The sequence below is a fragment of the Enterococcus sp. DIV2419 genome (genome assembly GCF_051711865.1).
Taxonomy (GTDB): Bacteria; Bacillota; Bacilli; order Lactobacillales; family Enterococcaceae; genus Enterococcus; species Enterococcus faecalis.
This window is the reverse complement of the sequence record NZ_JBIONS010000001.1, coordinates 1-57,671: the sequence shown is the minus strand read 5'-3', so window position 1 is coordinate 57,671 and position 57,671 is coordinate 1. Positions and strand designations below refer to the sequence as shown.

Genomic DNA, 57,671 nt, shown 5'->3' with positions numbered 1-57,671 from the left:
GATTGCTCTTTCTCTGACGACAGATGGCTGAAATTAAAAAGAGCTTAGGAACGAAGGGCTCTTCCTTCACTCCTAAGCGGACTTTCTAAATTATACGGCTTGACCGATGAATTCGATTTCAACGGTGCGTGTTAAAACATCTGAATAGCTATAAGATACACGTTCAAATGAGTTCTCGTCTGGATCCAAGTCAACAACAAAAACAGATGGATAAGTCTCCGTTAAGATTCCTTTACGTTCTGTTTGGCGCTTTCTTCCAGTCTGAGCAACTAACATAATTTCACTGCCGATACGGCCTTCCAAATCTTTCTTAATTGACGATAACGTTGTTGGCATTGCATTCACCTCGAGAAACATTATATCACTTTTTTTAAAAAATTTCAAGTTTATCATACTAGAAGTCTGTTTGCAACTACTTTTGCTCGACAAACCGGGTGTTTTGTCGAATTTTTATTCATTTTCTAATGTATATTTCATTTTTGCTTTGGCACGATCATAGGCACTTCGGACAGCTGAAAAAGTTCCCCCACGCACTTTAGCGATTTCTTCTAACGTGTAGCCTTTTAAGTATGCGTTTAAAATTTGTTGTTCCAACGAGGAAAGACGTGTCGGAAAAGCTGCCAATTTTTCTTGAATCATTAATTGACCTAATGGGTCGGTAGCCGCTGTCCCTAAATAGTCCACTAACTCTTCACCAGCGCTTTCTAATCGTTGTTCCAGAGAAATAGACAAGGTATCTGTTCGCCGCTTATAGGCGCATTGATGGCGAATTAAGCTATGTACGTGATTTTCAAAATTTCGTTTAAAAAACTTTCCTAATGATGCTTGTTTTTCTGAATCAAATCGTTCTAACGTCCGAAAGAAGACAATTCGTCCTTCTTGAAGCCAGTCCTCAGTATCATAATCTTTTAAATAGTATTTTTTCATGCACTTATAAATCACTGGCTGATATTGCCCATATAAGGCTTGAAATTGTTCTTGGTCTCCTGCTAATGCTTGTTGAATCTGTTCTAACATAAAAAGCCCTCCTTTTCGATAAACGTATCGAATGATTTAGGAGAGCATAGCATGTTAGAAATTTATGACTTAAGCGAACATTTGTTTAATCTTTTTTTTGAGACAATTCTTCTAGCTTCTCAGAAAGTTTTGATAACTGCTCCACGTTCCATGGAGAATTTCGACGAAATTGCTGGAAATGGATATCCGTTGCATGAATGGCAATCGTCTTTTCTGTTTTCTGGACAGCTTTGTAAAGTTCATTGGCCGAAGTCCGCAATGCACCTTGTGAAAAGACCACCCATTGTTCAGCCAAATCACTCGTTGCGACTGTTACTTGCGTTAAACGATCATTTTTTTCACCAGCTAGACGTTCAATATAACTATCTGCTGTTTCATCTTCTTTGGTGAAAACCACGGTCAAAAGGTACTTTTTGTACGTTTGCTGAATACCTGGGACTAATTGGGCATCAAAGACCACAATGATTTCCAACCCTTCATATTTGGCATAATTGGACAGACGACTAAGAAGCAGTTCACGCGCATCCTCTAAACGCTCTTGCTTTTTCAACTGGACCAATTCTGGCCAAGCACCAATCATATTATAGCCATCAACGATTAACAATTGTTTTTTCATACAATCGCCTGCTTCTATAATGGGTTGCGGCCACGATAGACTTCATACATTAGCAAGCCTGCAGCCACACCAGCGTTTAAGCTTTGAACGTGTCCAGTCATTGGAATCGTTAATAATTCATCCACTTCTTTATGAAGACCTTGACTCATGCCACGGCCTTCATTTCCGATGATTAAGGCAATTGCGCCTTGTGTATTCCAGCGACGATAATCCGTCCCAGACATATCTGTACCAAAAATCCAAAATTGATTCTCTTTTAGCGTTGCAATACTTTGCGCTAGATTCGTTACACGAGCCACTGGAATATGTTCCACGGCCCCTGTTGATGCTTTGGTTACGGTTGGTGTAATTCCCACTGCACGATGTTTCGGAATGATAATACCGTCCACGCCTGTCGCATCAGCAGTTCGCAAAATTGAGCCAAAGTTATGTGGGTCCTCTAGACTGTCTAAAATTAGGAAGAATGGTGTTTCTGTCTTTTCTTTTGTTTGTTCCAATAATTCTTCTAAAGTTAAATATTGATACGCCGTGATTGCTAAAACCATGCCTTGATGCACGCCGTGATCACTCATCGTATCTAATTTTGCTTTAGGCACCCATTTGACTGGAACAGCCTGTTCTTTCGCTGCTTGTTTTAATTGCTCAATTTTCTCGCCACGAGCATCTTCTTGTAAAAACAATTTATTCCCGCGTCCTTGCTGCAACGCCTCAACAGTGGCATGGAAACCAAAGACAAAGTTATCTGCTAGCTCTTCTGAGGTTCCATCAGCACCTGCTGTCGCTGGTCGTGGGTTCCGTTCTTTTGAACGCTTATCTGAACGTTCTGGACGTTTCTTACCTTTTTTAAAAGGACGAGATTTTTCATTTTTCATTGGTTTCACCTACTTTCTTGATACACCAGTTAATTAATTCTTCTAAACGTTCTTTTTGTTGTGTCAAATGTAAATAACCCATCAAGGATTCGAAACCGGTCGCTACCCGATAGGTCGTCACATCAGCATTTTTGGCAAAGGTGTGACTTTTAGCATTCCGACCGCGTTTGTACATCACTTCTTCTTCCTCCGTTAGCATTTCTCCCGCTAACATCGCTTGCATTAAGCTTGCTTGGGCTTTTGCTGACACGTAATGTGTCGCCATGCGATGCAAAACATTCGGTTTCGTTTGTCCCAAGGAAACTAAATAATCACGAATGTAAATTTCATAAATCGCATCGCCAACATAGGCCAAAGCTAAACCGTTTAATTGTTTGTAATCTCTCATTCACTTCTTCTCCATCTCGTTCCTTGCGGAGTATCTTCTAAAACAATGCCTTGTTCTTTTAATAAATCGCGGATTTCATCACTTCGGGCAAAATCACGGTCTTTCCGTGCTTGGTTCCGTTCTTCAATTAACGCATCGACTTGTGCGTCCACTAATTCTTCGTTTTTAAAGAATAAACCAAAAATAGCTAACCAGCCACTGAAAAGCTTATCCATCGCCACTAGAACTGGTTCCGAAACTGTCGCTTGTTCACTGTACTGATTCATCATCTTCGCTAATTCATAAACGACCGTAATCCCGTTAGCTGCATTGAAATCATCGTCCATTTCCGTAATAAAACGTTGTTCTAATTCGTTTAATTGAGCCAAATAGTGTTCATCCTCTGGCAAACTTGCGACCGCATCTGCTTGTCTAAAACGTAAATTTTCAAACGCATTTTTCAATTTTTGATAATTGGCTGCTGCCTCTTTTAGAGTGCTTTCGCTATAACGAATCGGGCGACGGTACTGGGTGGTGGACATAAAGAAACGTAAAATTTGCGGATCCACTTTTTGAATCATTTCATGAACAGTAATGAAGTTACCTAGGGATTTGCTCATTTTTTCATCGTCTTCACCAATTGTGACATAGCCGTTATGCATCCAGTAATTGGCAAAGGTATGGCCTGTTTTGGCTTCGCTCTGTGCAATTTCATTCTCATGATGTGGAAATTCTAAATCTTGTCCACCACCGTGAATATCAATCGTCTCTCCCAAGTGTTTTGTCGCCATGACAGAGCATTCAATATGCCAGCCGGGACGTCCTTTCCCCCAAGGAGAATCCCAAGAAATTTCATCTTCTTTGGCACTTTTCCAAAGAGCAAAATCCAATGGGTCTTCTTTTAATTGTTGTTCAACGCCAGTTCGTTGACTTGCCCCCACTTCTAATTCATCAATCGATTGATGGCTTAATTTACCATAATTAGGGAATTTACGGGTGCGATAATACACATCACCTGCGACCTCATAAGCAAAACCTTTTTCAATTAAAACTTCGATGAAAGCTAAGATATCAGGCATGTGGTCCATCACCCGAGGATGTAACGTTGCTGGTTGAACATTCAATGCTTGCGTGTCTTCTTCAAAGGCTTTGATAAAACGATCCGCCACTTCCGGCGCAGTAATTTTCAATTCTTTGGCTGCCTTGATAATTTTATCATCGACATCTGTAAAATTCGAGACATAATTCACTTCATACCCACGATATTCAAAATAACGACGAATTGTATCAAAGGCGATCGCACTGCGCGCATTACCGATATGGATATAGTTATACACGGTTGGTCCGCAGACATACATCCGAACTTTATGCGCCTCAATTGGCGTAAATACTTCTTTTTCTCTGGTCAATGTATTATAAATTTTAATCATGTCCTTTTTCCACCTTTCTTCCATTTAGACGAACGACTTTCGCAGGAACACCCACAGCTGTGGCATCTGCTGGGATGTCTGAAATAACAACAGCACCCGCACCAATTTTTGAACGTTCACCAATCACAACTGGCCCTAAAATTTGAGCTCGTGCCGAAATCATCGCTCCTTTTTTCACTGTTGGATGGCGTTTACCCGTATCACGACCGGTCCCACCTAACGTCACTCCGTGAAACAAAACAACATCTTCTTCTATTTCCGCGGTTTCCCCAATCACAATGCCCATGCCGTGATCGATAAAAACCCCCGCACCAATTGTGGCCCCAGGATGAATTTCTACGCCCGTTATGAAACGCCAAAATTGTGCATGAATCTTCGCCAACAAAAACAACTGATGCCTATATAAGAAATGAGACAAGCGATGCCAAAACAGGGCGTGCAAGCCAGGATACGTTAAAAGAACTTCTAGTGTGGTCCGCGCTGCAGGATCGTTTCTTTTAACAGCTGCGACGCTACGTTTCAACCAACTCATATGGTGAACTCCTTTCTATTATACAAAAATAAAAAACGTCTTTTAAGCAACAAAAAAACGTTGCTTAAAAGACGCCCATGCGTGGTTCCACTTTTCTTCACAAGAACTAGCTCTTGCCTCGATACAGTTAACGCCTGCCGACGTCTTCGGTTACTTTTTTCACCAAAGCCACTCATAGATGCATTTCGACAAAAGATGCTCGCTGTTCTCACCACCCACAGCGTCTCTGAAATCCATCTGCTTGTCTACTTCTTCTATTCTTTGTGTTTTTATAACACTTTATTTAAATGATCTAATGCTTTTTCTTTGCCTAATAATTCGATGGTTTCGCCTAATTCAGGACCATGCATTTGTCCAGAAACAGCAATTCGAATTGGCATAAACAAGTTTTTGCCTTTAACGCCGGTTTCTTTTTGGACGGCTTTAATCGCTGCTTTAATACTTGGGACATCGAAAACGTCCAAGGCTTCTAATTGTTCTTTAAACGCATGTAACACAGTTGGCACTGTTTCTCCTTGCAAGAATTCTTTCGCAGCATCATCTAAAACTGGATGTTCATTAAAGAACAAGTTTGATAGTTCCACAATTTCAGCTGCATAACTCATTTGTGGTTGATACAAGCTAACTAATTGTTTTAACCATTCGATTTTTTCAGGAGATGGATTTTCTTCAACACGACCGTCAGCGACTAAATAAGGAATACACATATCTGTTAGTTCACCTAAGTCCATTTGTTTCATGTATTGATTGTTAATCCATTCTAATTTTTTCGCATCAAAGGCCGCTGGTGACTTGCTTAAGCGTTGTTCATCAAACAATTTAATCAAGTCTTCTTGTGAGAAGATTTCTTCTTCGCCAACAGGAGACCATCCTAGTAAAGCAATAAAGTTGAACATGGCTTCTGGTAAGTAACCTAATTCACGGTATTGTTCAATAAATTGTAAAATTGTTTCATCACGTTTGCTCAATTTTTTGCCAGTTTCTGAATTAATGATTAAGGTCATATGGCCAAAGACAGGTGGTGTCCATTCAAACGCTTCGTAAATCATTAATTGTTTTGGTGTGTTCGCAATGTGATCATCGCCACGTAAAACGTGAGAAATTTTCATTAAGTGATCATCTACTGCAACGGCAAAGTTATACGTTGGCATCCCATCGCGTTTTTGGATGACAAAATCGCCACCAATGTTATCTGACTCAAAAGTAATTTCACCTTTCACGATGTCATCAAATTTGTATTCTGTATTACGTGGCACACGGAAACGAATCACTGGTTCTAGACCAGCCGCTTCTTTGGCTGCTTGTTCAGAAGGTGTTAAATTCGCACAAGTGCCTGCGTAGTGAGGCATTTCCCCACGAGCTTGTTGTGCTTCACGTTCTGCTTCTAATTCTTCTGGCGTACAATAACACTTATACGCACGATTGCTGCTTAATAATTGATCAATCAATGGTTGGTAAATTTCTTTACGTTCTGATTGACGATATGGACCATATTCTCCCGGATGAGCAGGTGATTCATCCCATTCCATCCCTAACCATGCTAAGTTTTCCAACTGACTTTTCTCGCCGTCTTCGATGTTCCGTTTTTGGTCGGTATCCTCGATACGAATGATAAATTCTCCGTCATTGTGGCGGGCAAATAAGTAGTTAAATAATGCTGTTCTTGCATTCCCAATGTGCAAGTGTCCAGTTGGACTTGGTGCGTAACGCACACGAACTTTCGTCATGTTCATTCCTCTTTCCATTTTTTAAAAACAGACGGTTTAACGTCGTTTTCAGTTATTTTTCCAATAAAGCAACGGCAATTGCGCCGATTCCTTCTTTTTTACCAACAAAGCCCATCGTTTCCATGGTCGTTGCCTTAATGTTCACTTGTGTGACCGCTAAGTGGCAACTCGCGGCTAGATTCTTTTTCATCTCTGCCAAGTATGGGCTCATCTTTGGCTCTTCCGCTAAAATTGTACAATCAATATTGCCAATAGTAAAGCCCGACCGCCCAACTTTTTCATTTACTTTTTTTAATAAGTTTACAGAATTCGCATTTTTGAACTGTGGATCGGTTTCGGGAAACAGTTGCCCAATATCACCCAGACCAGCGGCACCAAGGATTGCATCAATAATTGCATGTGTTAAAACATCGGCATCTGAGTGACCTAACAGACCTTTTTCATAAGGAAGAGTAACCCCACCAATAATTAAAGGTCGTTGCGGAACTAATTGATGAACATCAAAACCTTGACCGATTCGAATCATACTAAGTCCTCACTTTGCTTAATTTTTATCGTTTTTAGGATGGTTATCCTTGCGATCATTAATCCCGCGACCCGCGTGTGCCGGTTTGGCAAAAATCATACGCCCAGCTGCGGTTTGTAAAGCACTTGTGACGACCACTTCGATTTGCTCATTCATGTAATGCTGGCCATCTTCTACCACAACCATTGTGCCATCATCTAAGTAAGCGACCCCTTGTTGACGCTCTGTTCCGGCTTTTACAACCATCACATTCATCGTTTCACCTGGAATCACCACTGGTTTCACAGCATTAGCTAAAGCATTAATGTTTAAAACAGGCACATTTTGAAATTCAGAGACTTTATTTAAGTTGTAGTCATTGGTCACAACCACGCCATCTAATAATTTTGCTAATTTGATTAATTTACTGTCTACTTCAGAGATATCCTCGAAATCTCCGTCATACATCTCAACGGAGATACCTTCTTCTTTTTGTAAAGCATTTAAAATATCTAAGCCACGACGACCTCTCACCCGTTTTAAACTGTCTCCAGAATCAGCAATGTATTGTAATTCATATAAAACAAAGTTAGGGATGAGCAAAACACCTTCTAAAAAGCCTGTTTTCGCGATATCGTAGATTCTGCCATCAATGATGACACTGGTGTCTAAAATTTTGTATTTATGGAAGTTGTCTTCCACTTTACGTTCCAACATTTGTCCTTCGGTGTCTTCCGTATTTGCTTTCTTTTGGCGAGGTGTAAAAACTTTTTTCCACTCCTCAATCCGTGTTGTTCCCATTCGGAAACCTAAGTAACCCAGAATAATCATAACTAGAATTGGCAGTAAACTATTCACGACAGGAATTTGTAAGTTGTACATTGGAATGGAAATAATGACGCCAATTGTTAAACCAATGATGGCACCAATACTTCCAAATAATAAATAGGTTAAACTCATTTCATTTAAAGCTGCTTCGATTTTTTTGACAGCGGAAACAATATACTTTGCTAACCCTAAAGATAAAATAAAGAAAATAATTGCACCGATTAATCCGTTCGTAAAGTTATTGTTTAACCAACTGTTATTGCCTTGCTTAGCCATTTCCCAAGCCATTGGGAAAAGAGAAATTCCTAAACTTGCACCAGCAATGATCATCAGCAACGTGATGATTCGTTTTTGCATATAGCCATCCTCCTCGTTTATTTAATAAAGACATCTAGTGTTGTGGGGCGTACAAAAATCATACGCCACCAACAACCTAAACGGATTATTTCTACTTTCATTATTTAAAAACTTTTCTTAACGTTTCACCAATTGTTGAAACGCCAATAATTTCAATACCTTCAGGCGCTTCCCAGCCACCAAGGTTATTTTTAGGGACATAGACTTTTGTAAAGCCTAGTTTTTGCGCTTCACGCACTCGTTGTTCAATACTATTCACGCGGCGGATTTCACCAGTTAAACCAATCTCACCAATGAAACATTCTGAAGATGAGGTTCCTTTTTCTTTATAGCTAGAAGCAATACTGATTGCTAACGCTAAATCAATAGCTGGTTCATTAATTTTGACTCCACCAGCCGCTTTTAGATACGCATCCTGGTTTTGTAACAAAAGGCCTGCCCGTTTTTCTAAAACCGCCATGATTAAAGAAACGCGATTAAAGTCCAACCCGGTGGTCGTTCGCTTGGCATTGCCAAACATCGTTGGAGTAACTAACGCTTGGATTTCCACCAAAATGGGGCGTGAACCTTCCATTGCTACCACAATTGAAGATCCGGTGGCTCCTTCTAAACGTTCTTCTAAAAAGACCTGAGAAGGATTCATAACTTCAACCAATCCATGTGTCTGCATTTCAAAAATACCAATCTCATTCGTTGAGCCAAACCGATTTTTGACAGCCCGTAAGATTCTAAAGGTGTGATGCTTATCTCCTTCAAAATAAAGAACCGTGTCTACCATATGTTCCAACATCCGTGGCCCTGCGATAGACCCTTCCTTCGTTACGTGTCCGACAATAAAAATGGCAATCCCATTCGTTTTTGCCAGTTTCAATAATTCGGCAGTTGTTTCTCGGACTTGACTGACACTACCAGCAACGCTGGTAACATCTGGCTGCGTCATTGTTTGAATCGAGTCAATAATGACATAGTCTGGTTCTAATTTTTCAATGGCTCGTGATATTTCGTGCATATCTGTTTCTGCGTATAAGTAAAATGTCTCGTTGACGGTGCCTAGACGCTCCGCTCGTAATTTAATTTGCTCAGCACTTTCTTCACCAGAAACATATAAAACCGTGCCACCTGTGGCTGCTAATTGTTGCGATACTTGTAAGAGCAATGTTGACTTACCTATTCCGGGATCGCCACCGATTAAAACTAACGAACCTGGAACAACGCCACCACCCAAAACCCGATTCAGCTCCACTAATTCAGTTTTTACACGCGGCTCTTTTTTAGGTACGACTTCAGATAGCCGTTGTGGTTGTGTCTTTTTACCAGTCAAACTTACTCTAGCACGACGATCAGAAGTATCTTGAATAACCTCTTCCACCATCGAATTCCATTGTCCGCAATTAGGACAGCGGCCGAGATATTTTGGAGACACATACCCACAGCTTTGACATTCAAATTGAACTTTTGCTTTTTTTGCCATGTAGAATCTCCTTATCTGTTGTTTATTTTAACATTTATTAAATGGTTTGAATAACGTTGCCTACTGAAAAAATGGGCTTTATTTTTGTCCGGACGAACCAAAACCGCCCGTTCTTTCTGCCTCGACTTGGTCATCATCCGCTAATAAAAACGGCTTAAAAATCCCTTGGCCAATTCGTTCACCTTTTTCAATGACAACATCTTCATATCCAAAGTTTAAAAATTGGAACATGATATGTCCTTCGTTATTCTCGTTATTATAATAATCACTGTCAATGACTCCGACACCATTCGCTAAAAGTAGGAACCGTTTTAGCGGGTTCGAAGAACGACTCACCAATTCTAAATATTCAGAATCAGGCATATACGCCTTAATTCCTGTTTTAACTAAAATTGGTTTGGGATTTTCTCCAGCTTGTTGTAACTTCCAAAGACTTGGTACAACGACCGTTTCGGCTGCTTGAAAATCATACCCCGCGGCACCTTTTGTTGCTCGTTGTGGGACACTCAAGCCCTCTTCTTGATACTTAGAAATAATCTCAAAACCACGTTGTTTCATATTCATTCTCCCCTACTGTCTAAACTACTCCTATTTTACCATAATCTCTGATACTCTGGTTGTTTTTAGTAAGTTTCTCATTTCTAAAAGCCCAGTTAATCTAGACTACGCAAAAAAGAGGAGAATTTTTGTTTATTTTCCTTCTTTTAGTCTATCATCTTCTCTTAAAATAAACAGACCAAATCCCAAAAAGTCCCAAGATTCCCTCAAAAAGTTCACACTTTCATTAAACTTTCTTTACTATTCATTATTTAGCACTTTCTAGTAGCCGCTGATTTTGTTATAATGAGTGTCAAATTTTACTGTAAAAAGAAACGAGGCACTTATGAGAAACAAACTCCAACAGGCCAAACGAATTGTGATCAAAGTCGGAACCAGTTCTCTGATTTATCCCAATGGCAATATTAACTTAAAAGCAATTGATCAATTAGCCTTTACTTTGAGTGATTTAAGCAACCAAGGCAAAGAAATTATTTTAGTTTCTTCTGGCGCAATTGGTGTCGGACTGAATAAATTAAATCTATCTGTGCGCCCAACGACAATTCCCGAACAACAGGCAGTCGCTGCAGTCGGCCAAGCAGAATTAATGAACATTTATAATCAGCGGTTTTCAACCTATAGCCAACAAATGGCACAAGTTTTATTAACTCGTGATGTTATTGAATATCCTGAAAGTCGCAATAATGTTACCAATACTTTTGAACAACTGTTAAAAATGAATATTATTCCTATCGTCAATGAAAATGATACTGTCGCAATTGAAGAATTGGATCACTTAACCAAGTTCGGGGATAACGATCAATTGTCTGCCATTGTCTGCCAAATTGTTCAAGCTGACTTGTTAGTTATGTTATCAGATATTGATGGTTTCTTTTCAGACAACCCTACTGTCAACAAAGAAGCCACGTTATTTTCTGAAATCAATGAAATTAATGAAGACTTGTTCCAATTAGCCGGTGGTAAGGGAAGCCGCTTTGGCACTGGTGGGATGTCTAGTAAATTAAAAGCTGCTGAACGTGTGTTAGCTAATCAACAGGCGATGATTTTAGCAAACGGAAAGCAGCCAAAAATCATTTTTGAAATTTTAGAAGGAAAAGATATCGGTACGTTATTTATTAAAGGAGGGCATGAAAGTGACTGATTTAAAGCAACTAGGGCAACAAGCTAAAGAAGCCTCTTATACGCTAGGCTTGATGGATACTCGTCAAAAAAATACTTTGTTAAACAAAATGGCCGCAGCCATTGAAGCCAATGCACCCCGCATTTTACAAGCAAACGCATTAGATTTAGAGCAAGCCGCTACCCACGGAATTTCTGAAACAATGCAAGACCGCTTACGTTTAACAGAAGAACGGATCACAGCGACGGCCGAGGGCATACGCCAAGTCGCTACTTTACCCGATCCAATTGGGGAAGTAGATAAAATGTGGCGCAATGAAGCGGGGCTGTTAATTGGGCAACAACGCGTGCCTTTAGGTGTTATTGGAATCATTTATGAATCGCGGCCAAACGTGACAACAGATGCCGCTAGCCTTTGTTTCAAATCAGGAAATGCTGTTATTCTTCGAGGCGGAAAAGAAGCGTTTCACTCCAATCAGATATTGGTGACAATTTTACAAGAAGCGCTAATACAACAAGCCGTTTCTCCCCATCTCATTCAATTTGTTGATGATACTTCTAGAGAAACAGCCCAACAACTTATGCGCTTAAATGACTACTTGGATGTCCTCATTCCGCGTGGCGGCGCCAACTTAATCAAAACTGTTTTGACAACAGCCACTGTTCCTGTTATTGAAACGGGCACAGGCAATTGTCATATTTACGTGGACAAAGACGCCCAGTTAACAATGGCAACTGAAATTATTGTCAATGCTAAATGTCAACGTCCTTCTGTCTGTAACGCCGCCGAAACGTTATTAATTCATCAAGAAGTGGCTGAAGCCTTTTTACCAACAATTGAAAAAGCCTTGAAGGAGTTTCACGTGGAACTTCGGGCAGATGAACGTGCGTCAGCAATTTTTGAAGAAGCCATTCCAGCGACTGAACAAGATTGGGAAACGGAATTTCTCGACTTTATCTTAGCAGTGAAAGTCGTTGATTCTTTGGACGAAGCCATCCAGCATATTAATCGCTACAATACAAAACATTCTGAAAGTATTATTAGTGATAATTACTTTGCCACACAACAATTTTTACAACAAGTGGATGCAGCCGCTGTTTATGCGAATGCTTCAACTCGTTTCACGGACGGTTTTGAATTTGGATTTGGCGCCGAAATCGGCATTAGTACGCAAAAACTACATGCCCGTGGACCTATGGGCTTAGCAGAGCTTACTTCGACAAAATATGTTATTTATGGAAATGGGCAAGCACGTTCTTAGAAAGAAAAACCCTTGATTTAAAGATCAAGGGTTTTTCTTTCTCTTCTCCAATGTGCATTTTTACACATGAGATTGTTCACAGTTCCACAATCTATTCTTGATATTTTTTTTGAATCCTCATTATACTTTCTACATATGCTTGTTTCACTTGGACTGGCTCTAAAATTGTCACTTCTTCACCAAAGCCCATAAAATAGTTGGCTAAAAATTGTGTTTCTGTTGGATGAATCTGTCCAACTAAAAAACACTGCGTGGGCGTTTCTTCCAACTGAATATTGTCAAAGCGATGTTTATAAAAAAATTCTTTGCCTTTTTCTGTAATGATTGCTTTAAATGGAATCGTACGTGCCGTCGTTTGTTGATGGCGATACGATTCTTTCAGTTCTTCAGTCGTAAAATCCAGTGTTTGGTTTAACTGCTGAATAGCCTCCATAAAATCACATCGGTAAGTACGCCAAGCCTTTTTAGTCACATCATAGCCTGAACAATACCAATATCCTTCTAAAATAGTTAACCGGGTTGGTAAGATTTTTTTCGTTGTTGCTTCATATCTGGTATAGTTAAACTGAATTACTTGTTGCGCCAAAATACAATGAAACAGCTGCTCTAAATTGCCTGGTGCTTCTACTTGTTCAATTCCTTCGTAATAGACGACCTTACTCATTTGACTGATTTTAAATTGGGTTGGTTCATCTAAAGAATGCAATAATTTTTGCTGAATTTGCTGATAGGAATGACCAAACGGTGACTCTGCGACTAATTTCAGTAATTGTAACGAAAAAAAGATCGCTAACACTTCGTTTTCATTAAAATAAATCGGCGGCAACAACGGTTTGTTTAAAACTCGATAGCCACCATAACGACCATTCTCCACATATAGCGGCACGCCTAAATTTTCCAAAGCTTCAATATCCCGCAAAGCTGTGCTTTTAGAAATCCCAAAAGTTTTCATTAACTGATTTAAATTAAACTGAGGATGAGTTCTCAAGAAAAAAAGTTCCTGATTTAAACGTTCTGATTTTTTCATTTTTCCCTCCATCGGTGTCACTTTTTGACACCTTTTATTGTTATGCTTATCTTATCAATCTTAGGAGGTTCAAACAATGAAAAACACACAATTTGCCCTTTTTATGGTCTTAAACGGACGAGCAACGGAAGCCTTGACGTTTTACCAAGAAGCCTTTGCTGGTGATATTCTTTTTAAAATTACTAATCAAGAATTTAAAGAGCGTTTAAATCCTTCTTTGACCATTCCCGCTGGCGAAGAACACTGGCTTTCTCACTCGATTTTACAAATGGACACTTTTCAATTACAACTAGCTGATAATCCTTTGTTTGCAGGAATGAATACCACGCCCACAGAACAATTGACCCTCAGCTTAACCGTCGAGAGCCGTCACTCTGCCAAAACAATTTTTGAAAAACTCACGCGCCATCCCGAATCCTGTATTATCCAAGAACCAATTGAAAATGAATTTGCAACATTTTATGCGATTGTGAAAGATCCTTTTGGTTTAGTCACTCAAATTACTCATGAAAAACAAGCAGATCCTACCAAGAAAGGACGTTAGCCGAAGAATGCGAACCTATGAATCAAAAGAAGCCTTGATTGAGGCCATTCAAATAGCTTCACAAAAATATTTAGCTGAATTTGCAGAAATTCCTGAAACACTTAAAGATCACCGAATTGAAACAGTAGCTAAAACACCTTCAGAGAACTTAGCCTATCAATTAGGCTGGCTCAACTTGCTGCTTTCTTGGGAAGAACAAGAACAACGTGGCCTGACCGTTCAAACGCCAGCTGAAGGTTATAAATGGAATCAACTGGGTGCTCTCTATCAATCATTTTATCAAACCTATGGACAAATGAGTTTAGAAAGTCAGCTGATTGCGTTGCAAGACACCTTAGAAAAATTACTTCATTGGATTGACTCGCTTTCCGAAGACGAATTATTTTTACCTCAACAACGGGCTTGGGCGACCACCAAAGCACAATGGCCTCTTTGGAAATGGATTCACATTAATAGCGTTGCCCCTTTTACTAGTTTCCGAACGCAAATTCGCAAATGGAAAAAAGCGTGTCTTTAAAAAGTTATCCACATTTTTTCAAAAAAAGCTTGACAAGCATTTTTAAATTCTCTACAGAAAACTTTGTGGATGAAATTTCTTATTTTTTCCAAAAAACTTTTCCACAATGCTTATTTGTTCGACATTAAATCTTTGTAAATTCTAGAAAAAAGAAGATGAAAACGTTGTTTTAATAACGTTTTCATCTTCTTTCAACTTTAGGGGCTCCTTTACTTTTAGCAAGCAGCCCTTCTGAACTTGCGTTTATTTTTTTTAGCAACTCGAAAACTTATCCTTGTGGATAAACCGAGATAAAAAGCTTTTTTGTGGTTTTCAACAGAGTTATGCACAAAGTTATCCACAGGGCGTTTTCAGCAATTTTTCGGAGAATATTCGTTGTTTAATCTGGTGATTTAGCATTTGAATGTCAATCCCTTACTACTAATTCTTCTTCACTCCACCCTTAGGATCCTAATAAAATTTTAAAGTTTTTCTTCTATTGGTACATCAAATAAAGAGTATGATAAACTATAGGTACTTTCGAAAAATCAGGTGAGGTTATTTATGAAAAATAAAAGTAGGCAGTTTTTAAAAAACAACTGGCCTTATATGTTAGCCAGTTTCTTCATTCCATTTTTAATTATGGCAATTATCTATTTGAGTATTGGGATTTATCCAGGAAGTAGTCGCAGTGTTTTAGCCAGCGATGCCTTTTCTCAATTTTCAAATTTTCACGCAAGCTTTAACAATGTTCTTCATGGAAAACAAAGTCTTTTCTATACGTGGAATGCTTCTTTGGGACTAAACTACTTGTCCTTAATTTCCTATTATCTTGGTGGCTTATTTACGCCGCTCGTCTTTTTCTTTAACAATCAAAACATGCCTGATGCGCTCTATTTCCTAACGTTGTTGAAAATTGGGAGTGCTGGCTTGAGTTTTTGGTTCTTGGCAAAACAAACCTTTAAGATTCCTAAATGGTCCCATGTGACTTTAAGTGTGTCTTATGCGCTAATGTCCTTCATTGTGGCCCATTCAGAATTAATTATGTGGCTGGATGCCTTTATTTATCTGCCACTCGTAATTTTAGGAATTCATCGTTTAATGGACCAACGAAAACCGACATTATTGTTTGTCAGTTATTTCTTGCTTTTCATTACAAATTATTATTTTGGCTTTATGATTGGGTTGTTTTCCTTCCTGTACTATTTTGCACGAACGTTTACAGACTGGCAACGATATAAATCTCGAATCGTTGCGTATTTTACTACTTCTCTTTTAGCTGGTGGAGCATCCATGATTATGGTCTTACCTGCTGTCTTAGATTTACGAACCAATGGTGAAACTCTTTCTGAAATTACAACCTTTAAAACAGAAGCGACTGCCTTTTTAGATATTATTATGAAAAATATGATTGGCGTTTACGATACAACCAAATATGGGTCCATTCCTTTTATTTACATTGGGTTGTTGCCTTTGATTTTTTGTCTCTTCTATTTCGTTACGAAAGAAATTCCATTGAAAAACAAACTACTTTTTGGCAGTTTGTTTGTCCTATTGATTGCTAGCTTTTACATCACGCCCTTAAATTTATTCTGGCACGGTATGCATGCGCCGAACATGTTTCTTTTCCGCTATAGTTTCCTCTTTTCATTCCTAGTTATTTTGCTTGCTGGTTATGGTTGGGAAAAATTTGAAAAGGATGATCTCGGCGTCTTAAGCGGCTTGATTTTGATTCTTTTAGCAATTTTTGCTCTTGCGATGGGCACAAAAGGTGCTACTAGTTATACGTATGTGACTTTAACCTCTTTCGTATTAACGGCAACTTTTTTACTATTATACTTTTTCGGGATTGCTTTTTATCAATTGAAAAAAGCGCCTATGCAATACTTAGTGATTTTACTATTGCTGCTCGTTTCTGGTGAAGCAATCATTAATACACGAGCGATGGTCACTGGTATTTTAGATGATTGGAACTACGCATCACGCAGCTTGTATTCTGAGCCTTACCCTGACTTAAAAAATCTAGTCGATCAAACAAAAAAAGAAAATGATACCTTTTATCGCTTGGAAAATTTAAATGGTGTTTCGGCCAATGACGGCATTAACTATGGCTACAGTGGCATTAGCATGTTTTCTTCCGTACGGAACCGACATTCTTCAACATACCTAAACGCCTTAGGTTTCCGCTCGCGAGGCACGAATTTAAATATTCGTTACCAAAATAATACCTTGTTAATGGATGCTTTGATGGGCATTAAATACAATATTGCTGAAAACAATCCAATGAAATTCGGCTTTGAGCGACAAGCAGCTGCTGGTAAATATCAGCTTTATCGTAACGAAAATGCTTTGCCGTTAGGATTTTTAGCAGACAAAGAGATTTACAATGTCCGGCAACCTCTCAATGATAATTTAGGTAGTCAAACAAATTTACTAAATGCTTTAGCCAATACCAATGAACGGTATTTTACCTTTTATCAACCAACGATGACGCTTCAAAATAACGTGACAATTACGCAAAATACAGCTGGCGTAACTTTTACGGAGAAACAACATAACGTAGCCAAAGAGATTTCTTATACAGTCAATGTGCCCGCCAATACGCAAGCTTATTTGAGTTTATTCCCAACGGATTTTGCTCAATTGGAAAGTTCCACTGCGACGGTCACCGTGAACGGCTCAAGTCAGCAATCACAAATTGGCATTACTGGCCAATATTATAATTTAGGCTACTATCCAAAAGATACAACTGTTAACTTCAAAGTAAGTTTTTATGGAACCAAAGCAGTAAGTTTTGTTCAGCCGCAAGTAGTTGGCTTAAATACCAATGCATTTGAAAAAGCCATTTCCGCCGTGCAAGAAAAAGGCGTTGATTTAACCACTGGCAAACGCTCTGCTTCAGGTACCTTTACCGCCGACAAAGATCAAGTACTCGTCACTACAATTCCTTATGACAAAGGTTGGCGTGTCAAAATTGATGGCAAAAAAGTTACCCCAAAAGCCTTTAAAGATGCCTTTCTAAGCGTTCCTGTCAGCGCTGGAACCCATACTATTCAGTTCTCTTATTTACCAGAAGGATTGATTCCTGGCATCGTGTTATTCGTTCTATGTACTGGTGGTTTCGTTGCCTACGTAACCTTGATTCCTGCTAGACGAAACCGTAAAAAAGAAGACAAATAAAAAAATCACGCGATGGCTAAGTCATCGCGTGATTTTTTTAAATTTCAGTCATTGCTTCTTCCACAAGCGAAACACTTTGATGTCTCCCTTTCGTAATCAACAAGGAAAGTTGCACAAAAGCAAAGAGTACGCTGGTCCGCTTAGGATAAGCAAAATAACGTGGTTGCCAACTAGTGACATATTGTTCTTTGCGCTTGCGTGTATCTTGAAACGCATAAATTTGATAACTATACTTGTAAAAAATATTAACAAAGCGTTCTTTTAAGAAAGAGTACTTGCTCTCCCCTACGTTAGCCAACGGCGCCATCCCAATATCAATTAATTGATAGCCCTGCTGTTGATAGGTTTCAATAAAATGAGTGAACAAATATTCTCTAGTAAAAGCAGGTGCGTCTGAACGAATACGTAACAAATCATAAGAAATACTTTTGCCTTTTTCCATTTCTTTTCCCGTAATAAAACCAATGACCGTTTGTTTCTGTCTCACCAAGCCCACGCTACTGCATTTCAAGTACTCGGGATCCAACCGTCCACCAATAAAGTAGCGCTCTTTTTGATTCCGTGACCAGTCCGCAGAAACTCGTTCTAACTCTTGATATAAGGCATCACTAATCGTTTCGGGATAAAATTCAAACTGAAAATCCGCTGCTTCTGCTGCTATTTTTTCAGTCACTGTTTCCGTCCAGGCTGTTTGATTCACTGTTGACAGCTCATCAAATTGAATCAAGCCTTCTTCCCCAACTTTCATAAATTCAAAGCCGCAATCGTGAAGATTCATAACATATTCTTCCGAAATACGATAAAAAACTAATTGATAGCCTAACAAATCAGCTTGATCCATAAACGCCAGTGTCGCCGCTGTCCATTTCTCTCGTTGCCCAATTGGATCCGCCAAGACAAAGCATTTATTAAACTTCATTTGAAACCCAAAAAGTACTTGATCTTCGCCTTCTTCTTGGTAATAAAAATGACCATAATCCTTTAAATACAAAAATTGACTGCCTTCGTTGCCACCAAATTTTTCCAAAAAGCGTGTCAACCGCGCTTCCTCAAATCCCTCACCTAAAGTAACAGTTGTTTCGGCTAAATATTGATACAAAAAGAATAAACCAATCAAGGAAATACTTAAACCAATCAATCCGTTAAACCAAACATCATCTGACGGAAACAACAAAAAGTGATTGATAACTTGATTGCCACCAGCTGGTCGTGCGGCGTAATAGCCAGCAACCGCATAACCGATAAACAAGCAGCCAAACAAAATACTATCTACCGTTAAAGCGCCCCATGAATAAACAAACTTTTCACGATAAAATTCTTTACGAGCCAAAATAACCGCCAATAAAATAACAGCATAAACAGCAATCAACTGCCACGAAGTCGTTCGTGCCACCGTATTTACAATACAAAATCCTAGTAAAATAATTGTAGGCCAATAAGCTTTTTTCACTTTCATAGAAATGCCTCGAGCTAAACCTAATAACAAGAATCCTACAAATAAATTCAATGTTTGATCTAAAAAATTAAAAGAAAAGGGAAGTAACACTTGGAATAAACGACTGACATTCGACAAATTCGTCACAGTCGATAATAGAACCATCATAATTCCTGCAAAATATAACGCCGCCACCAAAATAAAATGCGCCACTTTTTGTGAAAATAACCGAGGTAAATTATCAAAAAATTGATTAACTTTCATGCCTGCTTGTTGCAAGAACAAAATAACTCCTGTCATAAAAGGCGTCACATAATAAAACAAACGATAATACAACAACCAGACGACCGCTTGTGATCGATCAATCCCTAATTGTGATAAGCCCAAAATCATTAAGACATCAAACGTTCCCATACCACCAGGAACCATAGTTAACATCCCAATCAACGTGGCGATAACAAACATTGGATAAACAGAAACCATCGAAACTGGCACCTGCATCAAACGACCTATCATCAAGAAAGCAAACATCCCACCTAGCCATTGACCTAATGAAGCGCCGAATAATAGGAGCACTGCTTTTGGAAAAAATGTTTTAAACAATGTTCGCCGTTTTAAATACGTGAAAAACCAGAGCGCTGGCGCAATCAGGCTGCCCAATAATAACCAAACCCAATATTCACGAAAAACATTTTGGGTTCGAATAAAAAATAAATCAACAAACGCCACAAAAGATAAAATAGATAACCCTGAAATCAAGAACAGAGCAACTTTTGAGACCGTTGCTACAACCTTGCCCCGTGGTACATCTTTTCCGTAAAAATTAATCCGTAGCGTTGCCCCAACCACGCCGCCAAAACCCGCTAAGTTATTAATGGTATTAGTGACCCAAGCCGAAGTTAACCAATCCATTCGTTTCATTGGTGGCTTACCTTCTTTTTCCAATAATTTAACGACTACATAGTCATAAAGGAGCATCGGAATAACCCCTAATAGTCCTGCCAAGACCATACCAATTAAACGCCCCGTACTTTGTTGTTCCATCGTGGAAAAAATATCCGCCCAGGTCATGCCTTGAGCGATATGTGTCACTTGGTTGGCCACGAAAACTAATACAGAACCAAGAAAAATTAGTTTCAATAATAAACTGTGTTCTTTCAACCACTGCGTTAGTTGGCTAATATTTTTTTTCATCTTATAGCCTCTTTCATATCTCTTTTCTATTCATTTAACTTTCGTTTTATCGATTTTCTTCCATGGTAGCCTATTTGCTGAAAATTTTCCAGCACGGCTAGACATTTTGGCTGAATCGTATTGTTTTATTGAAAAAAAAGAGTGAGAAAAAAATCTAAGACGATTTTTTTCTCACTCTTTTAACTGTATTTTTTACGCCACTACTTCTGCGATAATCTCAATCTCCACCAACACATCCATCGGTAATTTAGAGATTTCAATCGTTGTGCGTGCAGGATATTCCGCACTAAAATACTCAGCATAGACTTCATTGAATGCCGTGAAATCTGCCATATTTTGTAAATAGCATGTCGTTTTGACTACATGAGCAAAATCACTACCAGCTTCTGTTAAAATCCCTTGAATATTTTTCAGTACTTGATTGGTTTGTTCTTTAATCGTTGTACCAACCACCTTGCCTGTTTCAGGATCCAGTGGAATCTGACCAGAAGTAATCAATAAACCATTCACAATTTTTGCTTGTGAATATGGCCCAATTGCTTGTGGTGCTTGCTTTGTTTTAATTGTTTTCATTTCTTTTCCCCCAGTAAATGACAAGTTGTTACTTTTTGTTATTTTATTTGTTTCTATTTTTCCATTGTACTGCAACCATTTTCGGAATGCTATCTTTTCTCAATTATTCCCAAGCGCTGATGCTGTGCCATCCTTTTGTAAAACAGCTTCAAAACCTTGACGCATCCTTTCAAGTCCCTCGTGTAGTTTTGCTTGCGAACAGCCAATATTTAACCGTAAAAATCGTTGTCCATTACCGCCATAAATCGAGCCGTCCATAATGGCGACTTTCCCCACAGAAACTAAAGCCTCTTGTAAGCGGGCCACATCTGGAACTGCCGCTGATACATCCAACCACATTAAGTAAGTTGCCTCCAGCTCCGTCACTTTAATTTTTGGCAAATATGTCTGTAAAAAATCTTTCACGTAACGTTGGTTCTCCGCTAAATAATCATTCAACTCGTCAACCCAAGTACCACATTTTTGATAGGCCGTCATGGTTGCTAGCATTCCCAAAATACTTGTTGATGATAAACCATCGGCGTTTTTTAATTTGAGCTGAAAAGCGTCACGCAATTCGTTATCTGGAATTAAGGCGTAAGCAAAAATCAGCCCTGGAAAATTAAAGGTTTTCGTGCCACTGGTAATAATGGCAGATTTTTTATAATCAAATTGCGTAATTGGTCGATGAACATGGCCTTTATTAACGATATCCATATGAATTTCATCAGAAAGTAAAAACACATCATACTGTTGGCACAATGAAACTATTCGCTCTAATTCCCATTGCTCCCAAACACGTCCTGTTGGATTATGCGGGGAACATAAAAGCAAACAGCGATTTTCTGGTTGCGCTAGTTTTTTTTCTAAATCAATAAAATCAATGCTGTAGCGCTTCTCTTGATAAAGCAGTTCATTCGCCACTACTTGCCGCTTATTTTCCTGAATAACTTTAAAAAATGCATCATAGGCAGGTGTTTGTAAAATAATGCCCTCCCCTTCGTTAGTCAATAATTGAATCAAAGCAGAAATACCATAGATAACGGTCGGGGTATACATAATCCAGTGTTCTTCAATCTTCGTCTGGAATCTTGTCTGGTACCACGTTTGAATTGCTTCTTTTAATTGCGGATGGTTCCACCTCGTATAGCCAAATACTGGATGGTTCAAACGCTCCTGTAATGTTGCCAGAACTGCCTCTGGCACAGCAAAATCCGTATCGGAAATAGTGAAGGGAAGCAAGTCCGCTTCCCCAAATCGGTCTTCTACAAAATCCCACTGTGTACAATACGTTCCTCGTCGATCAATTGCTTTATCAAACGACACACTCTTCACCTTCTGTCTTTTTTCTAACCTAAAATCATCTCTAATTGATTACGGACCGTTGTCACTTTGGTTCCGATAATCACTTGTACATTCTGCGCATCTAAATGTACAACGCCTAAAGCCCCTAATTGCTTTAATTTGTCATCATCTACTTTATTAGCATCTGCTAACACTAAACGTAAACGCGTAATGCAATTATCAATAGCTTGAATATTCTCTTGCCCACCCAAAGCCGCTAAAATCCCAGGCGCATCATAGCCACCCGTTTTCTTATATTGAACTTCTTGATCGGTATATTCAGTCTCATCTAAGACCTTGTCTCGTCCAGGTGTTTTTAAATCAAAGGTTACAATGACTGTTTTAAAGACGAAATAATAAACAACAAACCAGATAGCGCCGACAATGAGAACCCACCACCATTTTGTATAAGTTCCTTGTAACAAGCCAAAAATAACAAAGTCCAGTAGCCCGCCATCAGTGTTCCCAATCACAACACCTAATAAAGCCATTACCATGAAACCTAGACCAGTCATAATGACATGAAACAGCCATAATAATGGACTAATAAATAAGAATAAAAATTCAATTGATTCTGTAATGCCAGTGATAGCCGTAGCAATTACACCCGAAAGGAGTAAGCCTTTAATCTTATGTCGATTCGCCGGAGCTGCAGTATGATACATCGCAAGTGCCGCCGCTGGTAAGCCAAAAATAAAGGTCGGCATTTTCCCTTGTGACAAGAAAGCTGTTGCGCTTGGTGAAATCGGTAAATTATTTTGCAATTCTGCATAGAAAATATTTAACGCACCAAACACTTCTTTGCCAGCCACCACCGCTGAACCCCCTGCTTCAGTAAAACGAATCATGGAAACCAAAATATGATGCAACCCAAACGGTAACAGTAGACGTTCCCCTGACCCAAACAGAAAAGGCCCAAAAATACCAGAACGTTGGATAAGTTGGCCAATCGCCATAATCATTAGCGCGAAAATTGGCCAAACTAACGGAATTACTAAGCCCACGAATGCCATCACTAATGAAGTAATAATTGGTACAAACCGTGCGCCAGAAAAGAAGGCAAAACTATCTGGTAGTTGCACCGTATAAAATCGATTATGCAACTTATAGACAATAAGCCCAGCGATAATTCCACCAAGAACACCCATTTCAATCGTTTGAATCCCAAAAACCATTCCTTGGCCGGCTTCCCGCAACTGCTCAGGATCCACGAGGCGATTCGTCTGCACTAAATAGAAATTAATCGCTAAATTCATCACCGTATAGCCTACGAAACCTGAAAACGCAGCAATTCCTTTTTCTTTCCGAACTAACCCCAACGGAATGGCCATTGCAAACATGACAGGTAAATAGGCAAACGCAAAACCACCAATTGTCGACATAAATTGGAAAATAATTTTTACTGCGGGCTTTCCTAAAAACGGGATCGTTTCAATCATGGATTCACTGGAAAAAGAACTTCCTAATCCCAACAAAATCCCCATAAAAGCTAATAAAGCCACTGGCAACATAAACGTTTTACCTAATCCTTGGAAAAACTCCCAGAAAGTCGCTTTCTTTTTCTTTACTGCCATTTCTTAACTCCTCCATTCATTCTTTACAAAACTAAAAATGATTGCGTTTACATTCATTGCCCTCATTATAACTAGCCCAAAACAAAGAAAAAAGAGGCTACACTCTTTCTGTATCCCCTTACATCATTTAGTATGGTGTTGCATAAAATTACCGCGGCTGCTTTGCCTCTGCATACATTAATAAAACCGTATCGAACAAACAAATGACAGCAATTCTTGAACTTAAATCTACGCGCTGATGATAACGTGTCGTCCCTTTGGCAAATAACGTCGTCGTCGACAATTTTTCCAAGGTGCTTCCTTTAGTCGAAATCAAACTAATCATCGGCACTTGCTGTTCCTGCGCTACACGTGCATACGCTAAAATCCCTTTAGTTTCTCCTGTATAACTGACAAAAATGGCTAAATCCTGTCCGTCCAGATTCTTAACTGCTGCCGCTTGTTCATCCCAATCAGATCGTGCATAGGCTTTTTTTCCTAAAAATGTTAGCTTTCGTGCAAAATCAGTACAAATAGGAAAACTGCCACCAACACCGAACACTTCAATCGTATTCGCACGCTCAATCATTTTAAGCATTTCCGCGACTTTGGCTTCATCCATTTGTTGAAAACTGTCTTGCACATTGGCGATCAACTGTTGCGTAATAGCTTGAAAACTACGACTATCGCTTTCTGTGCTCTCGCTCTGCACCGATTGGACGATCGCGTATTTTAATTCTTGGAAGCCTCGATAACCTAAGTGTTTTGCTGTCCGAGAAATAGTGGCTGTTGAGACAAACAACGCCTGCGCCACCTCATAAATGGTTTGTGAACTAATTTCCGTCATATGCGTCAAAATATAATCCAGTACTTGATTTTCAATTTTACTTAAATGATTTCGTTTCTTTTCTAACAAAGCGATTAATCCCTCAGTCGTCATCCAATCCCTCACTTTAAATCCTTTTTTATAATTATACACCAGAATATTCTGATTATTTCAATAAGAAAGTCCAAAATAACCAACAGCGGCTCCATCATTCGCCAGAGAAAAAAATCAGCCTTCCGATGGAGGTGCTTGTTGCGCGTTCTTGCTATACTCTGTATATAGAAAACAGGAAAAATTTGGAGGTAGTACGTATGAATAATCAACGACCAATGTTTATAAATATTCTTTTAGTGGTCCTTTTATTTTTAGTTGTCGGTTCACTCTTTAGTGCCGTTGTCGGTATCGTGGGAAGCTTATTGTGGCTAGCAGTAAAAATTTTAGTTCCCGTAGCGATTATCGTGTGGCTTGTTCGAACAATTTCGGGAAATAATGGCAACTGCCGCCGTCGTTATTAAAAAAAAAACAGGTTTTCCTTTTCGGAAAACCTGTTTTTTTACTTCTTTTATCTAAAAGCATATACAATATTGCTAATACCAAACATCATAAAGTAGAAGCCAACTAAGAAGCTTAGAGTTAATGCTGAAGACAATGGATTAAATAATAACATTACACCTAAGATAATCCCTAAAACGTCAACAATTAATGTGAACCAGAAGTAACCTGTGCTTACTCGTTTAGCAAAATCTAAAGTAAATAAGCCGAAAATTGAGTCGAATAAAAACCAAATTGCAAAAACAAATGGTAACACAGCGACACCAATATTTAAGTTAAACAATAAGTAAACACCAATTAGGATATCAATAATCCCTAAGATGATTGGTGCATAAGCTTTGTAGCCTAGCAATTCTTTCATACGATTACGTACAAAAATTTCGAAAATCCCTTTAATAATAGCAAAAATCGCAAAAACCATCACAATGGCAATTAAATTACCGGCAGGATTTTGGAAAGAAATTAATGCAGTCAGAACAAATAGAATTCCTAATACTAATGAACCCCAGTCCATTCCATGATGTTGTCGTTGTTCCATGACACTCACTCCTCTATAAAATAATTTATTACACTTATTATGTTACTACTATTTTACAAGGTGTCAAATATTTTCATCGTGCTTTCTGAAAACCATTTCAATGATAACTCCATTAAAAACAACGTATCACTTGATTGTCTCTTTTTTGGTGCAAAATTGTGCCTTTTTTGTATAAATAAGTCCCTCGTTTTCCCACAAAAAAACCGCTACTTTTTCATCTAGTTTATAAAAAAGTAACAGTTATAAATTATTTTTTCTTTTTCCCAATCGAGAGAATCCCTCTTTTTATGACATCAAAGAAACTCAAAGATTGGACCATATGATCCGGGTCAACATATTCACGAATAGCTCGTAACACTCGCTTCGGCTCTTTTGAAGCAAACGTATACGTCCCATTTTTCTTGGTTTGAATCGCATAACGAGGAATCCATTTTCCTTTGAACATTACTGAAGCCAACACGTAATCGACTTCTTCCCACGGAATTTGGATAAACTTACGTGGATCTTTGGCATGGTAAAATTCAAACCCGCGGTCACCTATCATAATTTGTCCATAATCTGTTAATCCTGTAAATGCCGTCGCATCTATAACTAAATCAACTTTTGTGTTTAATGATTGTACCATGTTATCTGCTCCATTTCATTCGACTAATTCCTCTTTATTATACGTTTCTTTCCTGATCGAAACAAACAAAATTACATCTTTGTTTAAAAAAGCGGAAGAAAAGTTTCTCGACTTCTCTTCCGCTTTTTTTGATTAGAAGTAATAAACTTACCTCATCATTCTTATAATAAGCCGATTAAGTGGCCGACTACGCCGACTACGAATAAACCAAGAATGATAACGATTGGGCTAACTTTTTTCTTCAATAACCACATACATAAGAATGTAAGTAGTAATGGTGCTAGACCTGGAATCAATTGATCTAGGTTATCTTGTAAAGTAGTAACTTTCGTTGGTGAAAGCGCCAAGCCTTGGTTCACTTGTTCAAAGGCTTTATGCATTCCTTCACCGCCAGCAGGAAGTTTATCCCACTCGATATAAGCACCTTTGTCTAACTTAACTTGTGAAACAATTGGTAAGAACTTAATCGATACCCAACGTTGAACCAATGCGGCCAGTACGAACATCCCTAAAATAGAAGCACCTTTTGTAATATCTTGTAGTAAACCACCTGAAAGGTCATCAGTAATTTTAGAACCTGCTTTGTAACCAAACTCTTGTGTATACCACATGAATGACCAACGAATTAAGTTCCAAGCAACGAAGAATAAGATTGGGCCTAAGATGTTACCACCCATTGCTAAGGAAGCACCTAAAGCGCCTAACATTGGACGAACAGTAAACCAGAAAACTGGGTCACCGACACCGGCTAAAGGACCCATCATCCCAACTTTAACCCCTTGAATCGCTACGTCATCAACTGGTGCGCCATTGGCACGTTCTTCTTCCAAAGCTAATGTTACACCAAGAATTGGTGAGGCAATGTATGGGTGTGTATTAAAGAACTCTAAGTGACGTTTTAACGCCGCTGAACGTTCTTCTTTCGTTTTATATAATTTTTTGATTGCTGGAATCATTGAGAATGCCCAGCCGCCGTTTTGCATACGTTCATAGTTCCAAGAACCTTGGATAAATGTTGAACGCCAAGCTACAGCTAAACGATCTTTTTTAGTTAATTGAATTTTTTCTGCCATTTTCTTTGCTCCTCCTTCAGAATTAGTAGTCGTTTAAAATATCGCCTAATGGGTCGCCAGAGTTGCCTCCGCCATTTGAGTTAGAAGAACCGCCCATTTTAGATAAGTTCAAGTAAATAAGAGCTAAAGCGACACCTAAAGCACCTAATGCGATTAATGTTAATTGAGAAATCGCTGCGACTACGAAACCGATAATGAAGAATGGCCATACTTCTTTTGTTGCCATCATGTTGATTACTAATGCATAACCTACGGCAACGACCATACCACCACCGATAGCCATACCATCAGTTAACCAAGCTGGCATTGATTCTAAGAAATTACGAACAGTGTCAGCAGGAATGAATAGTAAAGCACCTGCTGGAATCGCAATACGAATACCTTGTAAACATACAGCGAAAATGTGTAACATTTCAACTTGTTTAATGTTGCCTTTTTCAGCAGCCGCGTCCATCATGTGAACGATTGGCACCGCAACTGTCCGAACGATCATTGTTAAGAACAAACCTGCAACCGCTAAAGGAACTGCGATAGCAATCGCTGAAGGAACACCTTTAACACCTTGGCCACCTAAAACTAAAATAATTGCTGAGGCAACAGATGCTAAAGCGGCATCCGGTGCAACGGCAGCCCCGATGTTCGCCCAACCTAACGCGATCATTTGTAAAGTACCACCTAAAACAATTCCGGCTTCTAAATTACCAGTAACTAATCCGATTAATGTACATGCTACTAACGGTTGGTGGAATTGGAACTCATCCAAAATCCCTTCCATACCAGCTAGAAAGGCAACGAGTAAAACTAAAATAATTGATATAACAGACATGATAAGCCTCCTATTTTGATTTGTATTTGGCGAGTTACGCGTTTGCTAACTCATTTTTTGCTTTTTTCAAAATTTCGTCCATATTCGCTTTTGAATCATTTGGCACTTTACGCACATCAAATTTGATGCCTTTGGCTTTTAATTCATCAAACGTATCAACGTCTTCTTGACCCATTGATAATACTTTGCTTACAACGACTTTTCCAACAGAGTGAGCCATTGAACCAACGTTTACTTCTGGGATTTCTACGCCGCCTTCAACCACTTTTAAGACGTCTTCAGGATTTTCAAATAATAATAATGCTTTTGTATTGCCAAAACGTGGATCTTTCGCTACTTCAATCATTTTACTGATTGGAATAACATTGGCTTTTACTCCTGGAGGAGCTGCTTGTTCGATTAATTTCTTACGTAAGTCATCTTTTGCAACGGCATCAGAAACAACAATAATTCTGTTTGGTTGTGTTGCTTTTGTCCAAGCTGTTGCTACTTGACCATGTAATAAACGTGAATCAATACGTGCTAGCACAAATTTAATTTTGCCATCGCCAACAACTGTACCTGGTGGTAACGAACCTTTTGGCTGTGCATCTTCTGTCGCAGCAGCTTTTGGTGCTTCTGCTGGTTGTAACTCTTCTGGTTTAACTTTGACACCATCTTTTGCTGTTTCAAGAATGTGTGTCGCAATTTCTTGTGCTGATTCCATAGAGAAACGAGAAGCATATGCTTCAATAACCATTGGTAAGTTCATACCTGCAACGATTGCCCATTTGTCTTTATGATCTTCTAACAATGAGTTCGCTTGGTTAAATGGTGTTCCTCCCCATAGGTCAACTAAAAATAGTACTTCGTCTTGATTGTCAAACGATGCAATGGCTTCTTGCATTTTTGCTTTTACATCATCGGGACCTTCGCTAGGCATTAACGTAACTGCTTTTACATTTTCTTGTTCGCCAAAGATCATTGCACCAGATTGCAAGATCCCTTCAGCAAATTCACCGTGACTTGCTAGGATAATTCCTACCATTTTTATACCTCCTGTATAATTGATGTTTTTTTTCATGGTTGTACTGCTAAACGCTTTCACTTTTTGAAAAAAATCAGATAAATCAGATTCTGACAAAAATAAATGAAAAAATTTCAATAGTTCTTGATTTTTTTCAACATCAGCACTTGCCTTTATCAATACAGTTCATGAAGCAATGATGTTGGTCCTAGGCCACCACATCCTTTCAATGTCTTTCGTCTGTAAAAATTAACGTCAGCTGGCGTTATTTTCTTTGCTACGCTCTTTTTTCAGTAAATCCATCAAATTCACTTGGCTGTCTGCTGCGACTTTTCGAATTTCCAATTCAATACCTTGTTCATTTAAAAACAGAAATGCTTTTAAATCGTTGGCATCCACTGCGACTGCATTCGTAATCATTCGCTTGCCTGTACTGAAACTCATTCCGCCAATATTCACAGAAGTTAGTTGTACACCGCCTTCGACCACTCGTTTCACGTCCAAAGGATTAGTGAATAACAACATGGCTCGAAACGAATCAAAACGAGGATCAGGGTAAACATCAATCATTTTTTGAACAGTGATGACATTTACTTTGACACCAGGTGGAGCAGCTTGAACCAACAAGGCTTTTCTCAAATTGTCATGAGCAACGGAATCACTAACCACTAAAATGCGATTAATGTTCGTCAATTTTGCCCAAACAGTTGCTACTTGGCCATGAATTAATCGATCATCAATTCGAGCTAAACGAATATCCATTACCATCGGGAATGCTCCTTTAAATTCATTTTTAAAGGTTAGGACCTTTGTCTTTTTACTTAAAAATTTTAGGTAAAAAGGGACACCTTATTATAAGCAATTTTCGTGCCAACTTTAGTGTATCGGTTCGAAACCTAGAAAATTATAGGTTTTTTTAAGAAAATCAAAAAATCGATACACTAATAAATAGTGTATTGATTTTTCTGTATTAATCTAGTGTATCAATTTCGGTGATTTTATCTTCGATACACTGGGCATTTTTGACTAACTGTGCGATAAAATAAACTTCTTCTGCTGGAACATCCATATTAAGAGCTTCTTCCATAGTCTCAATTGAGGCCACAATCACTGGATAAATTGGTTCTTGAACCAATCGACCAAGTTCCTTTTCTGAAACCGTCAGTGTATCATTCCGTAAAATACGCTCCAACATGCCCGATGTGTGCATAATCAAATTGATGTAAAATGTGTACTCTTCTGGCATCGCTAATTGGGTTTGGATATTTTTAGCGAATGACCACAACAGATCAATGATTTTTTTTCCATTAATGAAAGTGAAACTTTGCTCCATATATTTTAGACAAATTTCTTTTGCTGCCGCTTCGTCCAACGGCTTATTCATTACTTCTTCTTTCCGCTCTGCTAGTAATTGCTGAATAATTTTTTCTGCTTCACCGGAAAAGAAATTTTCCATGGAAATATAAGGAACTCCAATTTTGGGATTGGTAATCCCAGTTGTCGCAATAATTTCATAGTCTTCTTGAATTTTAGGCAAGACTTCTTTCATATTTACAATGGACAAAGGAATCACTTCTAAATGCCAGTCTATTTGTGGCAAGACAGCTTCCTCAATAAGCTCTTTCATTCGGCGCGCAGTTCCTTCTCCAGAAGCGCAGATAGCAATAATTGCTCTTGTTTTCCAATTTTCAATGATTTGTTTCGTTTCACTTTGGCGAATATCGGCATAGCCATGAAAGTTTTTTAAAGACTCGTGAAGTGTTTCCAATTGCGTATCAATTAATGCGGTTTTGCGGGCCGCTTCAAGAACAATTGGCGTGGTCACCATGTCTACTGTCCGCACATCAATGCCTGTCTGGCGTACAATTTCTTCTGAAAACGTACTTAATGAACCCATGTCCACTAATAATAGTACGCCATTTTCTTCATTCACTTCACCAACTGCTTCAACGATTTTACGCAAAGCTTCTTTCGGTGGCATATCTAAAGGCATATCCACAGCCTTCAAATTATCAACATTTAACAATTGAGAAACCACTTGTACCATACTGCTAGCGGTACTATTTCCGTGCGCAGCCACGACAATGCCAATCCGGCCAGCCTCAGGATTTTCTCTTAAAGAAATGAGCAAAACAGCTAAATAGTAACTTTCAGATTCAGGAATCTCCATCTGATAACTACTTTCAATAATATTTTTAATTTCTTTTGCTGTTTCAAACTCTGTTGGATAATCTAAAACCATATTTCGAATACTTTCATTTAAAGGATGCTTAGGATCTTTGCCTAATTGGATGCGTTTCAAGAAAGAACTAATGTGTAAACTCATTGCATAAATAAAGTTGGGTTGAAACGAATACGATAACCGCTTCGCTGCAAAATTATAAATTTTCTTAGTGACATCAATAATTCGTTGGTCAACAATTTCAGCCAATTTATTTTCTGTATCAAAGGTGAACCCATAATCTTTGTAGAAAGATTTTAAATGAACATTGATATCCGTTGTAATAAAATTATTAATTAGTTCTTGGTCCAAGCCGTCTGCTTTTAAGAGAGCCGCTTTATCTCCAATAATCTCATATAGATTGTAAGGCAATTCATAGGCATCTGACTGAATAGCTACTAAAGATTCATTTGGTGATACCACTAATTGCGGTTCCAGATATTTCGATAACTCCGACAATACTTCTCGATTACTGGCAAGTTGCATAATGCCTTCTTTGATATTGTCCGTTAATTCGTCCATCGTAATCATTAATTCCTCTTGTTCCATCTGATTAAGGAACCCTCGCGCAGTCACAAGTTGCACATTCGATTTTAGCTGACCGACATTTCCATAAGAAACACTTCCAATTAACGCTTTGACCACATCTTCTGACAAAGAGATTCGCCGTTGAATCCGCGCTGCTTCCATTGAAACCATCACTTTTAGGAGGTCAATTTTTTCTTTCGCAGGACGGTCACTAAAGTTCGGTAATTGAATGATAATCGGAATGCGTCGCACAAAAGTATTCAATAAAGAAGAAGTAGGATTCTCCGTCGTAGCACAAATAATCCGAACATCCGCATGATGTGATTTCACTGTTTCACCTAAACGCGCGTACACGCCGTGATCCATAAAATAAAAAATCATTTCTTGTCCTTCGGGTGGTAACCGATGTACTTCATCTAAAAACAGAATGCTGCCATCTGCTTCATCAATAATCCCTTCTTTCGCTTTCGTAGCGCCTGTGAAGGCCCCTTCTACATACCCAAATAAATGCGACATCAAAAGTTCTGGATTATGCGCATAGTCTGCACAGTTAAACACCACAAACTCTTTTTCTTTGGCCACAATTTGGTTCAGCTTCGCAAATTGAAACATGGCATGAGCAAAATAAGTTTTCCCAGAACCTGTTGGTCCAGTAATTAAACAATTCAAGCCTTTTGGCGGATATAAAATCGCTGCTTTGGCTTGTTCCACCGGCGTTTTCATGCTCCCAGCTGAACCGATAATTTTTTTAAAAATATCTTCAACTTCTGGGGTTTTGCTGGTCGTGACTACTGGTTCAACCAATGGTTCGATAAAAGCTTTTGTGGAGTGATCCATTGATTTTTCCCGATAACTTTTAACTGGCTTGGTTAATGGTCGATGCTGAAACGCCACCTGCGCGACATATTTTACTGGACGACCAGATAATTTTTTCAAACGCCCTTCACGAACCAGTTGATTCAAATCTTTACTAGCATTGGTCCGCTGAATGTTTAAACGTTCTGAAATTTCTTGTGTCGTGACTCCCGCATCACTTGTTAAGGTCATTGGCGTTAAATTCTTCGTTTGCTCTTTAACATATTGATAGATTTTTTCAATCCGCTTCATTTTTGATGGCTCCTTTAATCGATACACTAATTAAATTACATGATACAGTGTATCATTAAAAAAATACACTAAAAACCCTTTCATGAAAAAAATTTCTGTTTCACATGAAACATTTTAAAAAAGCGCCTTTTTTCTATAAAAAACCCACCTTTTTATTCGTTTCTGTAAAAAGATTGAAACTCCTTGAAAAAAGGTTCTGTAGCCGATATAATGCAGAGAGGTTCAAGAATATATTAAAAGCGAGGAAAACAATTGATTACTGTTAATGATGTAAGTTTACAATTTCCAGATCGTAAACTTTTTGAAGAAGTGAATATTAAATTTACTCCTGGCAACTGTTACGGCTTAATCGGCGCAAACGGTGCAGGAAAATCAACGTTTCTTAAAATTTTATCAGGTGAGATTCAACCGACAACTGGCGTGGTTTCAATGGGTCCTAATGAGCGACTAGCAACGCTGAAACAAAATCACTTTGACTACGAAGACTACACTGTTTTAGAAACTGTAATTATGGGACATAAACGTCTTTACGAAGTAATGAAAGAAAAAGATGCTATCTATATGAAAGAAGATTTTTCAGATGAAGATGGGATTCGTGCCGCAGAACTAGAAGGCGAATTTGCTGAACTTGACGGTTGGGAAGCAGAACCTGAAGCAGCTGTTTTACTCCAAGGGCTAAACATTCCAGAAGAATTACATGATCAAAAAATGAGCGAATTAACAGCTGGTCAAAAAGTCAAAGTATTATTAGCTCAATCTCTTTTTGGTAAACCAGATGTCTTACTATTAGACGAGCCGACAAATGGTTTAGATACCCGCTCAATCAATTGGTTAGAAGAATTTTTAATCAACTTTGAAAATACCGTTATCGTGGTTTCCCATGACCGTCATTTCCTAAACAAAGTCTGCACTCACATGGCAGATTTAGACTTTAGTAAAATCAAACTTTACGTTGGTAACTATGATTTCTGGTTGGAATCAAGCCAACTAGCGACAAAATTGCAAGCACAATCTAATGCCAAAAAAGAAGAACAAATCAAAGAATTACAAGACTTTATCGCTCGTTTTAGCGCCAATGCCTCAAAATCAAAACAAGCAACGTCTCGTAAAAAAATGTTAGATAAAATTACCTTAGATGACATTCAACCTTCCTCTCGTCGTTATCCATTCGTTGGTTTTACACCAGAACGTGAAATCGGCAATGACTTATTACAAGTTGAAAATGTCTCTGTAACGATTGATGGCAAAAAAATCTTAGATAATATCTCGTTCAACTTAACAAAAGATGATAAAGTGGCATTCATCGCTGACTCAGACATTACAACGACTACGTTATTCAAAGTGATTATGGGCGAAATTACTCCCGATACAGGTTCTGTTCGTTGGGGCGTTACAACTAGCCAAGCTTATTTACCAAAAGACAACAGCAAAGACTTTGAAGAGCCATTAACCATTTTAGATTGGTTACGTCAATTTGCTGGTAAAGAAGAAGATGACAATACGTTCTTACGTAGTTTCTTAGGTCGGATGTTATTCTCTGGTGAAGAGGTACTAAAACCAGTCAATGTTCTTTCCGGAGGCGAAAAAGTGCGTGTCATGCTTTCAAAATTAATGCTTTCCAAAGCCAATGTCTTAGTTTTAGATGATCCAACGAACCACTTAGACTTAGAATCAATCACTGCATTAAATGATGGGTTGATGGCTTTCACTGGTTCAATTCTTTTTGCTTCACATGACCACCAATTTATCCAAACATTAGCGAACCGAATTATTGCTGTTTCTGATAAAGGGGTCATTGATCGGGCAGAAACAACCTATGATGAATTCTTGGAAAACCCAGAAATTCAAAAACAAATGGACGTTTTATTCAGTTCAGATTATTAAAAAAATAGAGAAGTCATTAAAAGCTAGGGTTCCATAAAACACTATTTAATAAGAACACTATTTTAATAGAAGAACTTGAGAAACTCTACGGCTAAACTTACAGGACTTGTTTAAAAAGCAAGTCCTGTTTTTCTTTTTATTAAACATAGCCTGATATAATAAGATTAAACGAAAGTGTTAACTTTCATAAGGACAAATAAAAATACTGAATAAGATGGACTCGCCCATACTAAAAAAAGACTTTCTCTTTCGAAAGTCTTTTTTTAGACTATTTAAGATATAATTTAAATTTAGTACAAAATCATATCCTACTTATGATTTCAAGCATTTTAGTTATTGAAAAATTTAATTCGTCATCGGAAAAACTATTATTAATATTTTCAGGATGATGAATCACATTTCTTATATAAACCGGAAGAGTTACCAATACATTATGTGTGGTTCCATTCTTTAATAATTTCAAGTAATGTTTGTTTCTGACAAGCCCCTCATTAACTAGCCAATCATCAAACTCTTTTTCGTAATAATATTTACTGTTTTTTCCAATAGCATACAATTGTAATTCTCCATATAGTTTATTATGATTGATAATAAAGTCTTTTTTATCAAATTCCTCAATATCTTGATAAGATGCCCAGCCACTTTCAATAATATCTATATATTGCCACTCAAGATTATACTTCAAATTTTCACTATTTTCACAAAATAATCTTAATAAAATATACGGATCTAGCGATTCAATTAAGAAATCATCTAAGCTATAATAATGATTATAATCTTCCATTTTATTTGAAATATTCAATTTCTTAAATTTATTATTACGCTCAATTATGAAACATAAATATTCCCTAAAACCATTTAAATCATCATTTAAACTAAATATATAGTCATCAGAAACTAAGTTTAAGTCAATGCTATTTACTATATCCAGCAAGAGTTCAAACGGTAATGTTAAATCATTAACCCTATTCCAGCTAGTCAATTGATTCTTGTATCTTTTTTTTGTTTCAGCAAATGAATAGCCCAAGTTATCTAACCTGAACTTTACTTTAGCTAAGTTAGCTGAATAGCCTTCTTTGTTTTCTATTATATTGTTTGCATATTCGTACTGAATTTTCTTTTTACTATTCGGTGGAAATAACCAAGAATGTTTCTGGAAATGATTATTTTTCCCCAAATCAATACAAGTTTTATTAACCATTAATTGTATATAGGTACCCATATCATGCTCCTTAAAGATTTTTCTTATTTGATATTAGGATTAGAACATTTGTAAATTGTCCAATCATTGAAGGCCTGTTCGCTTTTTTCATAAGTACTTGATTGAATGGCTAAGCATAATAGTTTTGAAGGCCTACTAAAACCAACATAAACAACCTTACGACTTTTTTCGTGTAGCAAGCTACTATTCTTTTTTAGTTTCTTGTTGTTTAACAATGGCAACACACGTTTGATATCCGAAGAGTTACTTGTTTCTGTTTCAAGATATAAAGTGGCTAAGTGAGTCTCTCCTTTAGTTTTATATATTGTCTCAAAGATTATTTTCAAGTCATCTTCAACGTAATCAACGCTTTCATTATTTTTTTCTGCTTTACCAGAGGTTAGATACTTTTGAACAGTTTCATATTGAAACTCATTTTCATCCAATACCTTTTTTATATGATCAATGATTAGTTTATAAAGAATAGTGTTATTAAAATCTATATTAGTTAATGTTAATAGAAAATCTTTGTAGCCTTCTGTCTGATCTAATAAATATTGTTTAATGCTAGATTCTGAATACAATCCACCGGTATTGGTTCTCTTGCCACACAAAATAAATATTTTTTTGAAAATGCTTATCATTGAACTATGAACACTTGCTAAATTACCATTAAGTAATGCTTCCTTAATTGATTCTATACAAGTTGGAAAACTATCTGAGTTAGTATCATTACCAGTTTTTAACTTATATTTTTTCCAATAATCAGAAATAGTCAATCCAGTACTATTTTTTATCATTCCAATAGCTTTGATAGGGTAAGAAGAGGAAGAACATAGTATTTCATTTTCCTTAATAATTTTAGCAAACGTTGGAACTACCTCATCAATACAACTATCATCAAATACAATTAAACACGGATTTATAGAGCTATCTGTGACTAATGAATCTATTTTTTCATGATTTGTACGTAACTTAACTACCTCATTAGCAATAGCTTGATGGTATCTATTTGAACCTCTCATATGCAAAGCATTTGTGTCAGCAACCCAGATTGAACTTTGCTTATTTTGGCTACTAAAAATTGCTTGATCCATGTCACCAATTTTTTGTACCGTAATATTAGAACTGTTAAAAATTGTATCCAATACATTTCTTTGTACTTCATCACAATCTTGATATTCGTCAATAAAAACATAAGAAAAACGCTTAGAAAGTATATTATTTAATTCCTCTCCAAAATGTTTAGAAGCAAGATTTGCAAAAAGGTAAGTATCATTGAAATTAGTTATTCCTTTTGTCAATAAAAAATTCTTTAAATTAGCAAATTGTTTCGCACTTTCACTATCTTTATTCGTAATTATTTTTTCTTTGTAGAGCAGATTTTTATCTGAATCAGATTTCAGATCTTTTACATAGTCAACTGGACTTGAGATATGTTGAAGGTTTTCAGCTTTTTTATTAATGAATGAGTAGAAGATACCAAAACTAGGATAATTAGCTTTGGCAGTTTCCCAAAGAATATTTGAATAACTTTCTTGGTCCAATATAGAAATTTGTTCAGAAGTAAATCGTGTGAGATATGGAAAAACTACAAATTTATCAATAAAAGATTGAATTGTTCCTATGAAATTTGGATATGAATTTAGTTCGCCAATTTTTTTGTCAAATTTATCTTGTATTTCATTTATTGCCACATTTGTATGTGAAAGCACACACACGCCAGAATTATGTTTTAAGGGGTAATGGTTGGTAACGCTCAATAATTTGGCTAAAAGTAAGGTAGTTTTACCGCTTCCTGGACATGCAATTATTTCTGTAGAATCTAAACATTTTATTAATTTTATTTGTTCTTCAGTGAAATTACAGCCAGAAGGCAAAAGTAGCTCTTCACAAATTTGAATATCGTCATCTGTAATGTTCATGAATCTAATCTTTACCTGCTGAGTAATCAATTGCTTTTACTATATAACCTATATATTTATCTTTTCGCAATTTCTTAGCAAGCTCCTCCTTTTTCTGAGTATCGATTTTCTTTTGAGATAAATTAAGATCAAACATTTCTTCTTTTTTTGTGGTTGTGGTAACGATTTGATATTCTAACAGACTTGCTAAACATTGTGCAGTTATTGCTTTTGAAATGTTTTTTTCTAACAAAGTATTATTATATATTTCGTATGCTATACGATAATCGCTCCAACCTTTACTAGTCCAAGAAGATAAATTTTCCTTTACAATATTGTCTACTTCTTCTATTTTTTTAGCCGTTAAAGCATATTTGTTACTATTTGCAATTTTTTCAGCATACAAAATTGATTTATACAACTCCTCTTTTAGACAACTTAACGCAAGAGAAAATTCTAATGTCCAATGTGGTGAAATAAAAGTCTTTACCGTACCCTCTGAATAATTTGAAGTAATTTCAGAATTCTTTTGTTGTGTTAATTCAAGTTTAATATCTAATTCTTTCTTTTCTTGGTCCCATTTAGGTTTAATGTCTACATCAGTAATAATAGATACAGGCATCAGTATCTCTGGCTGTTTCTTCTGTAAAAATATTTTTGAATAACGTAAAAATGCTATACTGCCAACATTTACTAAGCTTACTCCATATTGTGATAAGTTGGAATCTATTATTTTAGCGATTGTTGGTAGAAGTAAGTTTTCCGCATCACCTTCCACCATGATTACACCTTGAGAAAAAAACATATTTGCTTTAGAAGATTCTAAGAATCTTTGCAAAAAGAGATAGTCCCCTTTGTCTAATTTCGTATTCTCGGGCGCTAAAGAATATACTTTTGAATTTTTACATATCAAAGCATTTTTTATATTAATTTCGGATGATAATGTGGTGCTGTGTGTAGATAAAATAAATTGAATACCTGAGTCGTCGAACTCATTTTGTATATATTCAATTAATCGTAGTTGTGCTTGTGGATGTAAGTGGGATTCTATTTCTTCAATTAAAGCTAGCTTTATTCCTTCGTCATCATATTGCCCAAGTAAAAGTAATTCAGCTGCTATAAAAAGTAAGTTTTGAACTCCTAAACCTGGTTTTATTTCAGAAAGATTGAGAGATAGACTCTCTAATATAGATTTTAATTGAAGGTTTGATGTTACAAAGCTAGGTTCTATTCTAGACTGTTTCTCTAAAAAAGCGGCAACATTACTTTTTAGGGTTTGTAAAACCACATCATCATCATTTATAAAATACTGATCAATTTCTTTATTCGCTTTTTTTATTATCTCAACTAGTTTATGATTTTCTTTTTCTTGAAATGATTTATGGTTATATAAAATTTGAGACAGTCTGGAGCCTTTTCTTGAAGCCATTTCTCTTTCAGCATCTCTAAGCGGTTTCAAATAAGTACATTTCAATAACTCACGGGCTTTTCCGTCCATTTTATTTCCATCACCAATCATCCCGGCACGCAAATCGGTGAATATTCTATTTTTTTCTTTCCAAGCTTTAAATGTTAGTTTCAAGTTATATATAGTTTTGCCAGCATCATTTTTTTCGAATTGAAGCCATTCAATAAAATTCTTCGCTTCCTCAACAGAAAAATCTGATAAAATACATTCAATTTTAATTATTTCTGAACTATTACCAGCCGAGTCTAAATAAAAATCGTCTTCTGTAATACGTATGTACTCATTACTCTGTGTCTGTAACACAATTTTTATAGCATCGATAATTGTACTTTTTCCTGAATCATTTTCTCCAATCAATACATTTACACCATTATGAAATTGAACCTCTAACCCTGGTGAATCATCTTTACTAGAAAATTGTCTAAAATTCCATATTTTTAATTGTTTCAATATCATACTGATCAATCCCGTCTTTTTAGTATACAATAACTATATTATACTATATGAATAAGAAAATAAGAGGTATAAATATTAGTACAAATGAACCTACGACAGTTACCAGTTAAACACTATTTAATAAAAACTATATTAAGATAGGATAACTTGAAAAACCTACGGCTAAAAACCAGGACACACAAAAGCGAATAACCTTTTATTTTCTTTTTTCACCAAAAGAAAACACAGCAATACAACCTATTCCAGTATGACTAGTAATGGTGGGTCCTAGAGGATAAATCAGTATCTCATTAACTTCTATTTCTTTTTCAATTAATTCTTTGACTTTTTCCGCGTCATCTTTCGTTCCTGCATATGCAATCAATAGTGTTTGTTTCATTGGCTCTACAATGCCTTGAATCGTTTCTTGCGCAATCTTTTGCAAGGACTTGTTTCGTCCACGAGTTTTACCAACGGATGCTAGTTTGCCTGCCGCATCCACGCGAATAATTGGTTTAATGTTCATTAAGCCACCAAGTGCTGCCGCTGTTTTAGAAATCCGTCCGCCACGTTCTAAATGTTTTAAATCATCTACCGTTACCCACGAGTGAAGTTTCATTTTTTGCTCTTCAAGATAGGCAACAACTTCTCCTAATGAATGACCATCTGTTTGTAATCGAATGGCTTCTCGGACTAACATCCCTTGACCTAAGCTAGCTGCTTTTGTATCAATAATATGAATTTCTACATTATCGTACTCTTCTTTTAACATCTCTACTGATTGCAACGCACTTTGATAAGAGCCACTTAACCCAGATGAAAAAGCTAAATAAATCACCGGTAACCCTTGCTCCACAAAAGGACGGAAAAATTCATTGTAGCGTCCCACATTAACTTGAGAGGTAGTGGGCATACTTCCATTTTTAATAGCCGTTAAGAAGTTCTGATAATCAAACGTTTCACCTAAATCATCGCGATATTCTTTCCCGTCAATTTGAATATTCATGCTAATAAAAGGTACTTGGTTTTCTTTTAAGTATGTATACGGCAAGTCACAACAAGAATCTGTCACTAATTGATAATTCACGGACAATTGCCCCCTTCATGTTTTCTTTTATTTTACCATAGTTTTTCATTTTTATATAAAATTAAAAAAGAACGTAAAGGCTGAATTGGCATAAGCCATCCTTTACGTTCTCTTAAAAATCTGCTTAAATTTGTGCCCAAACGCTTTCTAAAACGTTCGTTTGGTTACGGTCTGGACCTACAGAGAATGTTGAAATGCGCACACCAACTAATTCTGAAATCCGATGCACGTAGTTACGAGCATTAGCTGGTAAATCGGCTAAAGTTTTGCAACCAGTGATATCTTCAGACCAACCTGGTAATTCTTCATAAACTGGTTTACAGCGGCTTAATTCTTTCAAGCTTGCTGGATAATGATAAATTAATTCACCATCAAGTTCATAAGCTGTACAAATTTTCACCGTTTCTAAACCACTTAACACGTCAATCGAGTTTAATGACAAGTTCGTAATCCCTGATACACGTTTTGAATGACGCATAACTACTGAATCAAACCAACCGACACGACGCGGACGTCCTGTTGTTGTTCCGTATTCTTTACCGACACGACGAATGGTTTCTCCTGTTTCATCAAATAATTCTGTTGGGAATGGGCCGTCACCGACACGTGAAGTGTACGCTTTGCAGACACCAACCACTTTATTAATTTTTGATGGACCAACGCCACTACCGATAGTTACACCACCAGCTACTGGATTAGAGGAAGTAACAAATGGATAGGTTCCTTGATCGATATCCAACATGACACCTTGTGCCCCTTCAAATAAAACCCGTTTTCCAGCATCTAATGCATCGTTTAAAATAACCGAAGTATCTGTAACATATTGTTTAATTTGTTGTCCGTATTCATAGTATTCTTCAAAAATATCATCAAATTCAATGGCTTCGCTATCAAACATTTTAACGAATTGACGATTTTTTTCTTCTAAGTTAATTTGCAAACGTTCCGCAAAAATTTCTTTATCCAATAAATCAGCGATACGGATTCCCACCCGTGCTGCTTTATCCATGTAGGCTGGGCCAATTCCTTTAATCGTTGTCCCAATCTTGTTTTCACCTTTCGCATCTTCTTGCAATTGATCCAATTTAATATGATACGGCAAGATGACATGGGCACGATCTGAAATACGTAAATTATCAGTGGCAACATTATTTTCTTTTAAATAAGCTAATTCTTTTACTAAAGATTTTGGATTCACAACTACGCCGTTACCAATTACACTAATTTTTTCTTTATAGAAAATCCCTGAAGGAATTAAATGTAATTTATACGTTACGCCGTCGAATTTAATGGTATGTCCGGCGTTATCTCCGCCTTGGTAACGAGCGATCACTTCTGCGTTTTCACTTAGAAAGTCTGTAATTTTTCCTTTACCTTCGTCGCCCCATTGCGTTCCAACAACTACTACTGATGACATTCGAACACCTCGTTCATAATTTTTTTGTCCTGAATCATTGTACCAGTAAAACCAGTCCCTTTCAAGGGTAAAAATCGAATATTCTTTCACAATCAAAAGCGTTTCTGTCAAAAATACGAACATTTTTAGTTATGTTTTTGTAAAATAATAAAATATACGAATATTGTTCGTGTTTTACTCTCTGATTTTAATCCCTTAATAAGCAAAAAAACGAACTCAAAAAATGAGTTCGTTTTTTTAAAATTCTGTCCTCGGCGAAAGCGAAGAAAATTTATTATATTCTTTAATGAAAAGTAATTCGACCGTTCCACGCGCACCACTACGGTTTTTCTCAATGATGACTTCTACAACATTGTCAACTTCTGGTGGCTCATGATCACCGTCTTCTCCTTCACCACGATCGTAGTAATCATCACGATAAAGAAAGGCAACGATATCGGCATCTTGCTCAATGGATCCTGATTCACGAATATCACTTAGCACAGGACGTTTATCTTGACGTTGTTCCACGCCACGAGAAAGCTGGGACAAAGCGATAACCGGGACTTTTAATTCTTTCGCTAATTTTTTTAATTGACGTGAAATATCAGAAACCTCCTGTTGGCGGTTCTCTTTTCCAGTTCCTTCAATCAATTGTAGGTAGTCGATCAAAATTAGACCTAAGTTGCCTTTTTCTTGTGCTAATTTACGACATTTCGCACGAATTTCGGTAATTTTAATCCCTGGTGTGTCATCAATATAGATATTCGCACGGGACAAACTACCCATCGCAATAATTAAGTTTTGCCATTCTTCTTCAGATAATTGCCCTGTTCTTAAATGGCTGGCCTCAATGGATCCTTCTGCACAAAGCATCCGGTTCACTAATGATTCTGCCCCCATTTCTAAACTAAAAATAGCGACAGCTTTATCTGTTTTGGTGCCGACATTTTGGGCAATATTTAATGCAAAAGCGGTTTTCCCTACCGCTGGACGGGCCGCTAGAATAATTAGCTCTTCCGCTTGCAAGCCGGCAGTCATTTTATCCAATGCTTGATAGCCTGTAGGTAAACCAGTAATCTCTTCATCATTTTGGTATAATTGGTCAATATTCGCAATAGTTGTATTTAGAACATCTGAAATTGATAAAAAGCCACTACGATTCCGCTTTTCGGAGACTTCTAAAATGCTTCGTTCTGCATCATCCAAAATAGATTCAACATCTTCACCTTGCTCAAAGCCTTTAGTTACAATCTCTGTAGCGGTTTGGATTAAGTTGCGCAGCAACGATTTTTGTTCAACAATTTTTGCATAATAAATGACATTGGCAGCTGTCGGCACAGCTAAAGCTAAATCTGACAGATAACTTAGTCCACCAACATCTTCTAACAAATTCTCTTGTTCTAGGCGATCTTTGATTGTTACCACATCAATCGCTTCATTTCGGTCGCTTAAGGTCATCATCGTTTGGAAAATCAACTGATGACTACGACGATAGAAATCTTTAGGTTCCACATATTCCATCGCTTCTATTAGCACATCTGCATCTAAGAAAATAGAACCTAAAACGGCTTGTTCCGCTTCAATATTTTGTGGCGGTACCCTATCTTGCAATAATTCATTCATTTTGTTCTCTCCCACGATGTCTTACTTTCTGGTTCATTTAGTCTATCCATTTTAACACAATTTCATTAAAAAAAGTACATTTTTTCTCTGCTGATTTCTCTATTTTTAGTTCACTTTTCAATTTTAAAAAATATACAACTAATAAAAATATAACACTTTCGTTAATTTAAAGTGTTGTATATTTGATTTTTAAATATTATAAAAATAATTCGAGTAATTTATTTGGTATAAAAAAGAAGCCGGAGAAATCGGCTTCTTTTTTATCGATTGTATTATTCCGCTACGACATGAACCTTAATTTTCGCTGTAACTTCATGATGTAGTTTGACTGGTACGTTAGTGTAACCTAGAGAACGAATTGGGTTGGCTAATTCGATTTTGCGTTTATCCAATTTTACATTGTATTGTTTGTTTAAGGCTTCTGCAATTTGTTTTGAAGGAATTGAGCCAAATAAACGGCTATCTTCTCCAGCTTTTGCCTTGATCTCTACAACAGTCTTTTCATCTTCTAAAAAGGCTTGCATTTCTTTTGCTTGTGCTAAAACTTCTGCTTCATGTTTTTCTTGGGCTTTCTTTTGACCCGCTAATGCACTCATGCTCCCTTTATTGGCTTCTTTCGCATAACCATTTTTAATTAAAAAGTTTTGGGCGTAACCAGTTGGCACTTCTTTTACGTCCCCTTTTTTTCCTTTTCCTTTAACGTCTTGTAAAAAAATGACTTTCATTTCCTTCACTCCTGTTCATACATTTCATTAATATTTTGACGAATTACATCAAGTAGTTGCTCTTTTACTTCTGCTACTGTTACGTTTGATAATTGTACTGCCGCATTAGTAAAGTGACCGCCACCACCTAAATTTTCCATAATAATTTGGACATTAATTGAACCATTACTCCGAGCACTAATGCCAATCTGTTGATCCGTCCGCTTGGTAATGACAAATGCTGCATTAATCCCTGCCATAGAAAGTAATGTGTCCGCTGTTTTGGCAGCTGTGACACTATCATATTCTTTGTCTTCACTCCCTGCAACAACGACGGTATCTTTTGTGACATATTCGCTTTTAGAGATTAAGTTGTTCATTTCCAGATAGCTTGTAAGATCAGAACTTAATAGATATTGTACTAAAGATGAGTCTGCTCCACAAGTTCGTAAATAACTAGCCACATCAAATGTTCGCGCCGTCGTTCGTGTATTGAAACTTTTCGTATCAACCACAATTCCCGCCAACATCATGGTTGCTTCAAAGGCCTGCAGTTTATTTGCGCTATTACTTTGGTATTCGATCAATTCTGTGACTAATTCTGAAGCAGAAGAGGCAGAAGATTCAATATAAGAAAGCAAGGGTTTTGCTGGAAATTCGTCTCCTCGTCGATGGTGATCAATGATTACTACTTTATCAAAACGCTCATAGAGCTCTTGTGAGATCGATAGAGACGGTTTATGGTAATCTACCATAACTAATAAGCTACTTTCTTTCTTGCGCTTCATGGCCTCTTTAGGACTAATAATGCGCTCTTCTAATTCTGGGTACTCTTTAATCGCCTCTAACACTCTTTTGACATCGGGAATGATTTCATTTTCATCTAAAACAATCCACGCTTTTCGATTATTAAACGAGGCTAAACGAGCAACACCAAATGCTGAACCTAACGCATCCATATCTGGATAACGATGGCCCATAATATAGATGTCAGCTGATTCCGCAATAATTCCCTTAATTGCCATGCTCATTGCGCGAGAACGTACTTGGGAACGTTTCGTCGTTACTGCCGTTTTTCCACCAAAAAATAACGGCTTCGCTTCATCTTTGGCTTCTTTTACAACCACTTGATCGCCGCCACGTACTAAAGCTGTATCTAGGTTCGTTTGAGCCGTGGTCCCGGTTTGATCTAAGGTTGGCCCCCCATAAGCAATCCCCATGCTTAACGTAATGGCTACTTCATGGTTAGCTGATTCCTTACGGATCGTATCCAAAATAGAAAATTTTTCGTCCATCATTTTTTGAATATCTTCCCATTGGGCAATGAAAAAATAACGTTCTGCGTTGATTCGCTTATAAAAAACTTTGTATTGGTCCATCCAATCAGAAACCATCGTCGTAATGAAACTATTCAAATAAGAAATTTCTTTCTCATCCATTGTATCGGTGACATCATCATAATTATCGACAGACACAATGCCAATAGCCGTTTGCATTTCGACTTTTTCTTGATACAAATTACTTTCTTTAGTGATATCTTCAAAAGTAATTGTATGTTGTTCTTTATTGACGCTAAAGCGATAGGTATTTTCGTCAATCGTAAAAATATCTTGGTTTCGTTCTGCTAATTCTAAATAAGACGTCACTTGGCTAGCGGTTAACGTTAGCTGATTGTCTTTATTAAAAATAGAAGCAGCATAAGGATTAAGCCATTCTACCGCGCGTGTTTCCCCGTTATACGTAATAATTCCCACAGGTACTTCATTTACAACATAATCCAACGATTGTTCAGCAATGGAACTTGCTTCTTGAATCTTTTCTACGTTCGTAATTTCTACATCTCTAATCAACAGCCGAATAACCACTAAGAGAAAGATATCTAATGCGATAATTACCGCCAATAGCAGCCATTTATTTGTTAGTAAGAAATAGAGGAGAAATTCTACTAAGAGAAGACCCACAACAATTAAGAAACCGTTTTTTTGAATTCTCTTCTTTTGCATTTTTTTGCCTCCAATCTTTCTGCAGACCTTTGAGGCGACTTGTTCCAACGAGCATATTGCTCTGGTGATTCACTAGTTATTTCATCCCTTATTTTATCACAAAACACTTCATTCTGCGAACCTTGTTATGTTTCACGTGAAACACTAGTCAAGATAAAAAAGAACCAAAGAGCAAGCTCTTTGGTTCTGGAAATTGTCATAAAATTATTGTTCGTCACTAACGAATGGTAATAATCCCATGATACGTGCGCGTTTAATAGCAATCGTTAATTTACGTTGGTTTTTAGCGCCCGTACCTGTAACACGACGTGGTAAAATTTTGCCACGTTCTGAAATGAATCGTTTTAACAATTCAGTATCTTTATAGTCGATGTATTCGATGTGGTTTGCTGCGATGTAGTCGACTTTCCGACGTTTACGTCCGCCTCTTCTTTGTTGTGCCATTCTTGTTCCCTCCTATCAAATTCGTTTAGAATGGTAAATCATCATCTGAAATGTCGATAGATGAACCTGAGCCACCAAATGGATCAGAATCTTTATCGAAATCAGGCATACCGTTATTGTTTTGCGACTGAGAAGATGATGGATTGAAACTATTGTTGTTGTTATTAAATCCAGAACCGGCATTGTTATTACCAAAGCTACGATTTTGTGATTGATAACCATTTTCGTTGTTATTAAAGCTACCGCCGCCAGTTCCTCTTTGTTCTGAAGCAGAACGAGATTCTAACAATTGGAAGTTTTCACAAACCACTTCAGTTACGTAGACACGTTGACCTTGTTGGTTCTCGTAGTTACGAGTTTGAATTCTTCCGACAACACCTAATAATGTACCTTTACGGGCATAATTAGCCATTGTTTCTGCGGGTTTACGCCAAATCACACAGTTGATAAAGTCTGCTTCACGGTCACCATTTTGATTCGTAAAGTTACGGTTTACAGCAAGTGTAAAGGTCGCAACAGCTGAACCACTAGCGGTGTAACGTAAGTCAGGATCTTTTGTCAATCTTCCGACTAATACAACGTTATTAATCATTCAAAACATCTCCTTTCGTCAATAAATGTTTCATGTGAAACAAATTATGCTTCTACCTTCACGATCATATGACGGATAATATCGTCATTGATTTTTGCTAAACGATCAAACTCGTTGATTGCGCCAGCTGTTGATGGAGAAGTAACATTAACGATATGATAGATGCCTTCACGGAATCCGTTCATTTCATATGCTAAGCGGCGTTTTTCCCAATCTTTAGATTCGATAACTTCTGCTCCGTTATCTTTTAAGATTGTGTCGAAACGTTCTACTAAAGCAGTTTTTGCTTCTTCATCAATGTTCGGACGAATAATGTACATGATTTCGTACTTCGTATCTTGACTCATTGATTTTCACCTCCCTATGGACTTCAAGGCTCTTAGTTGGCTAAGAGCAAGGAGAACATACCTAAAAAGGTAGTTCACAATCTCTAATTATATGCTAATTGATGGACAAAAGCAAGAAATAGTTTTGAAAAGCCCCAATAAAAAAGTTTCGCCAACTGGCGAAACTTTTTTATGTTATTCTTCTGTTTCTGATGTTGTTTCGTTTTCTGTTGTTTCTACAACTTCAACGATTTCTTCTTCCACTTCTTCTGGTTCTACAACAGCCATTGTTACCACTTTGGCACCATCTTCCATTCTCATTAAACGAACCCCTAATGTTGCGCGTCCTGTTTGAGAAACAGAATCAACGTTAAAGCGGATAATGACGCCTTTGTTCGTAATCAATAAGATATCTTCATCCCCATTGACCGTGGTTAAACCAGCTAATGGACCATTTTTCTCAGTGATATTTGCTGTCTTAATCCCTTTACCGCCACGTCCTTTAACTGGATATTCAGAAGCTTTTGTACGCTTACCATAACCATTTTCAGTAATGACTAGGACTTCTTTATTTTCATCCAGAATCGCTGCGCCGACCACATAATCATTTTCGCGGAGACGGATTCCCCGAACACCTGATGCTGTCCGGCCCATATCACGTACAGTATTTTCATCAAATGTGACAGAGTATCCTGCATGTGTTCCGATAATCATCTTCTGATTGCCATTAGTCGTTACCACGTTAACTAACTCATCATCTTCTTTTAAGCTAATGGCGATTAATCCATTACTACGGATATTAGAAAAGGCTGTTACGGCTGTCCGTTTGACGGTTCCTTTTAAGGTTGTGAAGAACAAGTATTTACCTGCTTCTGCTTTGCCCTCAACAGAAATAATCGCTTGAATTTTTTCTGCAGAATCAATTCCCAGTAAGTTGATCACTGGAATTCCTTTTGCTGTTCTACCGTACTCAGGGATTTCGTAACCTTTTGCTCGGTAAACTTTCCCAGTGTTCGTAAAGAATAATAACGTGTCGTGTGTTGAACAAGAAACTAGGTTTTTCACGAAATCATCATCATGAACGCCCATGCCTTGGACACCACGTCCGCCACGGCGTTGCGCCCGGAATTCAGAGTTTGCCATCCGCTTAATGTAGCCGTTATTGGTTAACGTAATCACGACTTCTTCTTCTTCGATTAAATCTTCATCTTCAAGACTTAAGACTTCACCTACTAATAATTCTGTGCGTCGTGCATCACCAAATTTTGTACGAACGTCATTTAACTCTGTTTTAATGATTTCAATGACGCGTTCTGGGCGGGCTAAAATGTCCTCTAAGTCCGCAATGAATTTCAATAGCTCTTGATATTCATTTTCAATTTTGTCGCGTTCTAAGCCTGTTAAACGGCGTAAACGCATATCTAAAATCGCTTGCGCTTGACGATCTGAAAATTCAAAGCGTTCAATTAACGTTGCTTTTGCTTCGTCATCTGATTGTGATCCACGGATAATGGCAATGATTTCATCGATATGATCTAAGGCAATTCGGAGACCTTCTAAAATATGTGCCCGTGCTTCTGCTTTGTTTTTGTCAAAAATCGTCCGGCGAGTAATGACTTCTTTTTGATGCTCGACGTAGTTTTCTAAAATACGTTTCAAGCTTAAAATTTTCGGTACACCTTTTTCAATGGCTAACATGTTAAAACCAAAAGATGTTTGTAAGGCAGTCATTTTGTACAAGTTGTTTAACACAACAGAGGCACTCACATCTCGACGAACATCGATGACAATCCGCATGCCTTCACGAGAAGATTCATCCCGCAAATCAGTAATTCCTTCAATTCGTTTATCTCTGTGTAATTCAGAAATTCGTTCGATTAATTTGGCTTTATTCACCATATAAGGCAATTCAGTTACTAAAATACGTTCTTTTCCATTCGGCATTTCAGTCAATTCAACTTTTGCACGAACAGTAATCGAACCTTTCCCTGTTTCATATGCTCGGCGAATCCCTGATTTCCCCATCACTAAACCGCCTGTTGGAAAATCTGGTCCAGGTAACACTTCCATCAATTCATTCGTCGTTACATCAGGATTGTCCATCAATAAACTTGTTGCATCAATCACTTCACTTAAATTGTGTGGTGGAATATTTGTTGCCATCCCCACCGCAATCCCCGTTGTTCCGTTAACTAGTAAGTTTGGAAAACGAGCAGGTAAAACTACTGGTTCTTGTTCTGAATCATCATAGTTTCCTTGGAAATCGACTGTATTTTTGTTAATATCTCGTAGCATTTCTAAAGCAATTTTACTCATACGTGCTTCGGTATAACGCATAGCGGCAGCGCCGTCACCATCGACAGAACCGAAGTTTCCGTGGCCGTCAACTAACATAGCCCGATAACTAAAAGGTTGTGCCATCCGCACCATTGATTCGTAAATCGCACTGTCCCCATGGGGGTGATATTTACCCATAACATCCCCAACAATCCGGGCTGATTTTTTGTGTGGTTTATCAGGGGTTACCCCTAATTCGTTCATTCCATATAAGATTCGGCGATGAACAGGTTTTAAACCGTCACGAACGTCAGGTAACGCGCGGGCTACGATAACACTCATTGCGTAGTCAATGAAAGATTCTTTCATTTCGCTGGTCAGATTGACGTCTTGAATGTTTTCTTTAATTTCTTCACTCATGAATTTTTTCCCCTCTAAATATATGTTCTAGCGTCTCTTACAACGTTGCGACACATTAAATATCCAAGTTTTTCACGTAATGGGCATTTTCTTCGATAAACGCACGACGTGGTTCCACACGATCGCCCATTAGCATTTCAAAAATTTGGTCAGCTTCAATGGCATCATCGACACTCACTCGCGCCATTAATCGTTTTTCTGGGTCCATTGTTGTTTCCCAAAGTTGGTGATCATCCATTTCACCCAAACCTTTGTAACGTTGAACACTTGGTTTTGGTGAAGCAGGTAATTCTTCTAACACTTTTGCTAGTTCCTCTTCAGCATGTTTGCCCGGTTGAACGTAGGTGATGTTTTTCCCTTGTTTCACACCATATAGTGGTGGTTGAGCAATATACACATAACCAGCTTCAACAATTGGACGCATGAAGCGATAGAACAAGGTTAATAACAACGTTCGAATATGCGCACCATCGACATCGGCATCGGTCATAATCACTAGTTTGTGATAACGTGCTTTAGAAACATCGAAATCTTCGCCGAAGCCTGTTCCCATAGCTGTAAATAATGACCGAATTTCTTCATTGGCTAAAATTTTATCCATGCTGGCTTTCTCGACATTCAAGATTTTCCCACGAATTGGTAAAATGGCTTGGAATTCACGGCTACGTCCTTGTTTTGCTGAACCGCCGGCCGAGTCTCCTTCGACGATAAATAATTCGCATTTTTCCGGATCTTTACTTGAGCAATCAGCCAGCTTCCCTGGCAAGTTGCTAATTTCTAACGCGCCTTTACGACGGGTGACTTCACGGGCTCTTTTAGCGGCTAAACGAGCTTTTGAGGCCAACATACCTTTTTCGACAATTTGTTTACCGACTGTTGGATTTTCCATCAAGAATTTTGTAAAGTATTCTGAGAATAAACGATCCGTAACGGTCCGTACTTCTGAGTTCCCTAATTTCGTTTTCGTTTGCCCTTCAAATTGAGGATCGGGATGTTTGATGGAAACCACTGCGGTTAAACCTTCACGAACATCTTCCCCAGTTAATTTTTCATCGTTTTCTTTCATCAATTTTTGTTTACGTGCATAATCATTAATCACACGTGTTAAAGAAGTTTTAAAACCAGATTCATGCGTTCCGCCTTCATAAGTATGAATATTGTTGGCAAAACTTAAAATATTGGAGTGGTAGCCATCTGTATACTGCATTGACACTTCCACTGTAATATCTTGTTGCTCTCCTTCAATGAAGATTGGCTCTGGGAAAATAACGTCTTTATTGGCATTTAAATGCTCAACATAGCTCTTAATCCCGCCTTCATAGTGATACTCTTTTTTATCTTCTTGTCCTTCACGACGGTCTTCAATTGAAATGTGTAAGCCTCGATTTAAAAAGGCTAATTCACGAACCCGTGTTGCTAATTTATCAAAATCATAAACGGTTGTTTCTGTAAAAATTTCAGGATCTGGAATAAAGTGAACAGTGGTTCCGTGACGATCCGTTTCTTCGATAACTTTTAGGTCATCAACAACCGCACCACGACGATATTCTTGGTAATACACTTTGCCATCTTTATAAACACGAACATCTAAACTGGTCGATAAAGCATTAACAACAGAGGAACCAACACCGTGCAAGCCACCTGATACTTTATAGCCGCCACCGCCAAATTTCCCGCCGGCATGTAGCACTGTAAACACTGTTTCCACAGCTGGGCGACCTGTTTTGGCTTGAATCCCGACTGGAATTCCACGACCATCATCGATAACAGTAATACTATCGTCTGGTTCGATAATTACTTGAATTGATTTAGCAAATCCTGCTAAGGCTTCGTCGATAGAGTTGTCAACGATTTCCCATACTAAGTGGTGTAACCCTTCGCCACTAGTAGAACCTATGTACATACCAGGACGTTTCCGGACAGCTTCTAAGCCCTCCAAAACTTGAATCTGACTAGCGTCATATTCTTGCGCACGTTCTCTCATGTTTTTTTCTTCTTCTGTCATGTCGCTGAATTCCTTTCTATCTTGCCTTGTTGAACATAAAAAATATCTGGTTCAACTGTTAGCTTGTCTTTTATGTGATCTAAACTAGTTGTCGTTAAGAACGTTTGAACTTTGCCTTCAATCGTTTCTAACAAGTGAATTTGACGTTCATTATCTAATTCACTCATGACATCATCTAGTAATAACACAGGATATTCTCCTGTTTCTGAATGCATCAAATCAATCTCTGCCAATTTAATACTTAAAGCTGTCGTTCGCTGTTGACCTTGTGAGCCATACGTTTGAACATTTTGACCATTGACAATAAACAGCAAATCGTCACGATGAGGGCCTAAAAAAGTATTCGCTTTAAACAATTCACGCTTACGATTGTTCATTAATTGTTGGAGCAATTGATTTTGAAGTGCTTCTAAGGAAAGATCCGTGTTGTCAATTGGGATGCTTGATGCGTAGTCAATGGTGAGCGTTTCGCGTCCATGACTAATTTTTTGATGGAGTAAGTTTGCCCAGTGTTCTAATTTTTTAAGAAAACCTAACCGAGCGTATAGAACTTTCCCGCCAAATTCAGCTAGCTGTTCTGTCAAAATATCCAGATAAACAGTATCTGTTTGTTTCTTTTCAGCTAGTTGTTTTAGGTATTGGTTCCGTTGCTTTAAAACAGACTGATATTGGACAAGATCATAAAGATAAATAGGACTCACTTGTCCGAGTTCCATGTCAATAAATTTCCGGCGGACTTGAGGTGAGCCTTTCACCAAAGATAAATCTTCTGGGGCAAATAAAATAACATTCAGTTGCCCAATGTACGCACTGAGCCTTTTTTGCTCAATGTGGTTAACCTTGGTTTTACGTCCTTTGTTGGAAATTAAAATTTCCAACGGTACGGTGCCTGTCTTTTTTTCAACCACGCCGCTAATTTTAGCTGCTGCTTGCTCCCAGCCAATTAATTCTTTTTCATTGCTGGTTCGATGACTTCGTGTCATTGCTAGAACATAAATGCTTTCTAACAAGTTGGTTTTTCCTTGGGCGTTTTCGCCTAAAAAAAGATTTAACGTTTTTGGAAAATCTAAGCTGACTGTTTCATAATTACGATAATGCTGAAGTGTCAGCTCATTCAGCCGCATCGTCGGACTCGTTTCCGTTTTTCACCATAAAAAAAGTACCTTCTTCAGGTATCTCAATCATCATGCCCGCATAAAGTTTCCGTCCGCGACGATTTTCCAACTCGCCATCAACAAACACGCTATTGTCTGCCAAATACCATTTGGCTTGGCCGCCACTACCAATGACGTTGATTTCTTTAAGAAACTGACCAAGCGTTATATACTCAGTTGCTAAAACAAACGTTTTTTTCAATGTGCATCCCTCTTTTTTCTAATACGTTCTCATATATATTATACCCTTTTTCATAAGAGAAAACAAATTTATCTGTCTAATTTTCATTCTAAGCAATTTTAATTCTAAATGACCGAAAATATTATTAGGATAAAAAAACTCTTAAAAAGCATTTTAAAACGGAAATTGATATTTTCTTGAGAAAAAAGGGGCCTGATTTGGCAGAAATGACGAGTAGCGTTTAACTAAAAAACAATTAGGGGTAACTCAAAGACAAACGAAGAGGGCGTACATTGAAGAAAAGTAGCTTGTAGAGGTCTGAGCGTCGTTTTAAGCAACGTGAACTTCTTTCACTAGGAAATATTCATAAAAAAATGAACAGCCCTTAAACGAAAAATTAAAGGGCTTTTTTCTTTATCCCCGAAAAAAAAGGCAGAATTTATTCGTCAAACGATAGTTCAAACATTCACAATATAATTAGCGTAAAAGCTATTGTGATTTTAAAAAGCTTATCTAGCAGCGTTTATCGGCTTTAAATAGACGACAAAAAAGAACCTTCGGCGATCATAGTGATTTTCCGAAGGTCTTTTTTAAACATGATTAATTTGTACGAACCGGTGTAATTAGTTGAATGAAATCTAGTTCTGTTTCGGTTGGCTCCAATGTAAACGGACGAATTGGAGAAAGGAATTTCACGGTAATATTCATATCGCCAAACGCTCGCAACGCATCTTTCATATAATCTGGGTTGAAAGAAATATCCAACGCTTCACCAGAAACATTTTCATAGTTTAACGCTTCTTCGACTTTTCCAATTTCAGGTGAATTTCCATATAAAACAACAGAATCTGGTGAAATTGAAAGGCGAACAATATTGTTACGTCCTTCATGAGAAAGTAAAGAGGCACGTTCGATTGCTGAAAGCAATTCTGGTACATAAAATTCAATTTGCGTGTTATGGCTAGTTGGAATTAAACGGTTGGTATCAGGATAATTTCCTTCTAACAAACGAGAATAGAAGTACATTGTTTCTGTTTTAAATAGCACTTGGTTTTCCATAATGCTGATTTCAACCATTTCTTCTTCATTGGTTAATGAACGAGAAAGTTCAGTTAAACTTTTTCCTGGAATTACAATGTTAAAGTCTTCTACTGCTTGTTCTGTCGGGATCACACGTTGACTTAAACGATGTGAATCTGTTGCAACGGCAAGTAATTTTTGATTTTCTAAAATAAAGTGAACCCCAGTTAAAATTGGACGACTTTCGTGCATCGATACAGCAAAACCTGTTTCACTAATAATTTTTGTCAATAAATGAACAGGTAATTTCATTTGGTTTTGAGTATCAATTACTGGTAAGTGCGGATAATTGTCAGCATCTAATCCATTGACCGTAAAATCAGCTTTTCCTGAAGTAATTGCAACTTGATTGTTATCTAGAACTTCCATTGTGAACATATCTTCTGGTAATTTACGAATAATTTCGCCAAAGAAACGAGATTGTAAAACGATGCTACCTGTGCGTTCAATGGTCATTTGAGCTTTTTCATCGTCTTTACTTAAAAAACTTTCAATTGAAATATCCGCGTTACTCCCAGTAAGTGATAAGCCATCTTCTGATAAGACAATTTTAACACCTGTTAAGATTGGAATCGTTGTTTTAGAAGAAATTGCTCGTTGAACAGTTTGTAATTCTTGTAAAAAGACACTTCGTTTGACCGTTAATTTCATAATGTAAACTCCTTTTTAAGTATTTTCAATACGTTCTAATTTTGTACGCCACTGTTTTGTATATTATATATAAATAAATAATAAAAGTAATAGGGCATGTTGATTCTGTGGAAAAGTCAAAAAAGCATTGATTTTACTAAGTTATCCACTTGTGTATAAGTTGTGGATAACTTTGTTCTTTTTTGTTTAGTTTTCCACATCCTAAGAGTTCAATAAATTTTTAATTTCACTGACTTCTTTTTGAATCGCTGGATCTTTTTCCAATAATTGCTGAATCTTTTCGTGCGCATGAATCACCGTTGTATGATCTTTGCCGCCAAATTCGGCACCAATTTTTGGCAAGGAATTGTCGGTCATTTCTCTAGCAAGATACATTGAGATTTGACGAGGAACCACAATTGTTTTCACCCGTTTTTTCCCTTTTAAATCCTTAAGAGGCACATGATAATATTTGGATACTTCTTCTTGAATTTGTAAGATGGACAATTGATTTTTACTACCAACTGATTTTAGAGATTTCAAGGCGTCCGCCGCTAAACTAGTGGTAATATCTTCTCCATTAATAGTTGCAAAGGCTTGAACGCGGACCAAAGCACCCTCTAATTCACGGATGTTGGAATCGATTTGACCAGCGATATAACTTAGTGTATCATCCGGAATTTCTAAACGCTCGGCATCTGCTTTTTTGCGCAAAATTGCAATCCGTGTTTCTAAATCAGGCGGGGTGATATCGACAGACAAACCCCAAGCAAAGCGAGAAACTAATCGTTCAGGTAATTTTGGAATATCATTCGGCGGGCGATCACTTGTTAAAACAATTTGTTTATTTTCATTGTAAAGATCGTTGAAGGTATGGAAAAATTCTTCCAATGTTGCTTCTTTTTCCGCCAAAAATTGAATATCATCGACTAATAATAAGTCAACATTGCGATATTCTTTCCGAAATTGTTCGGATGTCTTTGTTTGAATTGAGTTGATAAATTCATTCGTAAACGTTTCGCTACTAACATATTTGACTTTGGCATCTGGTTGATTCACTAACATTTGATGACCAATGGCATGCATCAAATGGGTTTTCCCTAACCCTACACCGCCATAGAAGAAAAGGGGATTGTAAATCGAACCCGGATCCTCGGCAACAACAAGCGCTGCAGCGTGAGCCATTTGGTTTCCTTTACCAATAACGAAGGTGTCGAAAGTGTACTTAGGATTAAGCATCGCTTTTTTACTTTGTTCACTAAAAACAACTTCTTCTTCGGCAGGTTCTTCGAGTTCTTGTGCCAGTGCTGCGTCTTTTTCATCGGCAACAACAAAATGGGGCATCACTTCTGCACCGGTTAATTTAAATCCAGTTTCGACAATTTTTGCCGAAAGATTTTTTTCCCAGTAATCACGATGAACTGCAGAAGGGACTTCTAGCCACAATTGATTGTTGTCTAATTTCAAAGGGCGTGTGGTTTTAATCCAAGCATCAAAACTTGGCGCCGACAAAATCGCTTGATAGGCTTCTTCAAGGCTATGCCAAAAACTTTCCACGTCGGGCAT

At 37.6% G+C, this 57,671-nt stretch carries 49 protein-coding genes and 1 other annotated feature; of the genes, 7 read left to right on the top strand and 42 right to left on the bottom strand.

The features are described from left to right. Nucleotides 1-90: 90 nt before the first annotated feature. From IGI97_RS00245 to IGI97_RS00190, 12 genes are all read right to left on the bottom strand, one after another. On the bottom strand, nucleotides 91-393 hold the full coding sequence (locus tag IGI97_RS00245) for a Veg family protein (RefSeq protein WP_002383497.1): 303 nt from the start codon (nucleotides 391-393) through the stop codon (nucleotides 91-93). A gap of 57 nt (nucleotides 394-450) precedes the next feature. Then, entirely contained in the window at nucleotides 451-1,017 is a 567-nt protein-coding gene (locus tag IGI97_RS00240; protein ID WP_002356059.1) for a sigma-70 family RNA polymerase sigma factor, read from the bottom strand. Between the two features lie 85 nt (nucleotides 1,018-1,102). Beyond that, a complete protein-coding gene (locus IGI97_RS00235) occupies nucleotides 1,103-1,633 on the bottom strand; it encodes an NYN domain-containing protein (protein ID WP_002356058.1) in 531 nt (176 codons plus the stop codon). A gap of 14 nt (nucleotides 1,634-1,647) precedes the next feature. Continuing rightward, nucleotides 1,648-2,505, bottom strand: coding sequence for a 23S rRNA (guanosine(2251)-2'-O)-methyltransferase RlmB (rlmB, locus tag IGI97_RS00230; protein WP_002356057.1), 858 nt, complete (start codon nucleotides 2,503-2,505; stop codon nucleotides 1,648-1,650). Next, nucleotides 2,495-2,893 (bottom strand): Mini-ribonuclease 3, encoded by a 399-nt coding sequence (locus tag IGI97_RS00225; RefSeq protein WP_002356056.1) that lies wholly within the window; start codon nucleotides 2,891-2,893, stop codon nucleotides 2,495-2,497. The genes rlmB and IGI97_RS00225 overlap by 11 nt, the downstream gene beginning before the upstream one ends. Beyond that, nucleotides 2,890-4,302 carry a cysteine--tRNA ligase gene (gene cysS, locus IGI97_RS00220; RefSeq protein ID WP_002356055.1) on the bottom strand — a complete coding sequence of 471 codons (1,413 nt, stop codon included), beginning with the start codon at nucleotides 4,300-4,302 and terminating at the stop codon, nucleotides 2,890-2,892. Before cysS ends, IGI97_RS00225 begins: the two co-directional genes overlap by 4 nt. Further along, on the bottom strand, nucleotides 4,295-4,834 hold the full coding sequence (gene epsC, locus IGI97_RS00215; RefSeq protein ID WP_002356054.1) for a serine O-acetyltransferase EpsC: 540 nt from the start codon (nucleotides 4,832-4,834) through the stop codon (nucleotides 4,295-4,297). Before epsC ends, cysS begins: the two co-directional genes overlap by 8 nt. A 64-nt stretch (nucleotides 4,835-4,898) precedes the next feature. Continuing rightward, nucleotides 4,899-5,105, bottom strand: a binding site (T-box leader). Further along, nucleotides 5,104-6,561: a glutamate--tRNA ligase gene (gene gltX / locus IGI97_RS00210; protein WP_002381335.1), complete on the bottom strand. Its 1,458-nt coding sequence runs from the start codon at nucleotides 6,559-6,561 to the stop codon at nucleotides 5,104-5,106. Its footprint overlaps the feature before it by 2 nt. A gap of 52 nt (nucleotides 6,562-6,613) precedes the next feature. Beyond that, a complete protein-coding gene (ispF, locus tag IGI97_RS00205; protein WP_002367570.1) occupies nucleotides 6,614-7,087 on the bottom strand; it encodes a 2-C-methyl-D-erythritol 2,4-cyclodiphosphate synthase in 474 nt (157 codons plus the stop codon). A gap of 18 nt (nucleotides 7,088-7,105) precedes the next feature. After that, nucleotides 7,106-8,251: a PIN/TRAM domain-containing protein gene (locus IGI97_RS00200; RefSeq protein WP_002368622.1), complete on the bottom strand. Its 1,146-nt coding sequence runs from the start codon at nucleotides 8,249-8,251 to the stop codon at nucleotides 7,106-7,108. A gap of 100 nt (nucleotides 8,252-8,351) precedes the next feature. Further along, nucleotides 8,352-9,722 (bottom strand): DNA repair protein RadA, encoded by a 1,371-nt coding sequence (radA, locus tag IGI97_RS00195; protein ID WP_002356050.1) that lies wholly within the window; start codon nucleotides 9,720-9,722, stop codon nucleotides 8,352-8,354. Between the two features lie 78 nt (nucleotides 9,723-9,800). Beyond that, nucleotides 9,801-10,286 (bottom strand): dUTP diphosphatase, encoded by a 486-nt coding sequence (locus IGI97_RS00190; RefSeq protein ID WP_002361472.1) that lies wholly within the window; start codon nucleotides 10,284-10,286, stop codon nucleotides 9,801-9,803. 319 nt (nucleotides 10,287-10,605) lie between these two features. Between IGI97_RS00190 and proB the strand changes: the two genes are divergently transcribed. Both proB and IGI97_RS00180 read left to right on the top strand, forming a co-directional pair. Beyond that, nucleotides 10,606-11,421, top strand: a complete 816-nt coding sequence (gene proB / locus IGI97_RS00185) for a glutamate 5-kinase (protein WP_002389550.1) — start codon at nucleotides 10,606-10,608, stop codon at nucleotides 11,419-11,421. Continuing rightward, entirely contained in the window at nucleotides 11,408-12,661 is a 1,254-nt protein-coding gene (locus IGI97_RS00180; protein ID WP_438737755.1) for a glutamate-5-semialdehyde dehydrogenase, read from the top strand. Before proB ends, IGI97_RS00180 begins: the two co-directional genes overlap by 14 nt. A gap of 91 nt (nucleotides 12,662-12,752) precedes the next feature. On the opposite strand, the gene IGI97_RS00175 is transcribed toward IGI97_RS00180, so the two are convergent. Next, nucleotides 12,753-13,700, bottom strand: a complete 948-nt coding sequence (locus tag IGI97_RS00175) for a helix-turn-helix transcriptional regulator (RefSeq protein WP_002385468.1) — start codon at nucleotides 13,698-13,700, stop codon at nucleotides 12,753-12,755. A gap of 64 nt (nucleotides 13,701-13,764) precedes the next feature. On the opposite strand from IGI97_RS00175, the gene IGI97_RS00170 reads away from it, so the two are divergent. The 3 genes from IGI97_RS00170 to IGI97_RS00160 all read left to right on the top strand — a co-directional run bounded on the left by IGI97_RS00170 (nucleotide 13,765) and on the right by IGI97_RS00160 (nucleotide 17,908). After that, a complete protein-coding gene (locus tag IGI97_RS00170; protein ID WP_002367567.1) occupies nucleotides 13,765-14,232 on the top strand; it encodes a VOC family protein in 468 nt (155 codons plus the stop codon). A gap of 7 nt (nucleotides 14,233-14,239) precedes the next feature. Then, nucleotides 14,240-14,749, top strand: coding sequence for a ClbS/DfsB family four-helix bundle protein (locus tag IGI97_RS00165; RefSeq protein ID WP_002356044.1), 510 nt, complete (start codon nucleotides 14,240-14,242; stop codon nucleotides 14,747-14,749). A 543-nt stretch (nucleotides 14,750-15,292) separates the two neighbouring features. Further along, nucleotides 15,293-17,908, top strand: coding sequence for a YfhO family protein (locus IGI97_RS00160; RefSeq protein ID WP_002370603.1), 2,616 nt, complete (start codon nucleotides 15,293-15,295; stop codon nucleotides 17,906-17,908). Between the two features lie 37 nt (nucleotides 17,909-17,945). On the opposite strand, the gene mprF is transcribed toward IGI97_RS00160, so the two are convergent. The 5 genes from mprF to IGI97_RS00135 form a co-directional block, all read right to left on the bottom strand. Beyond that, entirely contained in the window at nucleotides 17,946-20,537 is a 2,592-nt protein-coding gene (gene mprF, locus IGI97_RS00155) for a bifunctional lysylphosphatidylglycerol flippase/synthetase MprF (protein ID WP_002364590.1), read from the bottom strand. Nucleotides 20,538-20,729: 192 nt separating this feature from the next. Continuing rightward, a complete protein-coding gene (locus tag IGI97_RS00150) occupies nucleotides 20,730-21,110 on the bottom strand; it encodes a RidA family protein (RefSeq protein WP_002356039.1) in 381 nt (126 codons plus the stop codon). Nucleotides 21,111-21,209: 99 nt separating this feature from the next. Beyond that, nucleotides 21,210-22,424, bottom strand: coding sequence for a MalY/PatB family protein (locus tag IGI97_RS00145; RefSeq protein WP_016635155.1), 1,215 nt, complete (start codon nucleotides 22,422-22,424; stop codon nucleotides 21,210-21,212). Between the two features lie 14 nt (nucleotides 22,425-22,438). Then, on the bottom strand, nucleotides 22,439-24,007 hold the full coding sequence (gene malX, locus IGI97_RS00140) for a maltose/glucose-specific PTS transporter subunit IIBC (protein WP_438737752.1): 1,569 nt from the start codon (nucleotides 24,005-24,007) through the stop codon (nucleotides 22,439-22,441). A 148-nt stretch (nucleotides 24,008-24,155) separates the two neighbouring features. Next, a complete protein-coding gene (locus IGI97_RS00135; RefSeq protein ID WP_010773878.1) occupies nucleotides 24,156-24,926 on the bottom strand; it encodes a MurR/RpiR family transcriptional regulator in 771 nt (256 codons plus the stop codon). Nucleotides 24,927-25,123: 197 nt separating this feature from the next. Between IGI97_RS00135 and IGI97_RS00130 the strand changes: the two genes are divergently transcribed. Next, nucleotides 25,124-25,327 (top strand): hypothetical protein, encoded by a 204-nt coding sequence (locus IGI97_RS00130; RefSeq protein ID WP_002381332.1) that lies wholly within the window; start codon nucleotides 25,124-25,126, stop codon nucleotides 25,325-25,327. Nucleotides 25,328-25,374: 47 nt separating this feature from the next. On the opposite strand, the gene IGI97_RS00125 is transcribed toward IGI97_RS00130, so the two are convergent. From IGI97_RS00125 to IGI97_RS00095, 7 genes are all read right to left on the bottom strand, one after another. Next, nucleotides 25,375-25,902 carry an HdeD family acid-resistance protein gene (locus tag IGI97_RS00125; RefSeq protein WP_002356034.1) on the bottom strand — a complete coding sequence of 176 codons (528 nt, stop codon included), beginning with the start codon at nucleotides 25,900-25,902 and terminating at the stop codon, nucleotides 25,375-25,377. Nucleotides 25,903-26,149: 247 nt separating this feature from the next. Continuing rightward, complete coding sequence (locus IGI97_RS00120) at nucleotides 26,150-26,527, bottom strand: DUF956 family protein (protein ID WP_002356033.1); 378 nt, start codon at nucleotides 26,525-26,527, stop codon at nucleotides 26,150-26,152. Between the two features lie 161 nt (nucleotides 26,528-26,688). Then, nucleotides 26,689-27,600, bottom strand: coding sequence for a PTS system mannose/fructose/sorbose family transporter subunit IID (locus IGI97_RS00115; protein ID WP_002356032.1), 912 nt, complete (start codon nucleotides 27,598-27,600; stop codon nucleotides 26,689-26,691). 22 nt (nucleotides 27,601-27,622) lie between these two features. Continuing rightward, the gene (locus IGI97_RS00110) at nucleotides 27,623-28,426 is read right to left on the bottom strand and encodes a PTS mannose/fructose/sorbose transporter subunit IIC (protein ID WP_002356031.1); all 804 of its coding nucleotides are present in this window, start codon (nucleotides 28,424-28,426) and stop codon (nucleotides 27,623-27,625) included. A 34-nt stretch (nucleotides 28,427-28,460) separates the two neighbouring features. Then, complete coding sequence (locus IGI97_RS00105; protein ID WP_002356030.1) at nucleotides 28,461-29,453, bottom strand: mannose/fructose/sorbose PTS transporter subunit IIA; 993 nt, start codon at nucleotides 29,451-29,453, stop codon at nucleotides 28,461-28,463. 234 nt (nucleotides 29,454-29,687) lie between these two features. Beyond that, complete coding sequence (locus IGI97_RS00100; protein ID WP_002385473.1) at nucleotides 29,688-30,200, bottom strand: mannose/fructose/sorbose PTS transporter subunit IIB; 513 nt, start codon at nucleotides 30,198-30,200, stop codon at nucleotides 29,688-29,690. A 202-nt stretch (nucleotides 30,201-30,402) separates the two neighbouring features. Then, nucleotides 30,403-33,288 carry a sigma 54-interacting transcriptional regulator gene (locus IGI97_RS00095; protein WP_033918163.1) on the bottom strand — a complete coding sequence of 962 codons (2,886 nt, stop codon included), beginning with the start codon at nucleotides 33,286-33,288 and terminating at the stop codon, nucleotides 30,403-30,405. Between the two features lie 252 nt (nucleotides 33,289-33,540). Between IGI97_RS00095 and IGI97_RS00090 the strand changes: the two genes are divergently transcribed. Next, a complete protein-coding gene (locus IGI97_RS00090; protein ID WP_002359215.1) occupies nucleotides 33,541-35,172 on the top strand; it encodes an ABC-F family ATP-binding cassette domain-containing protein in 1,632 nt (543 codons plus the stop codon). A gap of 301 nt (nucleotides 35,173-35,473) precedes the next feature. On the opposite strand, the gene IGI97_RS00085 is transcribed toward IGI97_RS00090, so the two are convergent. The 17 genes from IGI97_RS00085 to dnaA all read right to left on the bottom strand — a co-directional run bounded on the left by IGI97_RS00085 (nucleotide 35,474) and on the right by dnaA (nucleotide 57,671). Further along, the gene (locus tag IGI97_RS00085; protein ID WP_430394706.1) at nucleotides 35,474-36,394 is read right to left on the bottom strand and encodes a HEPN/Toprim-associated domain-containing protein; all 921 of its coding nucleotides are present in this window, start codon (nucleotides 36,392-36,394) and stop codon (nucleotides 35,474-35,476) included. Nucleotides 36,395-36,417: 23 nt separating this feature from the next. Beyond that, nucleotides 36,418-38,298 (bottom strand): UvrD-helicase domain-containing protein, encoded by a 1,881-nt coding sequence (locus tag IGI97_RS00080; protein WP_174114112.1) that lies wholly within the window; start codon nucleotides 38,296-38,298, stop codon nucleotides 36,418-36,420. A 4-nt stretch (nucleotides 38,299-38,302) separates the two neighbouring features. Then, nucleotides 38,303-40,201 carry an ATP-dependent nuclease gene (locus tag IGI97_RS00075; RefSeq protein ID WP_174115138.1) on the bottom strand — a complete coding sequence of 633 codons (1,899 nt, stop codon included), beginning with the start codon at nucleotides 40,199-40,201 and terminating at the stop codon, nucleotides 38,303-38,305. A 196-nt stretch (nucleotides 40,202-40,397) separates the two neighbouring features. Then, entirely contained in the window at nucleotides 40,398-41,267 is an 870-nt protein-coding gene (locus tag IGI97_RS00070) for a DegV family protein (RefSeq protein WP_002359214.1), read from the bottom strand. 124 nt (nucleotides 41,268-41,391) lie between these two features. After that, entirely contained in the window at nucleotides 41,392-42,684 is a 1,293-nt protein-coding gene (locus IGI97_RS00065; protein ID WP_002359213.1) for an adenylosuccinate synthase, read from the bottom strand. Between the two features lie 237 nt (nucleotides 42,685-42,921). Continuing rightward, nucleotides 42,922-44,289 carry a replicative DNA helicase gene (gene dnaB, locus IGI97_RS00060; RefSeq protein WP_002381331.1) on the bottom strand — a complete coding sequence of 456 codons (1,368 nt, stop codon included), beginning with the start codon at nucleotides 44,287-44,289 and terminating at the stop codon, nucleotides 42,922-42,924. A 272-nt stretch (nucleotides 44,290-44,561) separates the two neighbouring features. Beyond that, the gene (gene rplI / locus IGI97_RS00055) at nucleotides 44,562-45,014 is read right to left on the bottom strand and encodes a 50S ribosomal protein L9 (RefSeq protein ID WP_002356023.1); all 453 of its coding nucleotides are present in this window, start codon (nucleotides 45,012-45,014) and stop codon (nucleotides 44,562-44,564) included. A 5-nt stretch (nucleotides 45,015-45,019) separates the two neighbouring features. Then, nucleotides 45,020-47,044, bottom strand: a complete 2,025-nt coding sequence (locus IGI97_RS00050; RefSeq protein WP_002363542.1) for a DHH family phosphoesterase — start codon at nucleotides 47,042-47,044, stop codon at nucleotides 45,020-45,022. Nucleotides 47,045-47,200: 156 nt separating this feature from the next. Then, nucleotides 47,201-47,440, bottom strand: a complete 240-nt coding sequence (rpsR, locus tag IGI97_RS00045) for a 30S ribosomal protein S18 (protein ID WP_002356021.1) — start codon at nucleotides 47,438-47,440, stop codon at nucleotides 47,201-47,203. 25 nt (nucleotides 47,441-47,465) lie between these two features. Then, a complete protein-coding gene (ssb, locus tag IGI97_RS00040) occupies nucleotides 47,466-48,032 on the bottom strand; it encodes a single-stranded DNA-binding protein (RefSeq protein WP_002364599.1) in 567 nt (188 codons plus the stop codon). Nucleotides 48,033-48,076: 44 nt separating this feature from the next. After that, on the bottom strand, nucleotides 48,077-48,379 hold the full coding sequence (rpsF, locus tag IGI97_RS00035; RefSeq protein ID WP_002356019.1) for a 30S ribosomal protein S6: 303 nt from the start codon (nucleotides 48,377-48,379) through the stop codon (nucleotides 48,077-48,079). Nucleotides 48,380-48,553: 174 nt separating this feature from the next. Then, nucleotides 48,554-51,055: a DNA gyrase subunit A gene (gyrA, locus tag IGI97_RS00030; RefSeq protein WP_002361457.1), complete on the bottom strand. Its 2,502-nt coding sequence runs from the start codon at nucleotides 51,053-51,055 to the stop codon at nucleotides 48,554-48,556. 55 nt (nucleotides 51,056-51,110) lie between these two features. Then, entirely contained in the window at nucleotides 51,111-53,060 is a 1,950-nt protein-coding gene (gyrB, locus tag IGI97_RS00025; protein ID WP_002359210.1) for a DNA topoisomerase (ATP-hydrolyzing) subunit B, read from the bottom strand. Then, entirely contained in the window at nucleotides 53,057-54,184 is a 1,128-nt protein-coding gene (gene recF / locus IGI97_RS00020) for a DNA replication/repair protein RecF (protein ID WP_002356016.1), read from the bottom strand. Before recF ends, gyrB begins: the two co-directional genes overlap by 4 nt. Further along, the gene (gene yaaA, locus IGI97_RS00015) at nucleotides 54,171-54,416 is read right to left on the bottom strand and encodes a S4 domain-containing protein YaaA (protein WP_002356015.1); all 246 of its coding nucleotides are present in this window, start codon (nucleotides 54,414-54,416) and stop codon (nucleotides 54,171-54,173) included. The genes recF and yaaA overlap by 14 nt, the downstream gene beginning before the upstream one ends. Before the next feature lie 579 nt (nucleotides 54,417-54,995). Further along, nucleotides 54,996-56,126, bottom strand: a complete 1,131-nt coding sequence (gene dnaN, locus IGI97_RS00010) for a DNA polymerase III subunit beta (RefSeq protein ID WP_002356014.1) — start codon at nucleotides 56,124-56,126, stop codon at nucleotides 54,996-54,998. A gap of 201 nt (nucleotides 56,127-56,327) precedes the next feature. Next, a complete protein-coding gene (gene dnaA / locus IGI97_RS00005) occupies nucleotides 56,328-57,671 on the bottom strand; it encodes a chromosomal replication initiator protein DnaA (protein ID WP_002356013.1) in 1,344 nt (447 codons plus the stop codon).

Bases quoted from the DNA above. Each gene is read 5' to 3' on its own strand.
- IGI97_RS00095 (WP_033918163.1), bottom strand. From the start codon at position 33,288: ATGAAGCGGATTGAAAAAATCTATCAATATGTTAAAGAGCAAACGAAG.
- gyrB (WP_002359210.1), bottom strand. From the start codon at position 53,060: ATGACAGAAGAAGAAAAAAACATGAGAGAACGTGCGCAAGAATATGAC.
- IGI97_RS00130 (WP_002381332.1), top strand. From the start codon at position 25,124: ATGAATAATCAACGACCAATGTTTATAAATATTCTTTTAGTGGTCCTT.
- IGI97_RS00190 (WP_002361472.1), bottom strand. From the start codon at position 10,286: ATGAATATGAAACAACGTGGTTTTGAGATTATTTCTAAGTATCAAGAA.
- rpsF (WP_002356019.1), bottom strand. From the start codon at position 48,379: ATGAGTCAAGATACGAAGTACGAAATCATGTACATTATTCGTCCGAAC.
- IGI97_RS00175 (WP_002385468.1), bottom strand. From the start codon at position 13,700: ATGGAGGGAAAAATGAAAAAATCAGAACGTTTAAATCAGGAACTTTTT.
- IGI97_RS00200 (WP_002368622.1), bottom strand. From the start codon at position 8,251: ATGCAAAAACGAATCATCACGTTGCTGATGATCATTGCTGGTGCAAGT.
- gyrA (WP_002361457.1), bottom strand. From the start codon at position 51,055: ATGAGTGAAGAAATTAAAGAAAACATTCAAGACGTCAATCTGACCAGC.
- IGI97_RS00080 (WP_174114112.1), bottom strand. From the start codon at position 38,298: ATGAACATTACAGATGACGATATTCAAATTTGTGAAGAGCTACTTTTG.
- IGI97_RS00225 (WP_002356056.1), bottom strand. From the start codon at position 2,893: ATGAGAGATTACAAACAATTAAACGGTTTAGCTTTGGCCTATGTTGGC.
- IGI97_RS00085 (WP_430394706.1), bottom strand. From the start codon at position 36,394: ATGGGTACCTATATACAATTAATGGTTAATAAAACTTGTATTGATTTG.
- rplI (WP_002356023.1), bottom strand. From the start codon at position 45,014: ATGAAAGTCATTTTTTTACAAGACGTTAAAGGAAAAGGAAAAAAAGGG.
- IGI97_RS00125 (WP_002356034.1), bottom strand. From the start codon at position 25,902: ATGGAACAACGACAACATCATGGAATGGACTGGGGTTCATTAGTATTA.
- mprF (WP_002364590.1), bottom strand. From the start codon at position 20,537: ATGAAAAAAAATATTAGCCAACTAACGCAGTGGTTGAAAGAACACAGT.
- IGI97_RS00245 (WP_002383497.1), bottom strand. From the start codon at position 393: ATGATAAACTTGAAATTTTTTAAAAAAAGTGATATAATGTTTCTCGAG.
- recF (WP_002356016.1), bottom strand. From the start codon at position 54,184: ATGCGGCTGAATGAGCTGACACTTCAGCATTATCGTAATTATGAAACA.
- gltX (WP_002381335.1), bottom strand. From the start codon at position 6,561: ATGACGAAAGTTCGTGTGCGTTACGCACCAAGTCCAACTGGACACTTG.
- radA (WP_002356050.1), bottom strand. From the start codon at position 9,722: ATGGCAAAAAAAGCAAAAGTTCAATTTGAATGTCAAAGCTGTGGGTAT.
- ispF (WP_002367570.1), bottom strand. From the start codon at position 7,087: ATGATTCGAATCGGTCAAGGTTTTGATGTTCATCAATTAGTTCCGCAA.
- IGI97_RS00110 (WP_002356031.1), bottom strand. From the start codon at position 28,426: ATGTCTGTTATATCAATTATTTTAGTTTTACTCGTTGCCTTTCTAGCT.
- ssb (WP_002364599.1), bottom strand. From the start codon at position 48,032: ATGATTAATAACGTTGTATTAGTCGGAAGATTGACAAAAGATCCTGAC.
- IGI97_RS00150 (WP_002356039.1), bottom strand. From the start codon at position 21,110: ATGAAAACAATTAAAACAAAGCAAGCACCACAAGCAATTGGGCCATAT.
- rlmB (WP_002356057.1), bottom strand. From the start codon at position 2,505: ATGAAAAATGAAAAATCTCGTCCTTTTAAAAAAGGTAAGAAACGTCCA.
- IGI97_RS00100 (WP_002385473.1), bottom strand. From the start codon at position 30,200: ATGGTAATGGATATTCGTTTAGCTCGAATTGATGATCGATTAATTCAT.
- IGI97_RS00105 (WP_002356030.1), bottom strand. From the start codon at position 29,453: ATGGTAGGAATTATCCTAGCAAGTCACGGTGAATTTGCTGAAGGGATC.
- IGI97_RS00240 (WP_002356059.1), bottom strand. From the start codon at position 1,017: ATGTTAGAACAGATTCAACAAGCATTAGCAGGAGACCAAGAACAATTT.
- epsC (WP_002356054.1), bottom strand. From the start codon at position 4,834: ATGAGTTGGTTGAAACGTAGCGTCGCAGCTGTTAAAAGAAACGATCCT.
- dnaN (WP_002356014.1), bottom strand. From the start codon at position 56,126: ATGAAATTAACGGTCAAACGAAGTGTCTTTTTACAAGAATTACAAACT.
- IGI97_RS00075 (WP_174115138.1), bottom strand. From the start codon at position 40,201: ATGATATTGAAACAATTAAAAATATGGAATTTTAGACAATTTTCTAGT.
- cysS (WP_002356055.1), bottom strand. From the start codon at position 4,302: ATGATTAAAATTTATAATACATTGACCAGAGAAAAAGAAGTATTTACG.
- malX (WP_438737752.1), bottom strand. From the start codon at position 24,007: ATGGCAGTAAAGAAAAAGAAAGCGACTTTCTGGGAGTTTTTCCAAGGA.
- IGI97_RS00165 (WP_002356044.1), top strand. From the start codon at position 14,240: ATGCGAACCTATGAATCAAAAGAAGCCTTGATTGAGGCCATTCAAATA.
- IGI97_RS00170 (WP_002367567.1), top strand. From the start codon at position 13,765: ATGAAAAACACACAATTTGCCCTTTTTATGGTCTTAAACGGACGAGCA.
- dnaA (WP_002356013.1), bottom strand. From the start codon at position 57,671: ATGCCCGACGTGGAAAGTTTTTGGCATAGCCTTGAAGAAGCCTATCAA.
- proB (WP_002389550.1), top strand. From the start codon at position 10,606: ATGAGAAACAAACTCCAACAGGCCAAACGAATTGTGATCAAAGTCGGA.
- IGI97_RS00115 (WP_002356032.1), bottom strand. From the start codon at position 27,600: ATGGCAGAAAAAATTCAATTAACTAAAAAAGATCGTTTAGCTGTAGCT.
- IGI97_RS00135 (WP_010773878.1), bottom strand. From the start codon at position 24,926: ATGACGACTGAGGGATTAATCGCTTTGTTAGAAAAGAAACGAAATCAT.
- IGI97_RS00120 (WP_002356033.1), bottom strand. From the start codon at position 26,527: ATGGTACAATCATTAAACACAAAAGTTGATTTAGTTATAGATGCGACG.
- IGI97_RS00180 (WP_438737755.1), top strand. From the start codon at position 11,408: ATGAAAGTGACTGATTTAAAGCAACTAGGGCAACAAGCTAAAGAAGCC.
- IGI97_RS00235 (WP_002356058.1), bottom strand. From the start codon at position 1,633: ATGAAAAAACAATTGTTAATCGTTGATGGCTATAATATGATTGGTGCT.
- IGI97_RS00065 (WP_002359213.1), bottom strand. From the start codon at position 42,684: ATGTCATCAGTAGTAGTTGTTGGAACGCAATGGGGCGACGAAGGTAAA.
- dnaB (WP_002381331.1), bottom strand. From the start codon at position 44,289: ATGAATGAATTATTGCAAGATAGGGTACCGCCACAAAATATTGAAGCG.
- rpsR (WP_002356021.1), bottom strand. From the start codon at position 47,440: ATGGCACAACAAAGAAGAGGCGGACGTAAACGTCGGAAAGTCGACTAC.
- IGI97_RS00160 (WP_002370603.1), top strand. From the start codon at position 15,293: ATGAAAAATAAAAGTAGGCAGTTTTTAAAAAACAACTGGCCTTATATG.